The following is a 54932-nucleotide window of genomic DNA, read 5'->3' as shown; positions in this document are numbered from 1 at the left end:
ACGAGGCCCTCGGCCGGCGCAGCGCCCACCAGCCCAGCCAGCAGAGGATATAGGCGAGGGCCTGGGCCCCGAACACCAGGATGGCGCCCTGGAAGAGCGGCCCCTGCCCGTCGATCGCTGCGGCCGCCAAGAGCGCGACCCCGCCGCCGAACGATGCGCCCCAGTACCAGGAGGTCAGGTGAGCATCCCGCGCCATGTCGTCCAGCTTTCGCCACCAGGGCACGGTCGCCAGGACGACCGCCCCGATCAGCACGGCGCAGGCCAGGATGACGAGGCTCAACGGCAGATGGCCGGGACCTTTCTGGATCAGCAGGCTGGCCAGGACGCCGGCGCCCAGCGCCGCGAGGACCGCCAGGCCCAGCGCCACCCAGATGGCCTTCTGTCGCTTCTCGATGGACATGTCGCTCGCTCCCTTGCCTGTAAAAAGTATTTTACAGACATGAGCTGCCTGTCAAATACTTTTTACAGGCGCTAGGCGATGCCGAGCGGCAGGATCGGCGATCAGTAGGCCTTGCCGTCGTGCTTGCGCACCGGCAGCGCCGACCAGTCGAAGTCGACGAACAGGCGGGCGTTGATGCTGATCCGGGGGTCGTCGAAGTCCGGCTGGCCGCTGTCGAAGCTGGGGAACTCCGAATAGGTCGGGCAGCCGCAGATGGCGCAGTGGTGATGCTGGCCGATGTAGTGGCCCCATTGGTAGGTCGCGACCCGGTCGCGGGCCGTGGTCAGCTTGAACTGGGCCGGCTTGTAGTAGGCGTGCAGCGCCCCGCGCCGAGAACAGAACGAGCAGTTGCAGTCGGCCAGTTCGGTCGGCGCCTGGGTCACCTCGAACTGGGTGGCGCCGCAGTGGCAGCGAGCCTTGAGGGGCAGGTCGGTCATGGCGCTCTCCTTCGTGGATCAACGTCCGGGACCTTAGGCGGCTCCTGCTGACAGCCTGCTGTCAACATGCGACGTCCGGTCGCGGCGGGAGGTCTGCCCCAGGCCTGCTATCGTCACGGTTTACGAATTCTCCACGCGCCCGCGACAACTCCTTGGAGCGTTCGCGACACGTCGGCGAAAAATCGGGCGGGTGCATGGTCGGCAGGACACGGATTTGGTCGGCGGCGGCGCTTGCCGCCTTGCTGGTCGCCGCGCCCCTGGCCGCCGGCGCCGCCGATCCCGTCGCCAAGCCTCCCAGCCCCATCGACAAGCAGCTGGCCGCCGCCAAGGACGCCATGATGGGCGATCCAGCCGCCGCCCTGACCTTGTCGAGCCAGGCCCTGGCCATGGCCAAGGCCGACGCGGGTCCGCATCGCGACCAGGAGATCGCCGCCGCCCAGTGGCTGCAGGGCGAGGCGCTGCTGCGGCTCAATCGTTCCGACGAGGCCGCGCCGGTGATCGCCGCCGGTCTGGCGGTCGCCGCCCGGAAGGTCCCGAACACCAAGCTGCACGGCGACCTGGTGATGACCCAGGCCGCGCTGGAGGCCGATCGTGGCCAGGTCCAGTCGGCGCTGCGCGACTTCCAGGCCGCCTACCGCATCTTCGGCAAGGCCGGCCATCCGCGCGGCCAGGCCGTGGCCCTGCAGAACATCGGCTCGATCTACCAGGACGCCCACGACTACAAGAAGGTGCTGCACTACTACGCCCAGTCGGCCGAGGCCTATCCCGCCGACCAGCTGCTGCAGCTGAGCGCGGCCAACAACATCGGCAACGCCCTGATGTCGGACGAGCAGTACGGCCGGGCGGTCCCCGAGTTCGAGAAGGCCCGCAAGATCGCCCGCCAGATGGGCAGCCCGCAGCTGGAGGCCCGGATCGTGGCCAACCAGGCCATAGCCGAGGCGCACAACGGTCATCCCGACACCGCCAAGAGCCTGATCGACGCCGCCAACGCCCTGCTGCGCCCGCTGACCGACGCCCAGGGCGCCCAGCGTTCGGTGATGAAGGCCACGGTGCAGGTGGAGCTGGCGCGGGGGCGCCCCAAGGCCGCCGCCCAGGTGCTGGCCCCGCTGTTCGACGGCGTGGACCTCAAGACCACAGGCCCCGACTACGCCGACCTGCATTCCGCCGCCTACAAGACGTACAAGCAGTTGGGCCAGACCCAGCTGGCCCTGGACCACCTGGAGGCGTTCAAGCGGCTGGACGACCAGGGCCAGGCCCTGGCCGCCTCGACCAACGCCGCCCTGATGGCCGCCCAGTTCGACTACGCCAACCAGGCCTCGCGCATCGCCCAGCTCAAGGCCGGCCAGTTGGAGCGCGACATCAAGCTGGCGCGGGCCCGCAACCTGGTCGTCACCCTGCTGCTGGTCGGCGCCTTGCTGGTCGCCGCCGGCCTGCTGGCGGCGGTCCTGGGCGTGCGTCGCGGCCGCAACCTGGCCCGCGCCGCCAACGAGCGGCTGCGCCAGGCCAACCAGGCGCTGGCCAAGGCCGTGCGGGCCCGGACCGAGTTCCTGGCCAACACCAGCCACGAGATGCGCACCCCGCTGAACGGCATCCTGGGCATGACCGAGGTGGTGCTGGCCCAGCCCGACCTGGACCCCAAGCTGCGCGACCGGGTCGCCGTGGTGAACGCCGGGGCCGAGACCATGCGGGCCCTGGTCGACGACATCCTGGACATGGCGCGGATCGAGACCGACGGCGTCACCCTGAACCGCACCGCCTTCGACCTGCCCAGGCTGGGCCGCGAGGCTGTGCATCTGTGGTCGGACAAGGCCGCCGCCAAGGGCCTGGCCCTGACCTGCGACCACGCCCAGGCGCCCGGCCGGATCGTCGAGGACGCGGGCCGCCTGCGCCAGATCCTGTTCGCCCTGCTGTCCAACGCCGTGAAGTTCACCGACCAGGGGACGGTGCGGCTGTCGGCGTCGGTCGAGCCCGGCCCCGCCGGCCAAGGACAGATTGGCGAGCGGCTGATCCTCCAGGTCGCCGACACCGGGGCCGGCATCCCGCCCGAGAAGCTGGCCGAGGTGTTCGAGCCGTTCGGCCAGGTCGATTCCAGCCGCACCCGGGCCCATGGCGGGGCCGGGCTGGGCCTGGCGATCTGCCGCCGGCTGGTGGACGCCATGGGCGGCGAGATCCGCCTGGACAGCACGGTGGGCGTCGGCACGACCGCCACCGTCGACCTGCCGCTGGAACGGGCGGTCGCGACGGCCTCGGCCCAGGGCGCGCCCGGGCTGCGGGATTGCGGCCTGCTGTTCTGCGATCCCAATCCCCTGACGCGGTCGGTGATCGCCGGCGTGCTGCGTCCCAAGGTCCGCGAGCTTCGCGCCGTCGCCGGCCGTCAGGAGGCCCTGGACGCGGCCCGGAACGAGCGCTTCGACCTGGCGCTGGTCGAGGCGGCCGAGCTGGGCGAGGATCTCGACGCGCGCCGGGCGGCGATGAGCGCGCTGCGCGACGCCCTGGCCCCGGCCCCGATCGCGGTGCTGCTGGCGCAGGGCGACGACGACCAGGAGACCGCCCTACGTCAGGCCGGCGCCGCCCTGATCGTGCGCAAGCCGGTGACCGCCGCCGGGCTCGTCGAGGCCCTGGCCGCCCTGCTCGAAACGCAGGCGCCGGACGATCGCGACGCCAGGACGATTGCCACGGCCTGAACGCCGTCTAAACTATTGTTTGACCTAGGTTAGACGCCTAACGCCAGGAAAGCCGGGGATCCTTCCGCGATGCGGGTGCTGTTCGTCGAGGACAATCAGATGAACCGCCGCGTCATCGCCGAGATGCTGCGGGCCGGCGGCGTCGAGATGGACGAGGCCGAGGACGGCCCGTCCGGCCTGGCGATGATCGACGCCAACGCCTACGACCTGATCCTGATGGACCTGCGCATGCCCGGCATGGACGGCCTGACCGCCATCCGCGAAATCCGCACCCGCACCGACGCCAAGGCCAGACTGCCGGTGATCGTGGTCACCGCCGACAGCGGCCTGACCCTGGAGGCCGACTGCCAGGCCGCCGGCGCCGACGACGTCATCCGCAAGCCCGTCGACCTGTCGACCCTGTTCACCACCATCGGCGACCTGATTGCCCGACGGGGCCAAGGCGGACTGGTCCTGAGCTAGGCGCGGGCCTCGACCCTCTCCTTCGCCGAACGAGGCGATGCGGTTTTCCGCACAAATGCTGCCAGAAGCATGCGGAAAGACGCTCCGCGAACTACGGCCCGACCGGCCGAGTTGTCTGAAAACCCCATACTTTTCAATGCGAAACATCAAACTCGCCGGCGGCTTGCGCCGACTTGGCCCGCCGTGCTGCCTTAAGGGCGTCGAGACAGCCAAGCTTCAGGCGCCTTCAATCAGCCTCAGCCATCGACCTGGAGAAGCAATCTTCCCAGGAAGATGCCGCGTCGTTTAAAAGCATACTCATGCTCACTTCGATGCACATCTCGAAATATGACACTACTGTGTAATGTATATCGTCGTTATATGCTCTCTTATATTCGCATACTGCGCAGTATAAATGCCGACATAAACCTTTAAGTAACAAAATACATTCAAATCGTCGGCGGCAAGATCGGATTTGTTCGATCGCATTGCTTCGAGGGCCGGCCGTGATCCGCATGAAAATCACCGGGAAGATCGTTCTGACGTTCGTGGCGCTGATCAGCGCCTTCTTCGTCGCCAGCGGGGTGGTCTTCGCCTGCCTGAATGTCATCCGCGACAACGCGGTGGCGGTGGAGCGCAGCTTCAAGCTGGCCAAGTTCGCCGCCCACACCGAGACCCTGATCAACGAGCAGCAGGCGGCGGTGCGCGGCTTCATCATCACCGGCGACGAGGCCTTCGCCCGCACCTATCGGGAAAAGGGCGAGGCGTTCGATCGCGACATCGAGGCCTTCATCAAGGGCAGCACCCGCGCCGACCAGATCGCCCGCGCCGAGCGCCTGTCGGCCATGGCCAAGGAATGGCGCCGCACGCGCGGCGACGTCGAGATCGCCCTGGCCCGCGACCCGGCCACCCACGCCCAGGCCGCGGCCATGATCACCACCGGCAAGCTCCAGCCGATCCGCGACCTGCAGGCTGAGATCAACGCCGCCGCCGACCAGCGCTCGGCCGTCCGCCTGGCCGAACGCGACAGGGCCCTGCGCGACGCCCGGCTGGCCCTGGAGATCGGCGGCGCCATGGCGATCCTGATCGCCGTCGCCATGGCCTGGCTGCTGTCGCGCACCATCGCTCAGCCGATCGTCGGCATGACCGGCGTGATGGGCCGCCTGGCCGCCGGCGACAACAGCGTCGCCGTGCCGGGCATGGGCCGTCACGACGAGGTCGGCCAGATGGCCCAGGCCGTGCTGGCCTTCAAGGAAGCGGCGCTCGAGAAGCTGCGGATCGAGGGCGAGGCCGTCGAGGCGCGCCGCCTGGCCGAAACCGAGCGCCAGCGCAACGAAGCCGCCCGCGCCGAGGCCGCCCGCGAGCAGGCCTTCGTGGTCGAGCAGATCGCCGACGGCCTCTCGCGCCTGTCGCGCGGCGACCTGACCCACCGCCTGGATAAGCCGTTCGCCGTCGACTATCGCAAGCTGCAGGACGACTTCAACGCCGCCGTCGCCACGCTGCAGCGGACCATGGCGGTGATCTCGGGCAACACCCAGGGCATCAAGTCGGGCAGCGGCGAGATCAGCCAGGCGTCCGACGACCTGTCGCGCCGCACCGAGCAGCAGGCCGCCAGCCTGGAAGAGACCGCCGCGGCGCTGGAGGAGATCACCGCCACGGTCAAGCGCACCGCCGAGGGCGCCAACCACGCCCGCCAGATCGTCGCCGCCGCCAAGGTCGACGCCGAACAGGGCGGGACGATCGCCGGCGAGGCGGTCAAGGCGATGAGCGCCATCGACGCCTCGGCCCGCGAGATCGCCCAGATCATCGGAGTGATCGACGAGATCGCCTTCCAGACCAACCTGCTGGCCCTGAACGCCGGCGTCGAAGCCGCCCGCGCCGGTGACGCCGGCCGCGGCTTCGCGGTCGTCGCCCAGGAAGTCCGGGCTCTCGCCCAGCGCTCGGCCGAGGCCGCCAAGGAGATCAAGCTGCTGATCGCCGGCTCGGCCACCCAGGTCGGCGCCGGGGTGGACCTGGTCGGCCAGACGGGCGCGGCCCTGGAGCGCATCGTCCGCCAGGTGCTGGAGATCAACACCGTGGTCGGCGAGATCGCCGCCTCGGCCCAGGAACAGGCCAGCGGCCTGGCCCAGGTCAATGTCGCCGTCAGCCAGATGGACCAGGTCACTCAGCAAAACGCGGCGATGGTCGAGGAGAGCACGGCGGCCAGCCACGCCCTGGCCCGCGAGGCCGAGGACCTGACCCGGCTGGTCGACCAGTTCGAGGTCGGCGAGGCGCGGGCCGCCCCGCCCGCCGCCGCGCCTCCCGTCCCCAAGGCCCGGCCCCGCGTCGCCGTGGTCGGCGGCACGGCCGCCCGCAAGGTCCAGCCGGACGGCTGGACCGAATTCTAGAGCTCCGCCTTTCCACCTCCCCTTCGAGAGTCAGCACCATGCAACTTGATCGCAGAGCCCTGCTGGGCGGCGCCGCCCTGGCCTTCTCCGCGGCCAGCGCGGCGCAAGCCCAGACCACGCCCGCCCCGGCCTCGACCGCGCCCGCCGCGCCGGAGGTCATCGACCTGTGGGCCGGCGCCCCGCCGGCGGCCGGCAAGGGCAAGGGCGGCGACGAGGTCGTCCTGCAGGACGGCTCGCACGACGGCTCGGTGACCAATGTCATGCGCCCCCGGATGCGGGTGTTCCGCGCGCCCAAGCCGAACGGCACCGCCGTGATCGTGGTGGCGGGCGGCGGCTATCGCCGGATCAACATCCGCAACACCAGCGAGGCGATGGCGCGCTGGCTGAACATCATGGGGGTCACCGCCTTCGTGCTCTACTACCGCATGCCGGTCGACGGCTGGGCGCCCGAGGCGCCGCTGCAGGACATGCAGCGCGCCGTGCGCCTGGTCCGGGCCCGCGCGGCCGAGTTCGCGGTCGATCCGGCCAAGATCGGCGCCGTGGGCGCCTCGGCCGGCGGCCACCTGGTCGGCATGGAGGCCAGCCGCGCCGACGAGGCCTTCTACGCGCCCGTCGACGAGGCCGACAAGGTCTCGGCCCGCCCCGACTTCTGCGGCCTGATCTATCCGGTGATCACGCTGAAGCCGCCGTTCGACAACACCCAGACCCGCCGCATGATGGCGGGCGAGAACCCGACCGCGGCGCAGAGCGCGGCGATGTCGGTCGAGACCCACGTCGACGGCAAGACCCCGCCGACCTTCCTGGCCCAATGCACCGACGACGCCATCTCGGCGATCGACAACAGCCTGATCATGTACCAGGCGCTGCGGGCCGCGAAGGCGCCGGTCGAACTGCACGTCTTCGAGCAGGGCGGCCACAGCTTCAACATGGGCGTGCCCGGCGGACCGACCTCGGCCTGGCCGGGCCTGTTCGCCGCCTGGGCCAAGTCGCACGGCTTCTTCGGCGGCAAGGCCGTCGCGGCCCGGGCGCCGCAGGGCGACTGACCACCGCTCCACCCGTCAACCCACCACCCATCCATCCAAGTCAACGCGCCGCAAGCGGGCCCAAGGGGGCGCTGCTCGGCGCGGAGGGGAAACTCATGCGTAAACTCACCTTCAAGCACGGCCTGGCCGTGACGATCAGCGCCCTGGCGCTGTCGGTCGCCACCGGCGGCGTGGCCCTGGCCGCGCCGAAGAAGGCCGCCGCCGGCTCGAACGCCAACGCGGCCCTGATCCAGCTGGTCAAGGACCAGCAGGCCAAGATCGACGCCCTGGAGCAGCGCCTGTCGGCCGTCGAGGCCAAGGCCGCCGCCCCGGCCGTTCCGGCCGAGACCCAGGAAGCCGTCCAGGCCGTCGAGACCCACACCGCCGAGATCCAGGCCGTCCAGGCCCAGATCCTGCAGCTGCAGGACGGCCAGCAGGGCGCGGTGAAGGTGAAGTGGACCGACGGCGGTCCGGAATTCACCAGCGGCGACGGCTTCTTCACCTTCCACCCGCGCGGCCGGGTGCAGATCGACGCCTCGACCACCCGCGGCTCGAACTTCGACGCCCGCAACATCTCGGGCACCGAGGCCGCCTCGCTGCGCCTGGGCGCCGAGGGCTCGATGGGCAAGCTGGGCTACAAGGTCGAGGCCGACTTCGCCGACGAGGTGGTGTCGATCAAGGAAGCCTACCTGTCCTACGACTCCACGCTGTTCGGCCACAAGACCGAGTACTACCTGGGCAACAAGCTGAACGACCGCACGATCGACGGCTCGACCTCGGGCGTCTCGCTGCCGTTCATGGAGCGCAGCGTGGTGGCCAACGTCGTCGCCCCGCAGAAGGGCTTCTTCGGCCTGGGCGTGATGACCAAGGTCTATGGCGACAGCTGGCACGCCAGCGTCTCGCTGACCGGCGGCCCGATCAGCCAGGCCGGAACCGACCGCAGCCCGCTGACCCTGGCCGGCCGCGCCCACTGGAACCCGGTCAAGACCAAGGACGGCTTCGTCCACCTGGGCGTCTGGGGCTTCAGCGAAGACCTGGCGCCGACCACCGCCACGATCAACAAGACCAGCTACATCGGCCCGGGCTTCAACGACAACCTGAAGGTCTCGGCCAGCTCGCTGGCCAATCCCGAGCATGACAACGGCTACGGCTACGAGCTGGGCGGCGCCAAGGGCTCGTTCTGGGCCTTCGCCGAGTACGGCGTGCGCGACATCAGCCTGCAGGTCGGTCCGAACGTGAAGCAGAAGGCCGCCTCGGTCTATGCCGGCTACCTGCTGACCGGCGAGCGCCCCGGCTTCTCGACCCGCTCGGGCATCTGGAGCGGCGTGCACGTGACGCGTCCGTTCACGGCCGGCGGCCCCGGCGCGTTCGAAGTCACCAGCCGCTACGACAAGATCGACTTCACCGACGTCGCCAACGGCGGCGAGGGCGACGCGGTCACCGTAGGCCTGAACTGGTACCTGAACGACTGGGCCCGCCTGATGACCAACTACGTCCACTGGACGACCGAGAACAAGGTCGGCAGCTTCAAGGGCAAGGACACCGGCGACAGCCTCAGCATCCGCGGCGAGCTGGCGTTCTAGGACCCGACCCGGCGCCCGACGGCCGGCCCCGCGCCGGTCGTCGGGACCCCGAACGAAAAACGCCCCCGGACCGAAGTCCGGGGGCGCTTTTCAGTCCGACCTGGAAAGCTTAGGCGGCGTTCTTGACCAGCGACTTGGTCAGGATGCCGATGGCGGCTTCGCGGTCGATGCGCTCGATGGCGGCGACTTCGCGGGCCATGCGGTCCAGGGCCGATTCATAGAGCTGACGCTCCGAATAGGACTGTTCCGGCTGGTTCTCGGCGCGGTGCAGGTCGCGGACCACTTCGGCGATCGAGATCAGGTCGCCCGAGTTGATCTTGGCTTCGTATTCCTGGGCGCGACGCGACCACATGGTGCGCTTCACGCGAGCGCGGCCCTTCAGGGTGGTCAGGGCCTGGCTCACGACATTGCCTTCGGCCAGCGGGCGCAGACCGGCCGTCTTGGCCTTCTTGGTCGGCACGCGCAGGGTCATCTTTTCGTGGTCGAAGGTGATGATGTAGACCTCGAGCGACATCCCGGCCACTTCCTGGGTCTCGACGCCCTGGATGCTGCCCACGCCATGCGCGGGATAAACGACGTGATCGCCGACCGAGAATTCCAGACCGCTCTTGCTCATTCGTTCGTCCTCAATAAGTTCGGGCCAAGCCCAAAACACCGCGTCTCGAAGGCATCCAAAGGGCGTCCCAAAACGGCGATAGGGACCCGTCCGCGAAATGCTTGCGGGGCCAGTGCCGGTCAGGGATTGGGATAGTGCTTAAGTCACCCTTCGCCTTCGATCGGGCGCGCCGGTTTCCCGGCAGATATCGTCCACATGACGGGCAGGCGCGAGTGTTCGCGACCGTTACGTCGAAATCGACAATATCATAAAATTCAGCTTGATGAAAGGCTTGCGACCTGTTTAGCCGCCCGATCCGACCGGATCAGGAGCCTTTGCCGGGCTTTTCGCTGAAATATTTCTCGAATTTTCCGGTTTCCCGTTCGAACGCCTCGCGGTCCGCGGGGGGCACGCCCTTGACCGTGATGTTCGGCCAGATCTTGGCGTATTCGGAGTTGATCCGCAGCCACTTGCCGTCCGGCTCGTCCTCGGTGTCGGGCTTGATGGCGTCGATCGGGCACTCGGGTTCGCAGACGCCGCAGTCGATGCATTCGTCCGGATTGATGGCCAGGAAGTTCTCGCCCTCATAGAAGCAGTCGACCGGGCACACCTCGACGCAGTCCATGAACTTACATTTGATGCAGGCGTCGGTAACGATGTAGGTCATCGAAGGCTCGGTGCGTTCCGGGACTAGCGCGAGAGAGGCCGCGTTTTCGAAGCCATGGGCCCGCTTGTCAATGCGGCTTGGCTGCGCGGGGGCCCAGGATTTCTCACACCGCCCCGGATAGGGACGTCCGGCGCCGCGTTAAATAGGCGCGGTTCTTCATATACCGCCGTTACGTTACCCTTTCTTATCGAAGCTCGGTCACAACCAAGCCGAGGAAAACAAACAAGAAGTCGACAACCCGACCATGACGAGTACGGCCGTGCGCACCCATGTCTCGACCACTCCCCCAGAGATCAAGGCCCCGGGCGCCCAGATGGACGCCTTCGAGACCTTCGTGCGCCATGCGCCGTTCGCCGCCGCCCTGGTCGACAACGCCTTCCGCCTGACTGCCGTCAGTCCCGACTGGGCCAACCACGGCCTGAGCCCCGATCTGGAGATCGGCGACGACTTCCGCCGCGCCCTGCTCAGCCCCGAGGACGTCGATAGCCTGGAGCGCTGCGTGGCGTTCGGCGAGCCGTTCTCGCGCTACCGCTCCATCTCGCTCGGGGGCGCGGAACCCCGCATCTGGCGCACCGAGTTCGCCGCGACCCTCACGGAGAGCGGCCGCACCCTGGCGGTGATCGTCACCGCCCGCGACGTCAGCGGCTACGCCGAGACCGCCCTCAAGGCCGAACGCGACCAGCAGCGCCTGAAGATGGCGCTAGAGCTCGACGACCTGATGGTCCGCGAATACGACCTGCGGACCGGCGAGATCTACTGCTCGGGCACCTCGCCGGAGCTGGAGAAGTGGTGCCTGTTCAAGAACGATCCGCTGGAGATCGTCCATCCCGACGACCGCGAGCGCATGGCCGAGCTGGTCCGCGCCCGCAAGGACGGCGAGGCCCAGGTCTTCGAGTTCCGCCTCAACCGCGATGACGGTGTCGAGACCTGGGTGCGCTCGGTCGGGAAGAAGTTCCTCGGGGCCGACGGCAAGCCCGAGCGCCTGGTCAATCTGTTCAAGGACATCACCGACCGCCGCCGCCAGACCGAGGCCGTCGAGAACCTGGCCTTCAAGGACAGCCTGACCGGCCTGCCGAACAGAGCGTATTTCAATCGCAAGTTCCAGGAGGCCGTCGACGCCTCGGAGATCATGGGCGAGCTGTTCGGCCTGATCATGATCGACGTCGACCACTTCAAGGACATCAACGACACCCTGGGCCACGACGCCGGCGACGCCCTGCTGAAACGTCTGGCCGAGATGCTGCACGCGGCCTTCCGCTCGGGCGACACGGTGGCGCGGCTAGGCGGCGACGAGTTCGCGGTGATCCTGCGCGGCCTGCATTCCGAGGCCGACATGATGCGGCCGGTCAACGCCCTGCAGGACCTGCTGCGCCGGCCCATCGAGCACGGCGGCCGCAGCTTCTCGGTCAGCGCCAGCATCGGGGCGGCCCTGCACGGCGACCTCGACGCCGACCCCAGCCACATGATCAAGAACGCCGACATCGCGCTCTACCGGGCCAAGGACGAGGGCCGCAACCGCAGCGTCGTCTTCACGCCCTCGATGCGCTCGTCGCTGGAGCAACGGGTCGAGCTGCTGCGCGACGTGCGCGCGGCGATCACCGCCAAGGAGTTCGTGCTCTACTACCAGCCGGTGGTCGACATCGCCTCGCACAGCGTCGCCGGCTTCGAGGCGCTGATGCGCTGGGACCATCCCGAGCAGGGCATCCTGACGCCCGACCGCTTCATGGCCGCCTTCGAGGACCAGGACCTGTCGCTGAAGCTGGGCGACCTGGCGTTCGAGGCCGCGCTGGCCCAGATGCGCGACTGGCTGGACCAGGGCGTCGAGTTCGGCCGGGTCGCCGTCAACATCTCGGCCGCCCAGTTCCGCAGCGGGCGCCTGGCCGAAGAGGTCCAGGACCGGCTCAAGCGCTGGAACGTGCCGTGCGACCGCCTGACGATCGAGGTCACCGAGAACGTCTATATGGGCTGGGGCTCGGAGATGGTCAGCGACAGCGTCCGCCAGCTGCACGAGGCCGGGGTTATGATCGCCCTCGACGATTTCGGCACGGGCTACGCGTCCCTGGCCAACCTGCGCCAGTTCCCAATCGACCGGCTGAAGATCGACAAGTCGTTCGTCCAGAACGCCGAGGACGCCGCCATCGTCAAGGCGGTGATCACCCTGGGCTCGTCCATGGGCATGAAGGTGGTCGCCGAGGGCGTCGAGGACCAGGAACAGCTGGACGCCCTGGCCGACTACGGTTGCGACCAGATCCAGGGGTACCACTTCTCACGGCCTATGCCGGCGCGGATGGTGCCGGGGTATCTGAAGGGGTTTGGGGTCTAGCGGCCCATCTTCAGCGGAGTGATCTTGCCGCCCTCGACCAGCCACATCTTCTTGTCGCGGGTCCCGACAGCGATCGGCGTCCTGTAGAGCAGGCTCAGGAAGACATGGGTCTCCACCGGCTCCGGCGAGACGATGTGGGTGACGAACATCATCTCCGTGCTGTCATCCTTTTCCGGTGGCCGCCTGTCCATCAACAGGCAGCTGGCCGACAGGGCTTCGGTTCGCTCCAGGGTGCGGCCGTCCTGGCTGACCGTGAAGCGGTAGTGTCCGCCCACCGGCACGGCGTCGGCCGCCGGGCTGGGAGCCAGCAGCCAGACCAGCCAGCCGTCGCCGTCGGGGTCCTTGACGACGGCGGTGTTGTAGCCCTCGCGGCACCTCGGCGGCGCGGCCGCGATGGCCGTCTGCCGCGCGGCGAAGGCGGCGCGCTCCTCGTCGCTCAGCGTCCGGTCGGCGGGTTCGACCACCGGCCCCGCCCCTTTGCCGTCGACGATGATGTCGTAGCCCGCCTCCAGGCCGCCGCCGTCGGTCTTGCGCAGGAACCGCACGCGCTCGGCCCCGCCGTCGCCGACCACGATCCAGCCCCGCACGCCGGAATCGGCCAGGTTGGGGAACTTGGCCCGCAGGGCGTCGGTGGCCAGCCAGGCGGCGCGGTCCTGGCGATAGATCGCCGCGCCCAGCCTCTCGACGGTCGGGATGTCGAACGCCCGGATCGGCGGAAACTTGTCGGCGGCGAAGGCGGGAGCCGCAAGACCCAGAACCAGGCTGGCGGCCAGGACGAAACGACGGATCATGCAAAGCTCCCCACTCAGATCGCCAAGCTAGAGCGTTCGCGAAGAAGGTCCATCCGGAACGCTCGCTGGGGTGGCGTCCGAGCGCCTCCCCCACGGGGGGAGGACCGTCACCCCTCCACCGCCTCGTAGAGTTCCCGCGCTTCCGTCGCCGGGCCGCGCCGCTCGCCGAAGCCCAGCACTCGCACCGAGACGATGCGGCCGCCGATCGCGAACACCAGGCCGTCGCCGATGCGCAGGCCGCGCGAGGGCTTGTCGACGCGGCTCTCCGCCCCCGCCCGGGTCAGGCGGATGCGGCCTTCCTCGACGAAGCGGCCGGCCAGGGAGCGGGTCTTGAAGAACCGCGCGCGCCACAGCCAGACGTCGGCGCGGCAGTGCCCAGGATCGGAAAAGCCGTCCTCCTCGCTCATGCGCTGGCCTTCACGGCGGCGGGCTTCCTCCGGCGCGGCTTCTTCCGCCTAGGCGGCGGCTCGGTCAGCTTGGCGAGCGCCGCGAACGGCGAGTCCGGACGGGCCGCGACCCTGGGCTCGGGCCGCTGGGCGCCGCGCCGCTTCCACAGGATCGGGTCGCCTTCCTTGGGGCGGATGGCGGGGGTGTAGTCCAGGGCGCGCAGCACGGCGGCGGCCTCGGCCGGGGTCCAGCCCAGGCTGTCGCGGGCGGCGTCGGTCAGCACCACCCCGCCGGACTTCTGGCCCTCGCGCAGCAGGGCGTCCAGCTTCTCCAGCATCTCGACCGGCGCCACGTACTTGCCGACCAGCCGCAGGCCGTTGGCCGCCAGGGCGCGGGCGTCGGGCGTCGGGCTGGGCGCGGCGGCCAGGCGCTCGCTCTGGCCGCGCCAGCCGCCCGGCGTCAGGGCCCGGGCGGCGGCCAGGGCCTCCTCACGCAGCACCGAAGGCAGGAACAGGCTGAACGCGCCGATCCGCACGCCCAGGGCCTTCAGATTGCGCCGCTCGGCCTGGCTCATGGCCTTCAGGTCGGTGTCGACCGCGCGCTTGTCCAGCACCCCGCCGGCCTCCAGCAGCCGGTGGGCCAGGCCGCGCGGCAGGCCCTTCAGCTCGCCGCCGCTCAAGGCGCGCTCCAGCTTGCGCAGGCCGTGCAGCTTGCGGTCGACCTCGCCGGCCAGGAAGGCGTCCAGCCGCCGCTCCGCACGCTCTCGCGCCGCCGCGTCGCCCAGGTCGCCCAGCAGCCGGGCGCGCGGCGCCAGCAGGTTGCCGCCCGAACGCACGGCCCCGGCCGCCTCGCCGTTCCACAGCACCGCGCCGTCGGGCGTCAGGGCGAAGGCGTCGTCGGGCTCGGCCGCCAGCTTGCCCAGCCGTCTGGCGATCTCGGGGGTGACCGCCCGCTGGGCGGTGTTGCGCAGCGCCTTCTCCTCCAGCGCGCTGCCGCCCTTTTCCTGGACGAAGGTGACTCCGGTCAGCCGGCCGACGATGTGGCCCTCGACCGTCACCGCCCCGTCGGCGCCGACGCCCGCCAGCATGGTCTCGCGGTCGCCCAGCTGGCGCATCAGCACGCTGGTGCGCCGGTCGATGAACCGGGCCATCAGCTTCTCGTGCAGCGTGTCGGACAGCCGGTCCTCCAGCTGCCGCGTCGTTCCCTGCCAGTGGACCGGGTTGTGCAGCCAGTCGCCGCGGTTGGCGATGTAGCTCAGCGTGCGCACGCCCGACAGCCGCGCGGCCAGGCTGTCGATCTCGCCGTCGGTGCGGTCCAGGGCCTTGAACTGACCGGCGATCCAGTCTTCCGGCAGGCGCTTGCGGCCCGTGGTCAGGTCGTCGAACAGGGTGCGGACCATGCGCTGGTGGTCGTCGTCCGTGGTCTTGCGGAAGTCGGGCGTCTGGCACACGTCCCACAGCCGGATCAGGGCCGAGCGGTCGGCCTTGCAGCGGGCGGCCACGTCCTCCTGCTGAGCGAGCTTGCGCAGGGTGCGCTCGTCCAGCGCCTCTTCCGACAGCGACAGCCCCCCGCGCTTGGGCGGCTCGGCCAGCGAGCGCAGCAGGCCGGGCAGGGAGCCGAAGTCGAGGCGGGCGTTGCGCCACTCCGCGCCCATCACCGGCTCGAACTGGTGGTTCACCACGGACTCGACCAGGTCCTCGTCCATCTCCTCGCAGTCGCCGGTCACCCCGAAGGTGCCGTCGCGGGTGTAGCGCCCGGCGCGGCCGGCGATCTGGCCCACCTCCTGCGGGTGCAGCCAGCGGGTGCGCTTGCCGTCGAACTTGCGCAGGCCGGCGAAGGCCACGTGGTCGACGTCCATGTTCAGGCCCATGCCGATGGCGTCGGTGGCCACCAGGAAGTCGACCTCGCCGGACTGGTAGAGGGCGACCTGGGCGTTGCGGGTGCGGGGGGAGAGGCTGCCCATGACCACGGCCGCCCCGCCGCGCTGGCGGCGGATCAGCTCGGCGATGGCGTAGACGGCGTCGGTGGAGAAGGCGACCACCGCCGAGCGGCGCGGCAGGCGGGTCAGCTTCTTGGAGCCCGAATAGGTGAGGTTGGAGAACCGCTCGCGGGTGACGATCTCGGCGTCCGGCAGCAGGCGGCGCACCAGCGGGGCCATGGTCCCGGCCCCCAGCAGCATCGTCTCGAACCGCCCCCGGGCGTGCAGCAGCCGGTGGGTGAAGATGTGGCCGCGCTCGGGATCGGCGCACAGCTGGATCTCGTCGATGGCCACGAATTCGACCTCGCGGGTCAGCGGCATGGCCTCGACGGTGCAGACGAAATAGGCCGCGCGCGGCGGGACGATCTTCTCCTCGCCGGTGATCAGGGCCACCGAGGCCTTGCCGCGCAGCTTGACGATGCGGTCGTAGATCTCGCGGGCCAGCAGGCGCAGCGGCAGGCCGATCATCCCCGAGGCGTGGCCCAACATCCGCTCGACGGCCAGGTGGGTCTTGCCGGTGTTGGTGGGGCCGAGCACCGCCGTCAGCTTGGAAGGGGCCAGGCCTGTCGAACGGTCACTCATGCTCCAAAGGTGGGATGGGAATCGCGGCGGGGCAAGCGGGGGCGTGCAGCGGCTGGACGTCGCGGCGGCGATCGGCCATCGATGGGGCATGTCCGCCATCGTCGCCGCCGCCTCGTCCACCGAACTGGCCGCCCTGTGGCGGCTGGACCTGCTGACGGCGCGGGACGTGGTCCAGGTCTGCCTGGCCTGGCTGGAGGAGGGCCTCGACGAGCAGGCGCCGGACGTCGCCGTCCTGGCCGGCGAGGTCGATCCCCGGATCGAGGACCTGCGCCCGCGCTTCGAACGTGTCCTTACCGCCCTGACCGGCGCGCCGCTGTCGCGCGACGAGGCCTTGCCGATCGCGCTGCGCCTGCACCTGGCCGTCGCCATGGTCCAGCCCGACGAGCGGCTGGTCGAGGCCATGGACCTGGTGATGGCCCGCTTCGTGAACGTCAGCGAGCGCCGCCTGGTGGTCCACCCCCAACGCCTGACCGACAGCCCCGACGGCGCCTATGCCGAGCAGGAACTGGGCCTGGAATATGTCTACGGCGCCTATCACCAGCTCGACGATCTGCTGAAGGGCGACCTCTGGGTCGACGATCCGGTCGCCATGGAAGTCGAATGCCTCGGCGGCCTGCGCGAGGAAGTCGCCGTGCTGCACGCCCATCTGGCGACGCTCTAGGGCGCGTGCTCCTCTGCCGCGCGGGAGGAACCCAGGGGGCGGCCGGCGGTTCAGGCAAGGCAGCCAAGGATCATGCCGTGCCCCACCCCGCCTCGACCGCCGACGACGCTCCCGCCCCTTTCGTCGGCCTGGCCTCCGGCCTCGCCGCCGGGCTGGTGGCGTCCTGGGCCATGACCAAATTCCAGACCTGGGTCGGCGAGGCGATCAAGCCCGGCCTGGGCGGAACCGGCACGCCCTCGACCGAGACGGCGGCGAACCGCGCGTCGAAACTGCTGACCGGCAAGGCCATCCCGAAGGAGCGCCGCCCGGCGGCGGGCGAGGCCGTGCACTACATCGTCGGCTCGCTGGTCGGCGGGCTCTACGGCCTGGCGGCCGAGCGCCAGCCCAAGGTCACGGCCGGCCACGGCGCGGTGTTCGGGGTGACGGCGGCCAGCGTGCTGGACGAGGCGATCGTGCCGCTGACGGGCCTGGGCCCCGGACCGACCAAGGCGCCGCCGACCTCGCATCCCTATTCCTACGCCTCGCACCTGGTGTTCGGCGTGGTCACCGAGGGCGCGCGCAAGCTGTTCCGGCGGTTCTTCCTGCTGGTCCGCGACGGCGTCGCCACCCTGCCGTTCCGCAAGAGCCCGGCCCGCCACGTGGCGCTGGATCGCGAGCCCGACGACTGGCGCACGATCGGCCTGGCCTTCCTGCTAGGCGCCACGGCCGGCCCCCGGACCAGCGCGCCGATCACCGCCGTGACCTGGGCCGCGCGGCTGGGCTGGATCGACCTGAAGGGCACGAAGCTGGCCTTCCTGGCCTCGCCCTGGGCGGTGGCGGTGACCACGCCGATGGCGATGAGCGAGCTGGTGATCGACAAGCTGCCCGCCACGCCCTCGCGCACCCAGCCGGGCGCCATCGCCGCCCGGGCCGCCAGCGGCGCCCTGGCCGGGGCTGCCCTGGGCGCGGGGCGTCCGGTGGCCGGCCTGGCCGCCGTCGCCGGAGCGGTCGGGGCTGCCGCCGGGACGCTGCTTGGCCACGCCCTGCGCCTGAAGCTGGCCAAGGCGGCCGGCAAGGACTGGCCCGTGGCGGTCACCGAGGACGCCCTGGCCGGCGGCGGAGCCCTGCTCGTCGCCCTGGCCTCGCTGAGCCCGGCCCGGACGCGCGGCGACCAGGCGTGGGCGCGCCGGGCGGGCGAGGCCCCGCGTCCGGTCCCGGCCGGCGCGCACGCGCCGCTCTAGGGCTTCTCGCCCGCCCGCCGCGCCGGGCGAACAAGGCGGCCGGCGAACCGTCCCGCATCCGGAGCGACGGCAACGTCGCGGTCGTCGAGAGCGTTCAGATAGGGTCTTCGGATGGAGGCTTGAGCGCCGTGCAGAATTCCCGATGGAAGGCCGCCAGTCCCGAGGTTCACGAGGCCTTGCGCGACACGAAGATCGCCGCGGTGATGCACGCCGTCGAGAAGGTGGACGCGGCCCTGGTCGCCGACGAGTACGCGGTGTTCGCCGCCGCCCTGGCGCCGGAGCTGGTGGTCAACAATCCGGTCAACATCTGCGCTCCGCGCGCCGTGGTCCGCCAGCTGAACGCCGACGGCAAGATCAGCTACAGCCAGTACGAACGGCTGATCGAGCACGCGTCCCTGCGCGGCGACATGGTGCTGCTGATGGGCGAGGAGACCGTCGTGCCCAAGGGCAAGAACCCGCTGGCCGGCCAGACCGTGCGCCGCCGCTTCACCGAGCTGTGGCGGCCCGAGGGCGAGGCCTGGCTGCTGACGGCGCGGCAGGCGACGATCGTGCGCTAGGGGGCCGTGCTCGCGCCATGATCATACCCCATTCGCCGGCTTAGCTTCTCCCGAAACGGGGGCGAGCATGAGACATCCTATCGGGGCTGCGGTGTTGGCGGCCTGCGCGCTGGCCGGCGCGGCGAAGGCCCAGGCTCCCGAGGTCATCCCGTCGGCGACCTACACCGCGCCCGCCCGGCTGATCGACGTCGGGGGCGGCCGCAGGCTGAACCTGTTCTGCGAGGGCAAGGGACCGGTCGTGCTGATGGAGACCGGCTTCAGCGACACCACCATGACCTGGCGCAAGGTGCAGCGGGAGATCGCGACCTTCGCCACCGCCTGTTCCTACGACCGCGCCGGCCTGGGTTTCAGCGACGCGGCCGACCATCCGTCGGACCTCGTGGGCAACGCCGCCGATCTGGAGCGGCTGATCAAGGCCGCCGGACTCGGCAAGCCCGTGCTGGTCGGCCATTCGCTGGGCGGGCCCTATGTCGGCTACTACGCCCGCACGCGCCCCGGACAGGTCGCCGGCCTGGTGCTGGTCGATCCCTCGACCTTCAACCGACGCGACCTCTTCCTGAAGCTGCTGGGCCCCGAGACCATGGCCAAGCGCGACGCCGCGCGGCTGGAGCAGGTGGCGCGCTATCGCCATTGCCTGGACCTGGCCAAGGCCGGGCAGCTGGTTCCCGGCCGGGCTTCGGACGCGGCGTGCCTGGACGACCCGCCTCTGGAGGACCCGGTCCTGCACGCCGAGACCGACCGCCAGTTGGCCCGGGCCCAGACCCAGGCGGCGACCTCGTCGGAAGACCTCAGCTTCGGCGGCGAGACGCCGACCGCGCCCCGGCCCGACGAGGTGCAGTGGAACGCCGCCCCGCCGCTGGCCGCCGACCTGCCGGTGATCCTGCTCAAGCGCCCGATCGCCAAGCCGCCGGCGATGGACCAGGCGGTGTTCGACGGCCTGATCGGCGACGCCGCCGCCCAGCAGGCCGCGCAGGCGCCCGCGCCCGGCGGACGGGTCGTCACCGTGCCCAACACCGGCCACCAGATCCAACTGGACCAGCCCCAGGCGGTGATCGACGCGGTGCGGGAGATGGTGGAGCGGACGCGGCGGTAGCCTACTTCTCGAACACCACCTTGCCGTCGACCACGGTCAGCACCGTGTCGACCTTCAGGATCTCGGGCGGGGCGATCGTCATCAGGTCCTTGGAGAACACCGTGACGTCGGCCTTCTTGCCGGCCTCCAGCGTGCCGCGGTCCTTCTCGGCGAAGGCGGCGTAGGCGGGAGCCCAGGTCAGCATGCGCAGGGCCTGGTCGCGGCTGACGGCCTCGTCCAGATGCCAGTCGGCGTTGGCGAAGCCGGTCAGGCTGTGGCGGTAGACGGCGGCGTAGAACTCGATGCGCGGATCGCCGACCTCCACCGGGGCGTCCGAGCCGGCGGCGATCACCGCGCCGCTGTCCAGGAAGTCCTTCCAGCGATAGCCCTCGTGCAGCCGGTCCTTGCCCAGGCGCGCGGGGGCGAAATAGAGGTCGCCGATGGCGTGGCTGGGCTGCATCGAGGCGATGACGCCCAGCTTGGCGAAGCGCGGCACGTCGGTGTCGGCGACGATCTGCGAGTGCTCGATCCGCCAGCGGGCCGTGGTGTCGCCGCCGAGGCTCTGCTCGAACCAGTCCAGGGTCATGCGGTTGCCGCGGTCGCCGATGGCGTGCATGGCGACCTGGGCGCCCACGGCCTTGGCCTGCTTCATCAGGGCCAGGCCCTTGTCGCGCGGGGTCAGTTGCAGCCCCAGGCCCTCGGCGTCGCTGTAGGGCTCGAGCAGCGCCGCGCCGCGCGAGCCCAGGGCGCCGTCCATGTAGAGCTTGATCCCGCGCACCCGGATCAGGCCGGTCGGATCGGCGAACGGCCCCTTGGCCAGCACGTCCGCCGCGCCGCTGGGGTCCATGTAGTTGTCGACGCGCAGGCTGAACTTCCGGTCGGCGGCCAGGCCGGTCAGGATCGCCAGGTCCGGCGCCTCGACGCTCATGTTACCCAGGCCGGTCCAGCCGCGCGAGGCGTAGAGGGCGCCGGCCTTTTCCAGGGCCTGGCGCTTGAGCGCCTGCGACGGCGGCGGGATCACGGCGGCGATCAGGTTCTGGGCGTGGTCGATCAGCATGCCGTCGGGCGCGCCGTCCGCCCCTTTCAGGATCTGACCGCCGGCCGGGGCGGCGGTGTCCCTGGTCACCCCAGCCTTGGCCAGGGCGGCGGTGGAGGCGACCGAGGCGTGGCCGTCGGCCCGCTCCAGCACGATCACCCGGCCGGGCGCGGCGCGGTCCAGGTCGGCGCGGTTGGGGAAGCGCTTCTCGGGCCAGTGGGTCTCGATCCAGCCCCGGCCGAAGATCGGACCGTCGGGATGGGCGGCGGCGTAGGCCTTCACGGCGACGACCAGGGCCTCGACCGAGTCGACCTGGTCCAGGTTCAGGGTCAGTTCGCGCAGGCCGATGCCCGTCAGGTGGGCGTGGGCGTCGACGAAGCCGGGGAAGGCCGCCGCGCCCCTCAGGTCGATGTCGCGGGCGTCCTTGGCGGCCTTGGCCCTGGCGGCGGCCAGGTCGCCGACGAAAGCGATGCGGTCGTCGCGGATCAGCACGGCCTGGGCGGTCGGCGCGGCCGCGACGCCGGTGTGGATCGGACCACCGTGGATCAGGATGTCGCCGGCGAACGCCTTTTGCGCAAAGAAGATTGGCGCCGAGCCGGCGCAGGCCAGCAGGGCGGCGAGGGTGAGGATGCGGCGCACGACGATCTCCCGACAGCAAGAAACGGAAATCGTAGGGCGCCGCTCGATCCGCGCAACAGCGATGCTATGTTTGGGTCATGGAACAAGGCTTCACGCTCTTCGAAACGCCGATCGGACTGTGCGGCCTGGCCTGGGGCGAGCAGGGGCTGGTCGGGGCCCAACTGCCCGAGGCCGCGCCCGGCGCCGCCTGGGCCCGCCTGCGCCGCCGCTATCCGGACGCGGTCGAGACCTCCCCGCCCCCGCCGCCCGTGCAGCGCGTCATCGAGCGGATCAACGACCTGCTGGCCGGCGGGCGCGACGACCTGACCGACGTCGAGCTGGATTTCAGCGTCGTCTCGCCGTTCAACCGCCGGGTCTACGAGATCGCCCGCGCCATCCCGCCCGGCCAGACCCTGACCTACGGCCAGGTCGCCAAGGCCATTTCCAAGACCGGGGACGATCCCGGCGCGGCCCGCGCCGTCGGCAAGGCCCTGGGCGAGAACCCCTGGCCGATCATCATCCCCTGCCACCGCGTGCTGGGCGCCGACGGCAAGAGCGGCGGCTTCTCGGCCCCCGGCGGGGTCGAGACCAAGGCGCGGATGCTGACCATCGAACGAGCCAAGACCAACGACGCGCCGACGCTGTTCGACATGGAATTCTCGGTGGCCCCGCAGCGGGGCCGTTAAAGCCCCCGGCCCACCCGCAGCACCAGCTCGCGGATCCACACGGATCCCGGATCCATCTGGGCCACCACGGGGTGGAACAGGTACTGCTGGTCCTCGCCCGGATCGATCGGCGGCTCGACCCGCGCCAAGTCCAGGGGACCGGCCAGGGCGGCCAGCAGCCGGCCGGGCACGAAGGCCACCAGGTCGGAGCGGGCGGTCATCCGCAGGGCCTGCAGGTAGCTGGGCACGGCCAGGGCGATGCGGCGCTCTATGCCGTTCTGGCGCAGGAAGGGCTCGATGGCGTCGTCGCGCTCGCCCGCCCCGACCACGGCCACGTGGCGGGCGGCGTTGAAGCCCTCCAGGGTCGACAGCCGCCCGATGTCGGGATGGCCGCGCCGCACGGCCAGGACGTCGCGGTCGGTGTAGAGGCTCTGGCGGTGGAAGCCGGGATAGGCCTCGCCGGTCCAGGCCACCACCAGGTCGACCGTGCGGGCGAAGTCGGGGGTCAGCACCGCCGGGCCATGCCAGGGCACGACGTCCAGCCGCACGCCCGGCGCCGCGGCGGCGACCTGGGCCAGCACGGCGGGCATCAAGAGGTCGACGCACAGGTCGGGCATCATCAGCCGGAAACCGCGCGCGCTGGTGGCCGGGTCGAAGCCCTGGGCCTGGAACAGCCCCCGCACCTGGTCCAGCGTCTGGGCCAGGGGCGCGCGCAGGGCCTGGGCGCGGGGCGTCAGCTCCATGCGCGGGCCCACCCGCACCAGCAGCGGATCGCCGGTGGCCTCGCGCAGGCGGCGCAGGGCGTGGCTGACCGCCGGCTGCGACAGGTTCAGCCGCTGGGCCGCGCGGCTGACGCCGCCCTCGGCCAGCAGGGCGTCGAGGGCGACCAGGAGATTCAGGTCAAGGCCGGTCAGGTTCATGCGACGAATATAGATCATCATAAGCATCGATTGGATGAATGATGCTTATCGCCGGATCATGGGGCTCCACTCGAACCCGGAGAGCCGCCATGAGCGCGACCGACAATAAACACCTGATGCAACGGATCTTCGACGGTCTGGCGCGCGGCGACGCCCGCCTGTTCCTCGACAGCCTGGACGAGACCACCGTCTGGCGGATGATCGGGACCAACGCCTGGAGCGGTGTCTACACCGGCAAGACCGCCATCCGCCGCGACCTGCTGACCCCGCTGTTCGCCCAGTTCGCCGACCAGTACGTCAACGTCGCGGACGCGATCATCGCCGAGGGCGACACGGTGGTGGTCGAATGCCGGGGCAAGGTCACCACCAAGGCCGGCAAGCGCTACGACAACACCTATTGCTGGGTGTGCCGCATGGCCGGCGACAAGATCGCCTCGCTGACGGAATACATGGACACCCAGCTGGTCGCGGCGGCCCTGGAGGCGCCGGTCCGGTGAGGTTCCGGATGAGGTTGGAAGGTCGGGAAGCTTGAGCGGTTAACGCTGGCTAACCTCCGCCCGAACACGAGCGAAACGAATCATGACCGAATCAGCGACTTCGCCCGATTCAGTGTTTGTTCCCTACTAGCGATAGTAGCTTAATTCGGATTAACCACAAACAGCATGGTGACGCTGTTTCCCGAGATCGTCAGCTCAGTCGTTCGACATCAGGCAGCATCCAGGTCCTGTCGAACAGCGGCGGGGTCGGGCCGTGGAAGCGGACCGGCGCCTCGAACCGGCGGCCGGCCGTCCATGTCGCGGGCGTCGCTCAGCCAGCTGTTCCCGGGACCAGGTCGCGGCTGGGTTCGTCATGGCGGGGCTCCTGTCGCCTGGCGATAGGTCTCCACGGCCTCGGCCATCGACTGGCGCGAGACCTCCAGCGCGAGCTTGGCAATCGGCGTTATGAGAAGCGGCAGGCGCGCCCTAGCTGGCCGGGCAGGTGGCGCTGACCCGCTTGGCGTTCAGGGTGGCGGCCATGGGCAGGCCGTTGACCGTCTTGCCGTTGACCGCGATCGTGAAGCTCTCGGGCGTGTACGAGCCCTTGGCGTTGATCGGGGCCACACGGCCCTTCTTGTCGGTCCAGGTGCCCTTCAGCGCGATCTTGCCGTCGGCCACCACGCGGGTGTCGTAGTCGCAGGTGTAGCGCTTGAGGCAGATGCCGCGATTGAAGTTCTCGACATCCTTCTGGGTCAGGCAGTGCAGGTCGCTGTCGATGGGAATCGGTCCGAAGCGCGTGTTGTATTCCCACTGGCCGGTCAGGATCGTGGTCACGGGAGCCTTGGCGTCGGCGTCCTGAGGTCCAGCCAGGGCGACGGCGGCGCTGGCGGCCAGCAGGCCGCAGGCGGTGACGACCGAAGCCGCGACAGGAGCAAGCAGGCGCATGGGATTCCTTCTCATCAGGCCGTCTCTATATAGGGGACGATATAGAGACCGCAGATGAACCGCGTCTGATGGCCATGTTTGGGCGGCCGCCATTTCGCCCGGCGAGCGCCGCGCGGCTTGACTCGGCAAGCCCCCTTCGCCTATATCGCCCGCTCTCGCGCGGCGGTCCGTCCATCGCGTGGCCGAAATTTCATGTCGCGGAGCCCTTGGCTTCGCCCAAGCCAAGGTATCCACCATGTCGCGCCGTTGCGAACTCACCGGGATCGGTCCGATGGTCGGCCACAATGTGAGCCACTCGAACATCAAGACCAAGCGCCGCTTCCTGCCGGCCCTGTCGCCCGCCACCTTGCAGTCGGACTCGCTGGGTCAGACCTTCAAGCTGCGCATCAGCAACGCCGCCCTGCGCACCCTGGACTTCCGCGGTGGCCTGGACGTGTTCCTGCTGAACGCCAAGGACGAGCAGCTGTCGCCGCGCGCCCTGAAGATCAAGACGCAGGTCAAGGCCAAGGCCAAGGCCGCCGCGGTCGCCGCCGCCTAAGACTTTCTCGGTTTCGACCGACGTAAGGCCCGCGAGGTTCGCCTCGCGGGCCTTTTCGCGTTTAAGCCACGGCTCGACGGCCGTTTGTCGCCCATCCGACGCAAGCGTCGAAGGCGCTAAGACCTCGTGCTGACGGTTGGAACCAACCCCTTCACCGGGTGCTTCCTATCCCACTTTTGGGAGCACAACACGATGATCAGAACCCTAGCAGCCGTCGCTCTCGCAGCGGCGACGATGACCGCTTGCGGCCCGAAGACCGAGGCCGACGCCGGCAAGGACCGCACCGAAGGTCCGGCCGTCTCCACCTCGGAAGCGCCGCGCAACGAAGCGGTCGACACCACCCCGACCACCGGCGAGAGCGGCCCCACCCCCGGCGCCAGCTCCTACACCGAAGCCCAGGCCAAGAGCGCCATCGAGTCGGCCGGCTACACCGGCGTCGGCGCCCTGACCCAGAACACCAACGGCCTGTGGCAGGGACCGGCGACCAAGGACGCCAAGTCGGTCACCGTCTCGGTCGACTACAAGGGCGCCGTCACCGCGCTCTAGGTCGCGCCGCCCCCCATCGACACACCCATCAAAAGATATTCGAGGAACACGACCATGAGCCGCACCATCACCCGTCTGTACGACACCCACACCCAAGCCCTCGGCGCCGTCGAGGACCTGGAACGCGGCGGAATCGATCGCGACCGCATCAGCCTGGTCTCCAACAACAGCGACAACTGGCATGATGGCAAACGCGACGCCGGCCCGCTGGGCGACGCCAATCGCGATGGCGAAAACGAAGCGGCCGAGGGCGCTGGCGAAGGCGCGGCCACGGGCGGCCTGATCGGCGGCGGCGCCGGTCTGCTGGCCGGCCTGGGCATGCTGGCGATCCCCGGCCTCGGCCCTGTCGTGGCGGCCGGCTGGCTGGCCTCCACCGCCGTCGGCGCGGCGATCGGCGCCGTGGCGGGCGCGGCCACCGGCGGCCTGCTGGGCGCGCTGAAGGAAGCCGGCCACACCGACGAGGAGGCCAATGTCTATTCCGAGGGCGTCCGTCGCGGCGGCGCCCTGGTCAGCGTCAAGGCCGATGACGACGACGCGGCCCGGATCGAGCAGATCCTCAACGGCCGACGCGGGATCGACGCCCGGACGCGGGGCGAGGCCTATCGCGCGGACGGCTGGTCGCGGTTCGACCAGGAGGCCGCCCCCTATACCGCCGAGCAGGTGCGCCGCGAACGCGGCCTCTACGCCGCCGAGGACCGCTCGTTCTCGGACGCCGGCCTCGATCCGGTGATCGACGACGAAGAGCGTCGCCGCGCCCAGTCGGCTCCGGGCCTGGGCGATACGCCGCGCCAGTACTAAACGACGCTGAACGGCGCGCGCCTCCGGACCGTTTCCGGAGGCGCGCCTGCCTCTCCGATCCCCAGCCCCCGGCAAAACCCTGCCGCCTGACCGGGTAAACCCCGATTGCGGCGCCCAGGTCCCTTGAAGATGCTTTCGGCGGCGACGCTCCGTTCCCTGGGGCTCTCCCAGGAGCATTTCATGACCCTCAAGACCCTCGCCGTCGCGCTGCTGCTGGGCGCAAGCGTCACCCTGGCCCAGGCTCCGGCCCACGCCCAGACCGACCCGGCCGCCGCCGCGGCGGACAAGCCGCTGACCGTCGCCGACCTCGCGAACCTGCGCGCCGAGCTGCAGTCGTCAAAGAAGCAGCTGACCGCCTCGTTGCTGGTGTTGACCGACGCGGAGGCTACCCGGTTCTGGCCGATCTACGACCGGTACGCCGCGGAAACGGCCGCGATCAGGGACGGCCAGGCGACCCTGGTGGCCGAATACGTCAACACCTTCGGCAAGTACGACGACAAGACGGCGGCGGACTTCATCGCCCGCTGGGTCGACATCGACGCCAAGACCGCCGCCCTGCGCGCCAGGTACGTGCCGATCGTCGGCAAGGCGCTGCCGGGGGTGAAGGCGGCGAGCTTTTTCCAGATCGACCGCCGCATCAGCATGGCCGTCGAGCTGAAGGTGGCTTCGGCCATGCCGCTGGTGCAGTCGCAGGCCGAGAAATAGCCTCCCGGGTGCGGACGCACACGAAAAAGCCCTCCCCGTCGCCGGGGAGGGCTTTTCCTGCTCACGTCAACGGCGGAGAGGGCCGGTACGCCGCCCCCTCGAACTGTAAGCGGTACTGGCCTTAGCGCGAGAAGACGGCCGGGTTGGCGCTGTTGTAGGCGACCAGGTCCGGGTTGTTCAGCTTGCTGACCGCGTCGTTGACCGAGGCGCGCACGCACGAGGGGTAGAGATACGTGGCCAGGGTTTCGCCACGGACGTTCTGCCAGCAGACGGTCGAGGCGGCCTTGACGATCTCGGCGCGCAGCTCGGCCGGGGCCTTGCCGGCGGTCTTGATGCGGATTTCGGCGGCGCCGGCGGGAGCGGCGGCGAACAGGGCGGCGGCCGAGGCGGCCAGAACGATGGTGCGGATCATGGGACGGATTCCAGGACAGCGTTGATTTTCAACCCGTCCGAAATGCGTTTCCCCGTGGGCGGCTGGTCCAGGATCTCGCCCGCTCCGCCACCTTGCTCAAGCTATAACTTGCCGTGCGTCACTTATCAACGGTTATGTTGCAGTGCGGTCGCAAAACCGATTGACACGAATTGTCGTGGGAAAAGCGGGTGTGGACCCGGCCCCGCGCCGTCGAAGCCGCGCGGGACCGGGCCCTGAACGCGACTTAGAAGCTGGCCTTGATCAGGCCGTTGGCGCGGAACGCCTGACGGTCATAGGCCTTCAGGGTCGGGCTGCCGACCTTGAGGACGGCGTCGCGGGTCACTTCGCGGACGCAGTAGGCATAGAGGTCGCTGTCGTGACCGCGCACGTCTTCGCGGCAGATCGAGGTGGCGGCCGAGACGATGTCGGCGTGGATGGCGGCGTCGGTGCGGCCGCGGACCTTGACGTGTTGCTCGCCGGCGAAGGCCGACGAAGCGGTGGTCAGGGCGAGGGCCGAAGCGGCCAGGACAAACAGAGTCTTCATGATGTTTACTTCCGAAAGGGGGTTGGGGTTCAACCACCTCCCGACGCGTTCCTCTGATGACCGTTGGGATCTCGCCCTGCTCAGTCATCGAAGGTAGCGGTAACATGACAACGTTGTCGTTTGAAGTAAAATATTGAGTTTCAAAAGAAACTACCTCCGGGCGCCCATAAAACGGGCGCGGCGGGCGGCGATCGCCAGGGTGCTGAGTCCTTCGTGCGCGGCGACCGCATTGTTCGAAAATCCGCACAGCCCGTGCCGATTACGCCCAGTTATCGGAAGGTCCGCCGATCCCTAACTTGGGTCATCTTCAGAGGAGACGAAACATGCAGGCGATCGAACAGGCGGGAACCTTCACCCTCGGCGACCGGACGGTGAAGCGGCTGGGCTACGGCGCCATGCAGCTGGCCGGCCCCGGCGTCTTCGGCCCGCCGCGCGACCGGGACGCGGCCCTGGCCGTCCTGCGCGAGGCGGTGGCGTCCGGCGTCGATCACATCGACACCAGCGACTTCTACGGCCCGCACATCACCAACCAGATCATCCGCGAGGCGCTGGCGCCCTACCCCGACGACCTGACGATCGTCACCAAGATCGGCGCGACGCGCGGCGACGACGCATCGTGGAAACCCGCCTTCGGGGCCGACCAGCTGGAACGCGCCGTTCACGACAACCTGGCCAATCTGGGCCTGGAGACGCTGGACGTCGTCAACCTGCGGATCATGTTCGACGTGCATGGACCCGCCGAGGGCCCCATCGCCAAGTGGCTCGAAGTGCTGGCGGGCCTTCAGCGGCAGGGCCTGGTGCGCCACATCGGCCTCAGCAACGCGACCATGACCCAGGTGCGGGAAGGGCGCGGGATTGCCGAGATCGTCTGCGTGCAGAACGAGTACAACCTGGCCCGCCGCGACGACGACGCGTTGATCGACGCCCTGGCCGAAGACGGGATCGCCTATGTGCCGTTCTTCCCGTTGGGCGGGTTCAGCCCGCTGCAGTCGGACGCCCTGTCACGCGTGGCGCAAGGCCTGAACGCCACGCCGATGCAGGTGGCGCTGGCTTGGCTTCTGCGCCGCTCGCCCAACATCCTGCTGATCCCCGGCACCTCCTCGGTCGCCCACCTGCGCGAGAACCTCGCGGCGGCGGAACTGGTCCTGCCGGATGAGGCGATGGCGGCGCTGGACGGGATCGGGAGGGCGTAGGCTTTCGGCCAGGCGGCCGGACAGGACAGCGCCCTAGAAGCGCGCCTTGGCCGCCTGGACGAAGGCCTCCAGGTCGGGCGCGACTTCGAGCGCCTGGGCCGGGCCGAGGGCTCCGGCGCAGACCGCCGTGACGATGGCGCGCGTCTGATCCTCCTCCGCCGGGATGAACAGGGCCTTGTCGTAATCCGCATGATAGGCGCGCGTCGGGTCGGGCCACTGGAAATAGTCGGCGGCGACCGCGCGGATGCGAACGCCCCGGCAGTCGACCTGCAAACGGAACACGCTGACATTGGCCTTGCCGACATAGCGGCCGGAGCCGTCGGCGACATCGTCCTGGGTGGGCGAATAGGTGGCGATGCGGGCGCGGCGGATCGCGCTCTCCTTGCCCGGCTCCCCAGGGGCGACGCCCTGGACGACCCCAATCACGTGCTGGGGGTCGGTCGAGACGATCCGGACAGGCGCGCGAGGCGGCGCGCCGGCGCAGGCGGGCTGGCCCACGACCACCGCCAGGACAACGCCGGCGAGGATGGTCGGGGAAGGCCTCAGCGTCGCCGCGCTGGCTTGGCGGGCTTCGGCGGCGCGGGCGGCGGTGGCGGCGGCGCGGTCCAGTCGAAGGCCATCAGCAGGGTCCGTTCCTGCGGCGCGTCGTTGTCGTCCGACAGGATGTAGATCCGCGTCGCCCCCGAGGAGCTCTTGCTCAGCGCCACGCCCTCGAAATTGTCGCGGCTGACCGCGCCGTCCAGGGTCAGGGTGGCGGCCAGGAACTGCTTGGCAGCCGGGGCGCGGGGGTCGATGACGAAGCGCACCTGGCCGCGCCAGCCGCGGATCGGGTCGTAGGCGCGGAACAGGCTGGCGATCGACTGGCCCTCGAAGGCCGCAAAGCTGGTCAGGCCCCAGGTGAAGTCGGGCGGCGACTGCGGGGCCAGGCCCACGCAGGGCGCCGACAGCTTGCACAGCCACACCTCGCCCTCCTCGCCGCCCACGAGATAGGCGTCGGGGCCGGCGATCGGATAGGCGGTCAGGGCCTCCATGCCCTCGTTGTCGGGGAAGGTCGTGGCCGGCTTGTTGACCGCGCGCGGCAGGCCGTAGGTCCCATCCGGCTGGCGCGGATAGAGCCAGATGCGGTGCTCGCGCTCGAAGCTGACCAGGCGGTCGCCGTTGGCCAGGATCGCCAGCCCCTCGGCGTCGGACTGGGCCTTGCCCTGCAGCGGCTTGCCGTCCAGGCCCTTCAGCGGGGCTAGCTTGCCGTCCGTCAGCCCGACCAGGCGGCCGGTCTCGTCCAGCTTCAGCCGGGCCTCGAACAGGTCGCCGTCGTCGCTGATCGCCACCAGGGCGCCGTCGGGGCCGAACTTCAGGTCCGACAGGCCATGCAGGCGCTGGGTGTCCGGGCTGCTGATGGCGACGCCGCCGGCATAGACGAAGCGGCCGATGGAAACGGGCGGCGGGTTGGCCGAGCTGAGCGGCACGGGCGTGGTCGTCAGGCTGATCTCGGGCCCGACCTTGACCGGGGCGACGGGCAGGACGGCCGGCTGCGGCGGGGCCTTGGCGCACTGGCCCAGCGCCACCGACACCAGGCCCATCGCGAGGAAGCCGCGCAGTCCGATCACGCGGGAACCTTGCGGGCCGGTTTCGGCGCGGACGGCTGGACGGTCGGCGGGGCGGCCAGAAGCCCCCTCGCCCGCTTCACCGCCTTGGGCTCCTCGTCGAACAGCCCGGCCAGCTGGTCGACCAGCGCGCCGCCCAGTTGCTCGACGTCGACGATGGTCACCGCCCGGCGGTAGTAGCGCGTCACGTCGTGGCCGATGCCGACGGCGATCAGCTCGACGGGGCTCCGCGTCTCGATCTCGGCGATCACCTGCCGCAAGTGGCGCTCCAGATAGTGGCCCGAATTGACGCTGAGGGTGGAGTCGTCCACCGGCGCGCCGTCGGAGATCACCATCAGAATGCGGCGGGCTTCGGGCCGACCGATCAGGCGCTGGTGGGCCCACATCAGGGCCTCGCCGTCGATGTTTTCCTTCAGCAGCCCCTCGCGCATCATCAGGCCCAGGTTCTTGCGGGCCCTTCTCCACGGCGCATCCGCGCTTTTGTAGATGATGTGGCGCAGGTCGTTCAGGCGGCCGGGCGCGGGCGGCTTGCCGGCCTTGATCCACTCGTCGCGCGCCGTGCCGCCCTTCCAGGCGCGGGTGGTGAAGCCCAGCACCTCGACCTTGACCGCGCAGCGCTCCAGCGTGCGGGCCAGGATGTCGGCGCAGACCGCCGCCACCATGATCGGCCGGCCGCGCATCGAGCCGGAATTGTCGATCAGCAGGGTCACGACCGTGTCGCGGAACTCGACGTCCTCCTCCTGCTTGAACGACAGGGGGGCGGTGGGGTCGATGATCACCCGGGTCAGGCGGGCGACGTCCAGCATCCCCTCCTCCAGGTCGAAGGTCCAGGCGCGGTTCTGCTGGGCCAGCAGGCGGCGCTGCAGCTTGTTGGCCAGGCGCGAGACCACGCTGGAGAAGGCCGCCAGCTGCTGGTCCAGATAGGCCCGCAGGCGGGTCAGCTCGTCGGCGTCGCACAGGTCCTCGGCGGGCACCACCTCGTCGAAGGCCGTGGTGAACACCTTGTAGCTCGGCTCGTTGGCGCCGCCCGCGCCGGGGTCGGGACGGGCCGGCTTGGCGCCGTCGCCCATCTCCGGGGCTTCCTCGGTGTCCTCGGCCTCGCCGTCCTGCTCGGACTGGACCATCTCCTCGTCGCCGGCCTCGGACTCGCGGTCCGAGCTCTCGGCCTGTTCGGGCTGGGCGCCGTCGGACTGCTCGCCCTCGCCTTCGCCGGAATCGTCTTCCGAGGCCTCGGTGTTCTGGTCCTCGTCGCCCTCGTCCTCGTCGGACTGCTCGGTGGCGTCGGACATGTCCTCGCCCAGGTCGAGGTCGCGCAGGATCTCGCGGGTGACCTTGGCGAAGGCGGCCTGGTCGTCGATGGCGTCGGCCAGGCGGTCCAGGTCCTTGCCGGCCCGGTTCTCGATGTCGGCGCGCAGGATGTCGACCAGGGCCTTGGCGCCGTCCGGCGGCGCGTCGCCGGTCAGGCGCTCGCGGACCATCAGCGACAGGATCTCGGCCATGGGCGCGGACTGGCGGTCGGTGGCGACGGCGCGGGTCAGGCCCTGCTTTTCGAGACGGGCCTCCAGGGCGGCGGTCAGGTTGGCGCGCACGCCGCCCAGGTTGTTGGCGCCGATCGCCTCGATCCGGGCCTGCTCGATGGCCTCGAAGGCCGCCTGGCCGTCGGGCGAGCTGGGGCGGGCGCGGGCGTGCTTGGCGGCGTCGTGGTGGGCCAGGCGCAGGGCCATCTGGTCGGCCAGGCCGCGGATGCGGGCGGCCTCCTTGGCGTTCAGGTCGCGCGGCGGATGCGGCAGCACCGCCCGGTTGCCGATCAGGCTGGGACCCTCGCCCGAGAACACCACCTCCAGGTCGGGGGTCTCGGCGAGCGACCGCGCCGCGTGGGCCAGGGCGCGCTTGAACGGTTCGGTCGGGCTTTCGGGCTTGGAGGCCATGTCAGTGGGTTACCCAGCCAGGGCGGCGAACACAAGGCGCGGATGGGGGCGCCAAAGGGAACAGTGCGCCTCAAGGCCGCGTTTGCGTGATCCAAGCTCGCGACGGGCGGGCCGGTGCTTTTGAGGAAACGACCATGTTGAAGTGGGCCATCATCCTGGCGATCGTCGCCCTGATCGCCGGCGCTCTGGGCTTCACCGGCATCGCCGGCGCGGCGGCCGGGATCGCCAAGATCCTGTTCTTCCTGTTCCTGCTGGGCTTCATCATCTTCGCCGTCCTGGGCGTGACGGTGTTCAAGAGCGTGACCAGGGACTGACGAGGCGCAGGCCCAAGGGGCAAGTGACCGTGCACCGATCACTTGCCCCCTACGGGTCGCTTCGCGACCGTCTTCCCCCACAGGGGGAAGAGGAGGCCGTAGGCGAAACGCGCGTCCTCCGCCCCCTCGCCGCGACAGACGGCGAAGCCGTCAGGTGGGGGCAAGTGCGTGAGCCGCCGACCTACTTCCCCGCCGTATAGGCCTTCGACTGCTCCCCGACCACGGCCACCAGATCCCCCATCGTCAGGTTCACGTCCACCAGGTGCAGCCCCCAGTCCTTCAGCGGCTGGCCCAGCACCAGCAGGTCGCCGGGGATGTTGTCGGCGCGGGCGTCGGCCTTGTCCGGGTGGACGGTCACGGCCAGGTAGTCGAAGCCGTCCTTGCTGACGCATTCGGCCGAGACCAGGCCCGGCAGCTCCACATAAGGCGTCGAGACCGTCACGTCCTTGGCCCAGACCGTGGCCGGGCGCATGGCCGTGCCCATGATCGTGCGGTCGCTGAAGTAGCTGCGGACCGGCGCCGAGCCGCCGGCCAGGGCCGCCGGGTTGACGCAGGCGGCCTTCATGCCGGACTCGGGGACCTTGCCGAAGAACTTGCTGGTCGCCGGGGGCGGGACGTCGGCGCGGAACGAGACGTACGAGATCACGCAGCCGGTCTGGCCCGGCTTGCGGCACAGGGGCAGCGAGCCGTAGCTGTCCTTGGCCGGATCGACGGGCGTGTTCATGCCCAGGATCAGGGCCGAGACGAGTCGCTTCTGCACCGGCTTGCCGTCGATCTCCTCCTTGATCAGCCGCAGCAGGACGCGCGAGCCCTGCGAGTGGCCGACCAGCACCACGCCGCGGCCATGGTTGTCGCGGGCCAGGTAGTCCTTCCAGGCGGCCAGCACGTCGGCATAGGCCAGCTCGCCGTCGCCGGTCGAAGCCTGGCCCATCATCATCTTGCGCAGGGCCGCGATGGTCACCTGGCGGTAGCTGGGGGCGTACAGCTTGCAGACCGAACCGAAGCGGGCGAACTGCTGGTCGGCCACCGCCTTTTCCGGCAGGTCCGGCGTCATGTCGCTGTTGCCGCCCGGGTCGGACGACACCGTGGGATAGACGTAGAAGCAGTCGATCGGCGCGTTGGGGTCGGCCTTGAAGGCCTCGACGCTGGTCGCCCCATTCGCCTGGACCACGGTGGCGGTCTGGTCGGCGGCGCAGGCGTCCTGGCGGCCCGGCCGGCACAGCCAGTTCTCTTCCTTGGCGTAGTTGTTTGGCACCGGCGGCGGGGTGGCGGAATTGCGGGCGCAGGCCGTCGTGCTCAGGCCCAGCGTCGTGATCAGGCCAAGCGCGGCCCACAGCTTCCGTGACATCGACATCCCCTCCAACGTTTGTTTGGAGCGGAGGATGGCTTGGGCGGGCGTGGAAGGGAAGCCCAACCCCAGCTTTCAATAGAGCTTGTCATCCCGGACAAGCGCGCAGCGCGCCGATCCGGGACCGCCCCGAAGCGCGCGCTCAGGCGTCGGTCCCGGATCGGCGCGCTGCCCGGGATGACAGCCGTTTTTCGAACCCGAGCCTCAGATCCCGGGCACGATCGCCTTCAGCCGCGCCTCGCCGACACGCACAAGTGCATGTCCCCAGGCCTACGCCGGCAGCCAGCGCCTCGGGAACTTGTCGCCCAGGGCCCGCGCCTCGCCGGACTTCAGGCCCAGTTCGCGCATCTTGAAGGCCACGACCTCGCGCAACGCCTCGACCGGTTCGCGGCCGCCCGACGGGCTGGAGGCGACGGGGCCGGTCTGCATGGCCAGGTCGACGGCGGCCCATTCGGCCTGGGCGCGGTCGGGCTTGCCGACGGCGAAGTAGTGGCGGACCGGCAGGCGTTCGCCCGCGATCTCGACCATCACGCCGACGACCCAGCCTTGAACGATCAGATCGGCGTCGGGGCGCTGGCGGAACATGCGACCGGTGTAGCGATTTCGCGCGCCGGCTCAAGCTCCGCCACAATCGCCTAAGCGCCGCCGTAAATCTGTCCGTCGGCTCCGCACAACCTTCGGACGAAAGCGGGCGGAGCCGGTCGATGATCGCGCGAGGGCGGTGGAGAACGCGGCCGGCGGCCGGCGGGGTCGGCATGGCGGTCAACGCCGGCCTGCTGGCCTTGCTGACCCTGGTCCCCGAAGCGCCGCCGATGGTCGATCCGCCCGCCGTCCTGGTCACCCTGGACCCGCGCGAAACCAGGGTCGACCGGCGGCGGACCCCGATCGCGCGCCGGGCGGGCGCGCCGACCTCGACGGCCTCGCCGCGCCTCCCGCCGCCGCCGGACGTCGAGCCCCTCGCCACGGCTCCAGCCGCGACCGGGTCCGACCTGTCCAGGACGGTGGAGCCCCGCTGGCGGGTGGGCGGCGGCGAGTATCTGGATCCCGCCACGGCCCGTCGCGCGCGTCGCGCCTGGGAGGCGGCCGAGGACCGCCGCTACAAGCGCGCCTGCCTGGGCCAGTCGGACGAGCACATGACCGAGGAGGAGAAGTTCGCCTGCTGGGACGCCTGGGGCGGCGCCGCCCCGCTCAGCGGATCAGGCGGATCGCGACCTGGGCGGCGATACCCAGGAGCAGCCACAGAGCCACATCCACAAGGACCACGTTGATCCCCGCCACATGCGGCTCCGGCGACCGGCGAGAGAGCCCGTCACGCATAGCGTTTCTCCCAGCGGACACGTCGTGCGCATGTCCCGCCGGCAAGGTACGCCTGCAATCTTGATTGGCATATAGGGCTATACTCTCGCAAAAAGAGCAGTATCGACCCTAGTCCCGCTTCGGGCCCGGTCCCTAGCCCAGGACCTGGAACGCCGCCTGGCTGACGAGGCCGAGGACCAGCCACAGGCCGAGCCCAAGCACGATAAAGACCGGACGCGGCGACCGCCGGTCGCGGAACTCGTGGATGTCGTGACGCGCCATGCCCAGCCCTCCAGGAAACGCAGCGTGCGTTCGCGGAGTCTGGAACGGGCTTGGCCGTATTTTCGCTGCATGAGTTAACGTGGCTGTGATCGGTTATCCACAACCTGGGCAGGCAGCGGCGCCATTTGCGTCAAAAACGATCAGAACGGCGGCGGACTTGCCACCAGAGCCCCAAAGAAAAAGGGCGGGACCTTTCGGTCCCGCCCTTCTCTTTCGTTCAGCCTGAGCTGACCTGGACGTCTTAGAAGTCCATGTCGCCCATGCCGCCCATGCCGCCGCCGGGAGGGCCGCCAGCGCCGCCGCCCTTCTTGGGGGCTTCGACGATCGCGGCTTCCGTGGTGATCAGCAGGCCGGCCACCGAGGCGGCGTCCTGCAGAGCGGTGCGGACAACCTTGGCCGGGTCGATGACGCCGTCGACGATCAGGTCGACATACTGCTCGGTCTGGGCGTTGAAGCCGAAGGTCGGGCTGTCGTTCTCCAGGATCTTGCCGACCACGATCGAGCCTTCGACGCCGGCGTTCTCGGCGATCTGGCGGATCGGAGCCTGCAGGGCGCGACGGACGATCGCGATGCCGGCGGTCTGGTCGTCATTGTCGCCGACCAGGGTCGCCAGGGCCTTGGAGGCCTTCAGCAGAGCCACGCCGCCGCCCGGAACGATGCCTTCTTCCACGGCCGCGCGGGTCGCGTTCAGGGCGTCGTCGACGCGGTCCTTCTTTTCCTTCACTTCGACTTCGGTCGAGCCGCCGACGCGGATGACCGCGACGCCGCCGGCCAGCTTGGCCAGACGCTCTTGCAGCTTTTCCTTGTCGTAGTCCGAGGTGGTGTCCTCGATCTGCTTCTTGATCTGCGAGATGCGGGCTTCGATGGCCGACTTCTCACCGACGCCGTCCACGATGGTGGTGTCGTCCTTGGTGATGGTGACCTTCTTGGCCTTGCCCAGCATGTCGAGCGAGACGTTCTCGAGCTTGATGCCCAGGTCTTCGCTGACGACTTGAGCGCCGGTCAGGATGGCCAGGTCTTCCAGCATGGCCTTGCGGCGATCGCCGAAGCCCGGAGCCTTGACGGCGGCGACGCGGAGACCGCCGCGCAGCTTGTTGACCACCAGGGTGGCCAGGGCTTCGCCCTCGACGTCCTCGGCGATGATCACCAGCGGACGGCCCGACTGGACGACGGCTTCCAGCACCGGCAGCAGCGGCTGCAGCGACGACAGCTTCTTTTCGAACAGCAGGATGAGCGGCTCTTCGAGCTGAACTTCCATCTTGTCGGCGTTGGTGATGAAGTACGGCGACAGGTAGCCGCGGTCGAACTGCATGCCTTCGACGACGTCGAGTTCGGTCTCGGCGGTCTTGGCTTCCTCGACGGTGATGACGCCTTCGTTGCCGACCTTGTCCATGGCCTTGGCGATCATCTCGCCGACGTCCTTGTCACCGTTGGCCGAGATGGTGCCGACCTGGGCGATCTCGTTGTTGGTGGTGACCTTCTTCGACGACGCCTTGATGGAGTCGACGACGACGTGGACGGCCTTGTCGATGCCGCGCTTCAGGTCCATCGGGTTCATGCCGGCGGCGACCGACTTGAGGCCTTCTTGCACGATGGCTTGGGCCAGGACGGTGGCGGTGGTGGTGCCGTCGCCGGCCTTGTCGTTGGTCTTCGAGGCGACTTCGCGGATCATCTGCGCGCCGAGGTTTTCGAACTTGTCAGCCAGTTCGATTTCCTTGGCGACCGAGACGCCGTCCTTGGTCGAGCGCGGAGCGCCGAAGGACTTTTCGATCACGACGTTGCGGCCCTTGGGGCCCAGGGTCACCTTCACCGCGTTGGCGAGGATGTTGACGCCGCGCAGCATCTTGTCGCGCGCGTCCGAGGAGAAATAAACGTCTTTAGCGGCCATTTGAGAGCCCTTCTAAAAGAGAAACTTGGGTTCGAAAGCGGTCGAGCAGTCGGGCCTTTAGGCCTCGACGATGCCCAGGACGTCGCTTTCCTTCATGATCAGCAGATCCTGGCCGTCCACCTTCACTTCGGTGCCGGACCACTTGCCGAACAGGATGCGGTCGCCGGCCTTCACGTCCAGGGCGACGATGTCGCCCTTGTCGTTGCGGGCGCCGGGGCCGACGGCGACGACTTCGCCTTCCTGCGGCTTTTCCTTGGCGGTGTCGGGGATGATGATCCCGCCCTTGGTCTTGGTTTCTTCTTCGACACGCTTCACGAGGACGCGGTCGCCGAGGGGGCGAAATTTCATGGGTCGATCTCCGTCGGGACGGTTTTAAAGATATGGTCCGTCGGCAAGCGGGGAGCGTCGCTGTTAGCAGTCGCTCCCATCGAGTGCCAACGCCGGGCTGGAGTTAGGACCGGCGGTGTGGGGAGTCAAGGACGACGGCTCCCGATTTGCTGTGGGCGAAATCGGTCCCGGGCCGCACGATGATCCGGCGACGGACAGAGATGGGGACGAAGGCGGCGACATGAAGACGATCTCGATCCTGGCGACCCTGCTTCTTCTCGGCGCCTGCGCCACGCCCGCGCCCACGCCGCTGCGCACGGTGACCGACGTCGACGCCGACGCCGGGGTGGTCGAGCTTGTGACCGGCCAGGACCTGGAGATCGCCCTGCCGCTGAACGCCGGCACGGGCTATGCGTGGCGGCTGGACCACGAGGCCCCGCCCCTGCTGGCCGGCGGCTCCAGCTTCGAGACCGAGGCCAAGGCGCCGGGCGCCCCGGTCCGCGCGGTCTATCGCTACACGGCCGCCGGGCGCGGCCGCGCCGACCTCTCCTTCACGCTCAAGCGGCCGTGGGAGGCCGACCAGCCCGGCGACCGAAGGGTCGTCTTCCATATAAGGGTGCGCTGATGATCGATCATATCGGACTGCGGGTCACGGACCTGGCCCGGTCGAAGGCCTTCTACGACGCGGCCTTCGCGCCGCTGGGCATCGACGTGGTGATGAGCATCGGCCCCGAGATCACCGGCGGTTCCGAAGTGCTGGGCTACGGCCCCAGCGCCGACGGCCGCGACATCCAGGCGGGCAAGCCCAGCTTCTGGATCAGCCAGGAAGAGGCCCTGACCGGGCCGATGCACATCGCCTTCGTCGCCAAGACCCGCGCGGCGGTCGACGCCTTCCACGCCGCGGCCCTGGCGGCCGGCGGCAAGGACAACGGCCCGCCCGGAGTTCGGCCGCATTATCACCCCAACTACTATGGAGCTTTCGTGTTCGACCCGGACGGCCGCAATGTGGAAGCCGTTTGCCATGCGCCCGCCTAGAGCGTGACAGCCGAAAGTGGATGCCGGTTTCGGCGCCTGTCACGCTCTAAATGTTTGAACTAGAGCCTGTTCATCCGTTTCTGATTCCATCAGAAACGGACAGGCTCTAGAGGGTTGGAGACCAGACCAGCGTGACCATTTCGAGCTATGGCCTTTCCCTCATCCTGGCGATGATCGCCTGCGTGATCGGCGGGGTGTTGGGCGGCCTGACCCTGGTGCGGCCAGGTTCGGTGCTGGGGCTGACCGCCCTGGAAGGCGCCGACGACGAGGCCTCCGCCGCTCCCCTGACCGGGGGAAAGACCGAGGGTCGGGCCCTGGGCGGCCTGCTGATCCTGTCGCACGCCACGGCGGCCCTGTTCCTCGGCTACCAGTCGAACGTGGGCGCGGCCATGGCCTTCGCCCTGGCCATGGCCTGGATGGGCGCCGCCCTGGGCCGCGCCGTCTCGGCCCTGGTCGATCGGGCCGCCATGGACAAGGCCCGGGGCCGCTTCAACCTCAGCAGCCTGGCCTTCGAGGTGATGATCGCCGTCACCCTGTCGCTGCCGTTCTTCAACGCCGGCCGGCTGGTGGTGCTGCGCGGGCATGGGATGCTGGTGTAGAGGCTTTTCATCCTCTCCCAGAGGGAGAGGGTTCCATCTATGGTCCGCCCATGACCCAACGCCCCATCGCTCGCCGCGACATCCTGATCGGCKCCGGCCTGCTGGCCGCCCTCCCCGCCGCCGCGCTCGCCCAGGTCGCGCCCGCCGCGCCGCCGGCCGCTCCGACCGCCCCGGCCAAGCCCCCCGTCTATGTCGCCATCGACACCCCGCAGGGCCGGATCGTCATCGAGCTGGCCGTGGCCCAGGCCCCGCTGACCACCGCCAACTTCCTGCGCTATGTCGACCGCAAGCTCTATGACAAGGCGACGTTCTTCCGGGCCTCGCGCGCGCCGGGAGCCGTGGACTACGGTCTGATCCAGGGCGGACTGCAGGGCATCGGCGCCCTGCCGCCGGTGGCCCACGAGCCCACCAGCCAGACGGGCCTCAAGCACACCGACGGCGCGGTCTCGATCGCCCGCACCGCGCCGGGCACGGCCACCTCGGACTTCTTCATCTGCATCGGCGACGCGCCCTATCTGGACGCCAATCCCGCCGGCACGGGCGACAACCTCGGCTTCGCCGCCTTCGGCCGTGTGGTCCAGGGCATGGACGTGGCCAAGAAGATCCTGGCCCTGCCCACGCCCGGCAAGGCGATCAATCCAGTGATGAAGGGCCAGATCCTGGACCCGCCCGTGCCGATCACCTCGGCCCGTCGCATCCCCGCCCCCGCCGGCCCCGACGTCACGGCCCCTCCCAAGCTCTAGAGCCCAAAAAGAAAGGGCGGCGCCGTCGCCGGCGCCGCCCTAGTGAAGCCTCCGGGGAGGAGGATCTCGAAGGTTAGAAGCTGGCCCGCAGGCCCAGCAGCACCTGGCGGCCGGGGTAGTAGACGCTGTACGGCGCGTTGTCGTAGCCGAACGTGGTCCGCAGGGGCTCGTTGGTGATGTTCAGCGCGTCCAGCGTCAGGCGGAAGGCCTTGTCGGCGAACGGCAGGACGTAGCCGGCCGAGACGTCCAGCTGACCGCGCGCCTCGGCCTTGAGCGGCACGTTGATGTTGTTCTGCGGCGCGTTGGCGGCGATCGACTCGTCGTTCCACACGTAGTTCACGCTGAGCGACGCGCCGTGGCCTTCGTAGAAGCCCTGCAGGTTGAAGCTGTAGGGCGCGACGCCGGGGGCGACGAGGCCCGTCGACGAGCTCTGCTCCAGCTTGGTGGCGTTGGCCGAGAAGCCCATGCCCCGGACCAGGAAGTCCAGCGGCTGGACCCAGGTCACCTCGACGCCCTGGATAAGCAGCTTGTTGAGGTTGATCGGCCGGTTCAGCGTCACCGTGGCCACGTTCGGCCCGCCGCGCAGGTCCAGCGCCTGCTGCTGCGAGGTGTTCAGGTCGCCGTAATTGACGCCCAGCGAGGTGAACGGCACCGTGGTCTGGGTGGTGACCGTGAAGCCGTCGACGTCCTTGCGGAAGAACGACACGCCCACATAGCCGATGCCGCCGGTGTAGTACTCGCCGCCGATGTCGATGTTGTTGGAGGTGTAGGGCTTCAGCTCCGGATTGCCGGCGCTGGCGACCTGGGCGGAGATGTCCGAGAAGGTCGTGCCCGGCAGCAGCAGGCCGGCGTCGGCCCGGGTCATGCTGCGCGAGACCGCCAGGCGCAGCTTGATGTTCTCGGCCGCGTCCATGACGAAGTTGGCCGACGGCAGGATGTCGTCGTACTTGGCCGACAGGGTCTGGTCGGCCAGGCCCGAGGCCACCTGGATCGGGCTGGTGACGGTCTGGTCGGTGTGGAAGTAGCGCAGGCCGACGTTCATGGTCACGTCGCGGTCCAGCAGCGAACCCTTGGCGTTGGCCTCGGCGTAGGTCGCCCAGGTCTTCTCCTGGATGTCGCCGACCGAACCGCCGGTGACGGCGCTGCGGGTTTCCGGCGCGGTGTCGCGGAAGAAGGCGTAGTTGGTCGCCTGCTTCAGGGCGTCCAGGTCGGTCATGATGAAGCTGGTGTAGCCGACGCCGCCCTTGGCCAGGTGGCCGAAGTCGCTGATGTTGACGCGCTTCAGGTACTGGGCGACCTGGCTGTTGAGCACCGAGCCGGTCGTGCCGTCGCAGGTGGCGCCGCAGACGGCGGTCTGGAAGGCGGTCGAGTTGTCGTAGGCGCGGATCTCGCGGCTGGCGTCGTCATAGGCCAGGCCGAACTTGACGTTCACGTCGCTGTCGCCGTAGCGCGCGTCGACGTGGGCGCCCTTGGTGGTGGTCTCGCGGGCCACGTTCTGGACGTTCACCCGGTACCACTTCCAGCCCAGGTTCGGATCGCCCAGGTCGCGGTTGGGGGTGATGATCGGCTGGCCGCTGTCGCTGGCCTGGTACTGCACCTCCAGGCCGGATTCCCGCGGGGTCTGGAAGTCGAACTGCGGTTGCTCGCGGAAGAAGGTCGAGTGGCCGTAATTGACCTGGGCGTCGACCGTCAGCTTGTCGTTCGGCTGCCAGCGCAGGCTGGGGTTGACGTTGTAGAACTTGGTCGTCTGGTCGAAGATGTCGTTCTCGAGGAAGAAGCTCGAATTGGCGAACGTGCCCGAGGTCACGACGTTGTTGCCGTCCACCTTGAGGTCGAACGGCACCATGCCGCCGGTCGAGGTCGGCGACGTGCCCGGACCTGAGTTGCGGACGTACCAGTTCATGTTCAGGCGCTGATAGTCGCGCTTGGACTCGGCGTAGAGGCCGTCCAGGGCGAAGTGCAGCTCGTCGGTCGGGCGGTATTCCAGCGACAGCAGGGCCGAGACGCGCGAGCGGGTGCCTTCGGTGTAGCTGTTGCGGCCCAGGCGCGGGATGAGCGCCTTGCTAAGCTGGTCCTGGGTCAGGCCCGAGGTCGCGGTCAGGTCCAGCGGCGCGCCCGGCGTCAGGCCGTGGCCGGTGTTGCCCGGGACGACCGAGGCGTAGGAGAAGCCGTTGCCGCCGGGATCGACGCAGTTGGTCCCCACGCAGGGGAAGTTGCCGTCGCTGTAGCCGATGGTCTCATAGCCGTCGACGCGGGTCTTGGTCTTGACGCCCGAGACCCCGAACAGCACGCCGAACTTGTCCCAGGTCTTGCTGGCGACGATCGCGCCGCGCGGGCTGAGGTCCTTGTTGCTGTCGGTGTACTGGCCCTGGGCGATCACCGTCAGGTGCTGGCCTTCCTTGTCGAACGGCCGGGCGTTGTGGAGGTTGACCGTGCCGGCGATGCCGCCTTCCAGCGTCGCGGCCATCGGGCTCTTGGCGATGTCGATGCGGGTGAACAGTTCCGACGGGAAGAAGTCGAGGTCGACTTCGCGGTTGGCGCTGCCGCCGTTGGTGCCGCCGTCCGAGGCCACCGCGATCTGCGTGCCGTTCAGCAGGACCTTGGAGAAGCTGGGGCCCAGGCCGCGGATCGAGACCTGCACGCCTTCGCCGTTGATGTCGCGGTTGACGTTGACGCCGGGCACGCGGTTCAGGGTCTCGGCCAGGTTGGTGGCCGGCAGCTTGCCGATGTCCTCGGCGAAGATCGAGTCGCCGAAGGCCACCGAGTCGCGCTTGGCCGCGGTGCTGGCCTGAAGGCTGCGGCGGATGCCGGTGACGATGATCTCGTCGACGGCGGTGTTTTCATCGGCTGGGGCGGTCGCTTCGGCCGGGGCCGGCGCGGGGGCGGCGGCGGTCTGGGCGTGGGCCGAGCCGGCGGCGAGACCGGCCAGGGCGGTGGCGGCGAGAAGCGCCTTGCGGGGGTTGAATCGAGTCACGGTATCCCTCCTGGCCTCGCCTGGGGGGAGCGGCGGGCCATTGTTGTGGTTCGGTGGTTGGGGTGGATCAGCGGTAGCGGTAGAGCTTCACCCGCTGGATCTGGAACTGGTCGGGCGGTAGTCGGACGTGGCGGCCCTGGTGGGTCTGGTCGCCGTTCAGGGCGCGGCCTGGGACCCAGCGGCCCTGGGCGTCGAACACGCCCTCGACGGCGCTGTCGATGCCGGCGATCGGCGCGCCGTCTCCAGCGCCGGCGAAGGTGATCACCAGGCCGCGGCCGGCCATCAGGTACTCTTCCGGGCCGATCTGGATGATCATCCCGCCGTGGCTGGCGGTCTTCTGGTCGGCCCTGGGCGTCCAGGGGTCGACGAAGCCGACGGTGAAGCGATAGTCGCCGATCGTCTGGCCGACCGGCTGGTCCAGCACCGTGCCGTCCTCCAGCACGCGCGGCTTGAAGCCCGACATCCTGTTCAGGCCCTGAGCCGCCAGGATCGCCGGGGTCAGTTGCTTGAGCACGCCATAGGCCTGGGTCACGGCCTCCTGCTCCTTGGCCTCGGCGTTCTCGACCTGGAAGGGTGAGAAGCCGAACGCGTCCAGCTTGCCGATCGCGTAGAAGGCGTTGGCCGGCGTCTCGGGCGCGCCGACATTGTTGGCTTCGGGGATGAACAGCGAATTGTCCGGGCGTTTGTAGCGGCCGGCCAAGTCGTTGAAGTTCGGGAAGTAGATGTCCGGCGAGATCAGGTCGAGGCTGGGCGCGCCGGTCTTCCAGACGTCGATCAGGTGCGGCAGCGGCCCGCCGCTGGGATATTCGCCCGGCGCCTTGCCCGCGCGGTTCAGGGCGACATTGACGTACATCGGCAGCGGATAGGCGGCCTTGCCGGCCCGGGTCACCGCGTCGGCGTAGCGGGCGTAGAACCAGGCGGTGAACACCTCCTGGCCGGCGTCGGCGTCGCCGAACACCTGGGACCAGGCGCCGGACGTCTTGGAGCCGTGAGCCGCCCACAGGGCGCGCAGCTCGGGTTCGATGGCGGTTCCGCCGCCCACTTGATTGCTGGAGGAGAGGCGCTGGAGCAGTTCGGCCGGCACGGGCGCGGCCCAGGCGGCGTTGGCTTCCGGGCCCCACTCGCGGGCCACGGGCAGCATGCCGATCTCGTTTTCGACCTGGACCATCAGCACCGTGCCCTTGGCGTCGACCGCCTTCAGGTGGGCCAGCAGGGCGGCGTAGGCCTTGGCGTCGGCGTCGCGGGTGTTGGTCGAGAAGGCCGACAGGATCTCCTGGCTGACGCCGTTGGCGGCCTTGGCCCGCGGGAAGCGGACGTCGTCGCGCTTCACCCACGAGGGCACATAGGTCGACATGCTGTTCTTCCAGGCCCCGAACCACAGCAGCACCAGGTGCATGTCCTGGGCGCGGGCGTCCTTGATCAGGCCGTCGACGCTGGAGAAGTCAAAAGACCCCTCCTTCGGCTCGATCAGCTCCCACGAGGCGGGCGCGAGCACGGTGTTGAGGTTCATCGCCTTCAGCTTGGGCCAGTACCTGGCCATGTAGGCCTGGCTGGAGGCGCTGGAATTGCCCAGCTCGCCGCCCAGCACCAGCATGGGCTTGCCGTCGACCACCAGGCGCTGGGCCGAACCCTGGGTCCCGAGGCGGGGCATGTCGGCGAAGGCGGTTTGGGTCAGCAGCAGCGACAGGGTCACGGCCAGGCCGCCGGCGACACTGGCCCCGGCGACGCGGTTCGGGCGCGGCCGGCGAACTCGATGCTGGAGGGCTTCCTGGTCCATTCGCGTCCCTGCCTCGGCTCGGCGTGCTGTCGCGCCGTGACCGATGATACCGCTAACACATCTTACAAGTGGTCTGACCTGTCAATCTCGATAATCGCTATTTGTCAGGCCAATATCTTGACCATTGCGACGACCGCCGGGCCGGCGAAAAAGTCAGTTTCGCACGCCCCTCCGACGGAGGCGACGCGTTCGACGGCTCGCCCCAGCGGCGCGCCGCGAACTTCGCAAAGCGTTATAATACGCGGTTACGTCAATATCCTCGTGGCATACGGCATCGTACGGCCTCCGACGCGGCCGCGTCTCCGATCACCCGTCATCGCGAAGGCTTCGCGCCGCGTCGCCTTAGGCCCGGGTGATTTCAGGTCGTTTCAGAAGCGTATTTGTCTGACCACATTTCGGCCTTGTTCGATCGAACGACCGTCAGCGAGCCAGAGAGCGGGAGGAGGTCAGACCTTTGCCGTCACACCGTCACCGTCTTGAGGGGGACAAGACCGGTCTCGGTTTCCAGCCGCAGGCGATAGACGCCGGGCCGCAGGAACAGGACGGCCGACGCGGCTTCCGGCGCCAGCACCAGCTGGTCGGCCGGGATGGCCTGGTCGGCGTCGACCGCATGGATGGCCTGGAGAAGGACCGTCGCCTGGCGGGGCCCCGGCGCGGCGACCTCCACCCGCCGGCGCGCGGGATTGGCCGCCAGCCAGCCGGGGCGGCCGTCGACGTCGGCCAGGGGCGGATGGAACACCGCCAGATCGGCCCCGGCCGGCGCCGCCCCGACCCAGCCGTCCGCCCCTCGCACCACGATCGAGTCGGCGGGCCTGAAACGCTCCAGCACCGCCGTCGTCGTCGCCGGGTCGGTTCCGTGAGGCCCGAACGACCCGGTATAGGCCTGGGAGACGCAGAGCGGGTCGATCCCCGACTTTTCGCGCAGCCGGGCGGCGAACCACAGCAGGCCTCGATGATCGGGGGTCTTTCGCAGGTGGGCGTAGCCGCAATGGACCAGGATCCGCGATCCCGGGTTCGAGGCCAGCACGTCGGCGATGAAGTTGTCGGCCTCGGCCGTCTCGCGGCGCGGCATGGCGTCCAGTCGCGCCTCGCCGCTCACGCGCTGATCCACCCGCTGCTCGTACGACGCCAGTCGGTAGCCCAGGCCGGCCGCCTCGCGGACCGCCTCGGCATAGACCGGATCGTGCAGGTAGAAGCCCAGGCTCGGATTCAGGGCCGCGCCGGCCTTGTAGGTCCGCACGTCCGGCGCGCCGCGCTCCCGGCTGTTGACGAAGTCCTCGGCGGCCAGGACGTCGAAGCCCAGCGGCCGCAGGGCGCGCAGCACCCGCGCCAGGAACGAGCGGTGGCGCGAGGCGACATGGGCCTCGTTGAGCATGACCACGCGGCGGTCGCGCGCCGCCTCGACGATGGCCGCCAGGGCGTCCTGGGCGGTCGCGTCGGCCGGCAGGGGCCCGTCGCCCGCCGGCCCCAGACCGGCGGAGGCCAGGGCCGTGGCCTCGTCGCCGATGAAGGACGCCATCTGCTGCAGGCCCGGATCCTTGGGCGCGGCCTGGATGGCCTGCCAGACCGGCAGGTAGCGGCCGTATAGGAACAGGCGGGTCTGGGGGCTCATCTCCAGGACGCCTCGTGACGCCTGTGGTGTCGCCTGCCCTCCGGCCAGGCCCGGGAGGCCGCTGGCCGCCGCCATCAGGCCCGTCGCCACGCCCCTGCGCGTCATGTCCATCGAACCGTCTCCCCCGACTGGAGCGACAGGTTCACCTTAAGATTGCAAGTCTGCAAGCGCCCCGCGCCCGCCTCCTACCGGACCGGGCAGGCGACCCACTGATAGGCCTGGGCCATCACCCCGCCGTCGCGGCGGACCAGCAGCAGGCCGCTGGCCTCGGGACCGTCGTCGGTGACGTTGGCGCAGCCGTTGGAGCGGATGTTGGCCGAATAGCCGTGCTTGCGATCCGCCTTGTAGGTCCCGTCGGGATTGGCCCAGACGTCGGCGAACGAGTAGCGGATCGGGCCGCCGCTGCTCACCCGCGCGCCGGGACCGTAGGGACGCTCCAGCACCAGGGCCTCCGCCTTGGGGATCTTGCGGGCCCGCATCCAGCCGATCACGTCGCTGAAGCAGGCGTTGCCCAGCAGCTGCTCGCCCCGCTCGGCGCAGCCGGGGCGGTTGCCCTGGACCACCGGCAGGGTCGCGCCATAGGCCTCGTAGACCGCCACCGGCGCGGGCGCGCCGGGCGCCCCGCAGCCGGCCAGGGCCCGCTCGTGGACCTTGTCGCCAGGCTCGACCTCGAAGTCGACCGGGCTGGTCAGGCCGCAGCCGGCCGGGGCGGCCAGGCTGGACTTGTCGAACCAGCGCTTGTCGGCCTTGAAGCCGGCCTTGGCCTTGCGCTTGAGCACATACTGCTCGGTTTCCTTGGCGCTCAGCACCATGCCCGGCGCCGCCGGCCGCTTGGCGCCGATCACGTCCAGTTCCTTGAGGGCGGGCTGGGACGCCAGCACGGCGATCCCGGCCGCGAAGCACACGCCGTCGCGCAGGACCGCGTCGGGCGCGCAGTCCGGACGCGGGGCGGCTAGCTGCCGGGCCGCGCCCAGCACCTCGACCACGCCGGTGGCCGGCCAGCGCTCGCCCGGCTCGCTCGGCCCGATCGGCGACAGGCGCGGACCGCCGTAGCCGATCGGCGGAACCGGCCCGCCGCACGACACGGTCTGCAGCTCCCGCGCCGCCAGTTGGCCGTCGCGCATGTCCAGCCGGTAGTCGACGCCGCGGCCGGTCGAGAAGCAGGCGCGCGGGACCCGCACCGACGAGGTCGGCAGGGTCACCGGCCGGAAGCTCGCCCCGCCGCCGGCCAGGGACACCTCGTACAGGCGATAGGCCTGGCCGATCGGGCCGGAGATCACCGCCCCCGCCCCGCCCCCGGCGCCCGGCGCGGTCAGCACCAGCCCGCTCGTCGCGCCCCGCGCCTTCATCCCGGCCGCCACGCGGTCCAGGCAGGCGCCGTCCGGCAGCAGCAGGGGCTTGGCGCACTTCGGATTGGGCGTCGCCACCGGCAGGACCCCGCCCAGCACCTCGCGCAGCTCGCCATAGACCGGATCGCGGATCAGCCGCATGTCCGAGGACTGGGCCTGGGCCGCGCCCGCCGTCCCCATGGTCGTCATCGCCGCCGCCAGGCCGATCAGCCCCAGGCCGCGAACCAGCCGGCTCGTTCCGCGCTTCATGTAGGTCATAGCCACCCCGTGCCCCACCCCTGGGGTTGTCCCGACAAGATCGCAACCTTGACCATGAAAGGCAATGCCGCCACCTGCCGCCATTCTGCTGACAGCCCCTGTCAGCAGCCCCTCTGGCGTTCCAGCCCTGGCGGACCTACGTTCTCACCATGGCCCGTACTCCCGTGACAGAACTCGGCGGCGTTTCCGACGCCGCCACGCCCTTCATCTATGACGCCGCCTTGGAAGCCGAGGTCGACGCGGCCTCCGGCATGCCCATGCTGTGGCAGCCGCACCGCCCCGCGCGCCCGGACAAGTCCGAAGGCGGCAAGCGGTTCAAGCTGGTCAGCGACTACGAGCCGGCCGGCGACCAGCCGACCGCCATCGCCGAACTGGTGGCCGGCCTGGAGGGCAAGGAGAACGACCAGGTGCTGCTGGGCGTCACCGGCTCGGGCAAGACCTTCACCATGGCCAAGGTCATCGAGGCCACCCAGCGCCCCGCCCTGATCCTGGCCCCGAACAAGACCCTGGCCGCCCAGCTCTACAGCGAGATGAAGAGCTTCTTCCCGGACAACGCGGTCGAGTATTTCGTCAGCTACTACGACTACTACCAGCCCGAGGCCTACGTGCCCCGGACCGACACCTATATCGAGAAGGACTCGTCCATCAACGAGCAGATCGACCGCATGCGCCACTCGGCGACGCGGGCGATACTGGAGCGCGACGACGTGATCGTGGTGGCCAGCGTCAGCTGCATCTACGGCATCGGCTCGGTCGAGACCTACACGGCCATGACCTTCACGCTGGAGGTCGGCCAGACCATCAACGAAAAGCAGATGATGGCCGACCTGGTCGCCCAGCAGTACAAGCGCAACGACGCCGCCTTCGAGCGCGGCACGTTCCGCCGCCGCGGCGACACCATCGAGATCTTCCCCGCCCACTACGAGGACCGCGCCTGGCGCGTCAGCCTGTTCGGCGACGAGGTCGAGGCGATCAGCGAGTTCGACCCGCTGACCGGCAAGAAGACCGGCGACCTGGAGATGATCAAGGTCTACGCCAACAGCCACCACGTCACCCCGCGCCCCACCCTGCGCCAGGCGATCATCAGCATCCGCGCCGAGCTCAAGGAGCGCCTGGCCTGGATGGAGGCCAACGGCAAGCTGCTGGAGGCCCAGCGCCTTGAGCAGCGGACCAATTTCGACCTCGAGATGATCGAGACCACCGGCTCCTGCGCCGGCATCGAGAACTACAGCCGCTACCTGTCGGGCCGCCGGCCGGGCGAGCCGCCGCCGACCTTCTTCGAATACATCCCCGACAACGCCCTGCTGTTCACCGACGAGAGCCACCAGACGGTTCCGCAGATCGGCGCCATGTACAAGGGCGACCGCAACCGCAAATGGACCCTGGCCGAGTACGGCTTCCGCCTGCCGTCGGCCCTCGACAACCGCCCGCTCAAGTTCGAGGAGTGGGACGCCATGCGGCCGCAGTCGGTGCACGTCAGCGCCACTCCGGCCAAGTGGGAGCTGGAGCGGGCCGGCGGCGTCTTCGCCGAGCAGGTGATCCGTCCCACCGGCCTGATCGACCCGCCGGTCGAGGTCCGCCCGGTCTCCAAGGACGGCGCCAGCCAGGTCGACGACGTAGTCGACGAGATCCGCCAGACCAAGGCCGCCGGCTACCGCACCCTGGTCACCGTCCTGACCAAGAAGATGGCCGAGGACCTGACCGAGTACCTCAACGAGCAGGGCATCGCCGTGCGCTACATGCACAGCGACGTCGACACCATGGAGCGGATCGAGATCATCCGCGACCTGCGCCTGGGCATGTTCGACGTGCTGGTCGGCATCAACCTGCTGCGCGAGGGCCTGGACATCCCCGAATGCGGCCTGGTCGCCATCCTCGACGCCGACAAGGAAGGCTTCCTGCGCTCGGAGACCTCCCTGATCCAGACCATCGGCCGCGCCGCGCGCAACGTCGACGGCAAGGTCATCCTCTATGCCGACCGGGTGACCGGCAGCATGGAGCGGGCCATGGAGGAGACGTCCCGCCGCCGCGAGAAGCAGCACGCCTACAATCTCGAGCACGGCATCACGCCCGAGAGCGTCAAGCGCGACATCAAGGACATCCTCAACAGCCCCTACGAGCGCGGCGACCGCGTGCTGGTGCCGATCGGCGGGATCGGCGAGGGCAAGGACGCCAAGCCGTTCAGCGGCGACAACTTCAAGGCCGCGCTCAAGGACATGGAGACCCGCATGCGCGAGGCCGCCGCCAACCTGGAGTTCGAGACCGCCGCCCGCCTGCGCGACGAGATCAAGCGCATGAAGCTGATGGACCTGGAGTTCGCCAACGAAGCCCTGACGGCCCCGGGCGAGGCGGTGGACAAGGCGATGCCCAAGCGGGTCCGCGCGGAGCTAAGGGCGGAGCAGGCGGAGGCGTTTCGGAAGGCGCGGTTGTAGGGGGGCTTCCCCAATCCAACTCAACTTGCGGCGAACATAGGACTAGATCAACGAGTTAGGCAAACGGCGACAACGGTGCAAACATACCTCCAAATGGAGGATAACCATTGTCTAGACTTATGTACGCCTGTCGATTCGATCTCCCGCTGGACAAGGGGCTCGAATGGCCACGTTCGGCCTATCAGGATTGGCTGGCTAGGCGATATGGCCTTCCGTACGACCAACTAGAAGAAAACCTCCCTAAACGTCACTCCATCTCGGTCTCAAAGTATGAGGTGAATAGCGATATAGTTGAAATAATCACGTGGGCATTCCCACATGATGATGACGATGAACTCTTGTGGCGAAACAGTATCAGGCTCTGCAAGACAGATAGCCTCGTCTCTTTAGAGCACACGATATGGATAGATTCTTTAGATTTTCGCGTCGCCCCGGTACGACTCGCCATTGGATCACCAAAGGTTATTCGCAGACTGTGCGCGGAATCCAGCGTTCGAGTTGGTGATATTGATGTTAAAGCAACACCATATCGCATCAATTCGGGCGATATCGATGCACTAATCGATCTTCTCGAGAGCCCTCGCCGCCGCATCCCGATTGTATTCTTATCACCTAGCTCTACCGGAATACCCAATAGATTAGACGCTAACCTTCTAGCACAAAACCTTGCTGGTATAGCGATTATCGTTCAGCCGACTACAGCTGACGTAACTTGGGAATTAAGCGAACGAGCCGGTCGGCTTCGATCATGCTTCGCCGGCGCCGCTAGGATCTATTGGCCTGGATTTAGCATTCACTCAGATCCAAGAGCACATCCGCTTTTCTTAGGCGGAGCCATTGATAGAGAAGGTGAAAAATCAATCGCTCAACAGATTGAACGATCAATATTCACGGTTGCATGTTTTAGATTTGCCCCCGATCACCGCATTGATACCGTCATGCGAGAGGCGGAGAGGAAAATTCGACAAGAAATTATCGTTGAGAAAAAGGAAAATGAAGGACTCGATTGGGAATCATACGCCTTCGAAATCGACGGGAAACTTACGGAATCCAATAAGTTAGTTTCTGAATTGCAATCTGAGATCAGCAATTTACGCGACAACCAGGCAGTTCTTCTGGCCTACCAACCGGAAGCTTCAGCAGAAATCCCCGTATCGGAAAGAGAAATTAACAGCATGGAAGATGCTGTTGCATTTGCTTCCGAGGACTTAAATCACCTCACCATACTGGATAGCGCCCGAAAATCCGCAGAAAGGAGCCCGTTCGGAAGACCTGGAGATATATACGATGCATTAGGAGACATCGACTCCGTAGCTCAACAGTTTTTCAAAAATGGAGGAGACATTAAAGGACTTTTGACAGAAAGGGGGTGGGGGAAACGTTGCAGCATGCATATATCCGCGACCACGAAAAGTAGATTTGGGAATTCTTACACCTTCAATTACGGCGGTAGTGATAAATTATTTGAACCCCACATAACGCTTGGCGCAGGCAACGCTGCATCATGCGCGTCCATCCACTTCTTTATTGACAATAATATCAAGAAATTTGTTATTGGTCATGTTGGAGAGCATCTACCAAACACCAAAACGAATTGACAGCACGCATCAATTCTTACTACTCCGCAACTTTCTTCGCCGCCGCGAAGCCCATGTCGATCGTCACCGCCAGCGTGTTCTTCAGGTAGGCCCGCGTGACGCCGCCATAGGTGAAGCCCATGCGCCAGACGCGATATTCGTCACCGACGGCGGCGTCGGCCGGGAACAGGACGTTGCGCGAGGCGGCGAGGGTCTGGGCGGCCTGCGGACTGGCGGTCTTCAGCGGGACGCGGACCTCGTACTCGGTGCAGGCGCGGTCGGGTCCGTCGCCCTTGCACTGCATGCCCTCCCAGGTGACAGGCAAACCCTTCGGGACCTCGGCGGTGATCAGCCAGCCGTTCTCGGCGGTCTGTTCTTCGGCCTTGATCCGGGCGCCGGCCTCGACCAGGAGCGTCTTGGCGTCGGCCTGACGCAGGGCGGTCCACACTACAGGGGCCGGGTCGTTGACCATCGTCGTGGACTCCGGCCTCGGCGCGCAGCCCGTCAACGCAAGGGTCAGCAGCACCCCGCTTCCGATCCGAACCATCCAGCCCCCTCAAAGGGGCGGGCGTCTCGCGCCCTGCCCCGCCTTACATCTCTCGGAGGCAAGCGTGCCGGTCTGGACAGGTCAGTCAAGGACTGGCCTGCGGCCAGCCGCGACGCGGCGGCGCGGAGCGCCGTCCTTGAGTGACCTGTCCAGACCGGCGACCGTCTCGCCGTGAGATGAAAGGCTGGCTCCCCTTCGCGAGGAAGGGAGAGCGTCCACCTTCTGAGAGACCCCTCATCCGACCTCCTTCGGAGGCCACCTTCTCCCGCAAGGGGAGAAGGATTCGCGTCTTCCTTCCCCTCTCCCCTTGCGGGAGAGGGTGGCGGTCCGGAGGACCGTCGGGTGAGGGGTCGATGGCGAGGTCGGCCGCGTACGGCGGAGCGGCTGGGTGGGGCGGTTGAGGTTTGAGAGACCCCTCATCCGTCAGCTTCGCTGACACCTTCTCCCGCAAGGGGAGAAGGGTTTAGCGACCGCAGGCGGTCAGGATGTCGGCCAGGACGGCGTCGGGGGCGTCCTGGATCCGCTTGTTGGTGAACCGCAGCACGCGGAAGTCCTGGCCGCGCAGCCAGGCGTCGCGGATCTCGTCGTGAAGGCTGTCTTCGTGATGAGGTCCGTCCGCCTCGACGATCAGGCGATGACGCGGGCACAGGAAGTCGGCGACGTAGCGGCCGAGCGGGACCTGGCGGCGGAACTTCAGGCCTTCCAGGCGGCGGTCGCGGAGTAGGGCCCAGAGCAGGCGTTCCGTGACGGGCGGCTCTTGGCGGAGCCGACGCGCAAAGGCGAGTTGTTGGGCGCGATCGACCATGACGAGAACATTACGGGAACGTTTTGGATTGGCAAGAGGGGGCGGCCGGCTTTTGAGAGACCCCTCATCCGGCGGCTTCGCCGCCACCTTCTCCCGCAAGGGGAGAAGGATTAGATCGATGCCATGATCACCCTCGCCCAGACCGACGCCGAGATCCTGGCCACCTTCGAGGTGATGGCCCAGCTCCGCCCCCAGCTCACCCGCGAGACCTACCTCGCCCGCGTCCGCCAGCTGATGGCCAGCGACGGGTTCCGGCTGGCCTATGTGAGCGAGGACGGCGTGGCGCGGGCCGTGGCGGGGTATCGGGTGGCGGACATGCTGTATTGCGGCCGGTTCCTCAGCGTCGACGACCTGGTGGCCGACGACCGGGTCCGGTCACGGGGCCACGGCAAGGCGCTGCTGGACTGGCTGAAGGAAGAGGCCCGGCGCGAGGGCTGCGGCCACCTGGAGCTGATCTCCAACGTGGTCCGCGAGGCCGCCCACCGGTTCTATTTCCGCGAGGGCCTGGCCGTGGACGCGTTCCATTTCTGGGTGAAGCTGTAGGGGCCCGCGACCGGGGACATGCTCTCACGGCGATGCGCGGGCGGGCTTTCGCGGAGCGTTCGCCGTGAGTGCGTGTCCCCAACTGATCCGCTGAGTTTGCGGTCCGGCCCCATGACATCATGGATGTCGTTGGGGACACGCACTCACCCCACGCTTAGAGGGCGATTTTCATAGGCCTTGCCGTGAGTGCGTGTCCCTGGCGGGGCGTTTGCGCTCTGCGCTCAACGAACAAACCCGGGCGATTTCAACGCCCTGAACTTTCTCGACCCGATTTGGTCCTCACCCTCCAAACCGCCCGTATCCTGATCTCACCTCGCCGCACCGGAAAGGGCGCAAGGCCAGCGACCAATGCGGCGGCGGGGGGCGATCGAGCGGGGACAGGCGCGAGGGGGTTACTCGCGCGGTCCGGGGACTTCCATCGTTGGGGAGCCCGCCCGCCGTCGGCGTCGAACGGGGACAAAGCGCGTGTATT

Annotated in this window: 53 protein-coding genes and 1 pseudogene (2 of these 54 only partly in view); 26 read left to right on the top strand and 28 right to left on the bottom strand. The window is 68.9% G+C overall.

The window, feature by feature from the left end:
- A protein-coding gene (locus AC1DMQ_RS00270) for a helix-turn-helix transcriptional regulator (RefSeq protein ID WP_477031542.1) crosses the window boundary here: on the bottom strand, positions 1–2 show a 2-nt sliver of it. It extends 211 nt beyond the left edge of the window; a 2-nt sliver of its 213-nt coding sequence is all that appears in the window; only part of the start codon is in view: it crosses the left edge, with 2 bases visible at positions 1–2; its stop codon lies off the left edge, out of view.
- On the bottom strand, positions 1–400 hold the 5' portion of the coding sequence (locus tag AC1DMQ_RS00265) for a hypothetical protein (RefSeq protein ID WP_477031541.1). Its footprint begins 2 nt before the window's first position; 400 of the gene's 402 nt are visible here — the first part of the coding sequence; the start codon lies at positions 398–400; its stop codon straddles the left edge of the window (only 1 of its three bases is visible, at position 1). The genes AC1DMQ_RS00270 and AC1DMQ_RS00265 overlap by 4 nt, the downstream gene beginning before the upstream one ends.
- A 101-nt stretch (positions 401–501) precedes the next feature.
- The gene (locus tag AC1DMQ_RS00260; RefSeq protein WP_477031540.1) at positions 502–876 is read right to left on the bottom strand and encodes a GFA family protein; all 375 of its coding nucleotides are present in this window, start codon (positions 874–876) and stop codon (positions 502–504) included.
- 194 nt (positions 877–1070) lie between these two features.
- On the opposite strand from AC1DMQ_RS00260, the gene AC1DMQ_RS00255 reads away from it, so the two are divergent.
- From AC1DMQ_RS00255 to AC1DMQ_RS00235, 5 genes are all read left to right on the top strand, one after another.
- Positions 1071–3560 carry an ATP-binding protein gene (locus tag AC1DMQ_RS00255; RefSeq protein ID WP_477031539.1) on the top strand — a complete coding sequence of 830 codons (2490 nt, stop codon included), beginning with the start codon at positions 1071–1073 and terminating at the stop codon, positions 3558–3560.
- Positions 3561–3629: 69 nt separating this feature from the next.
- Entirely contained in the window at positions 3630–4022 is a 393-nt protein-coding gene (locus tag AC1DMQ_RS00250) for a response regulator (protein WP_477031538.1), read from the top strand.
- A gap of 494 nt (positions 4023–4516) precedes the next feature.
- Positions 4517–6388, top strand: a complete 1872-nt coding sequence (locus AC1DMQ_RS00245) for a methyl-accepting chemotaxis protein (protein WP_477031931.1) — start codon at positions 4517–4519, stop codon at positions 6386–6388.
- 38 nt (positions 6389–6426) lie between these two features.
- Complete coding sequence (locus AC1DMQ_RS00240) at positions 6427–7431, top strand: alpha/beta hydrolase (protein ID WP_477031537.1); 1005 nt, start codon at positions 6427–6429, stop codon at positions 7429–7431.
- A 95-nt stretch (positions 7432–7526) separates the two neighbouring features.
- A complete protein-coding gene (locus tag AC1DMQ_RS00235; protein ID WP_477031536.1) occupies positions 7527–8993 on the top strand; it encodes an OprO/OprP family phosphate-selective porin in 1467 nt (488 codons plus the stop codon).
- 109 nt (positions 8994–9102) lie between these two features.
- On the opposite strand, the gene AC1DMQ_RS00230 is transcribed toward AC1DMQ_RS00235, so the two are convergent.
- Together AC1DMQ_RS00230 and fdxA are read right to left on the bottom strand one after the other, a co-directional pair.
- Positions 9103–9609, bottom strand: coding sequence for a CarD family transcriptional regulator (locus tag AC1DMQ_RS00230; protein ID WP_019848404.1), 507 nt, complete (start codon positions 9607–9609; stop codon positions 9103–9105).
- A gap of 304 nt (positions 9610–9913) precedes the next feature.
- Complete coding sequence (gene fdxA, locus AC1DMQ_RS00225; protein WP_012288128.1) at positions 9914–10255, bottom strand: ferredoxin FdxA; 342 nt, start codon at positions 10253–10255, stop codon at positions 9914–9916.
- Between the two features lie 244 nt (positions 10256–10499).
- Here fdxA and AC1DMQ_RS00220 point away from each other — a divergent pair, with 244 nt between their 5' ends.
- Positions 10500–12578, top strand: a complete 2079-nt coding sequence (locus AC1DMQ_RS00220) for a putative bifunctional diguanylate cyclase/phosphodiesterase (protein ID WP_477031535.1) — start codon at positions 10500–10502, stop codon at positions 12576–12578.
- Here the strand turns inward: AC1DMQ_RS00220 and AC1DMQ_RS00215 are convergent.
- From AC1DMQ_RS00215 to AC1DMQ_RS00205, 3 genes are all read right to left on the bottom strand, one after another.
- Positions 12575–13369 carry a hypothetical protein gene (locus AC1DMQ_RS00215; RefSeq protein ID WP_477031534.1) on the bottom strand — a complete coding sequence of 265 codons (795 nt, stop codon included), beginning with the start codon at positions 13367–13369 and terminating at the stop codon, positions 12575–12577. The genes AC1DMQ_RS00220 and AC1DMQ_RS00215 overlap by 4 nt on opposite strands.
- Before the next feature lie 107 nt (positions 13370–13476).
- On the bottom strand, positions 13477–13776 hold the full coding sequence (locus tag AC1DMQ_RS00210) for an RNA-binding S4 domain-containing protein (RefSeq protein ID WP_477031533.1): 300 nt from the start codon (positions 13774–13776) through the stop codon (positions 13477–13479).
- Positions 13773–16316: a helicase-related protein gene (locus tag AC1DMQ_RS00205; RefSeq protein ID WP_477031532.1), complete on the bottom strand. Its 2544-nt coding sequence runs from the start codon at positions 16314–16316 to the stop codon at positions 13773–13775. The genes AC1DMQ_RS00210 and AC1DMQ_RS00205 overlap by 4 nt, the downstream gene beginning before the upstream one ends.
- 43 nt (positions 16317–16359) lie before the next feature.
- Here AC1DMQ_RS00205 and AC1DMQ_RS00200 point away from each other — a divergent pair, with 43 nt between their 5' ends.
- From AC1DMQ_RS00200 to AC1DMQ_RS00185, 4 genes are all read left to right on the top strand, one after another.
- Entirely contained in the window at positions 16360–16977 is a 618-nt protein-coding gene (locus tag AC1DMQ_RS00200) for a hypothetical protein (protein ID WP_477031531.1), read from the top strand.
- Positions 16978–17054: 77 nt separating this feature from the next.
- Entirely contained in the window at positions 17055–18197 is a 1143-nt protein-coding gene (locus tag AC1DMQ_RS00195) for a DUF1440 domain-containing protein (RefSeq protein ID WP_477031530.1), read from the top strand.
- A 128-nt stretch (positions 18198–18325) separates the two neighbouring features.
- Positions 18326–18754 carry a nuclear transport factor 2 family protein gene (locus AC1DMQ_RS00190; protein WP_477031529.1) on the top strand — a complete coding sequence of 143 codons (429 nt, stop codon included), beginning with the start codon at positions 18326–18328 and terminating at the stop codon, positions 18752–18754.
- Positions 18755–18821: 67 nt separating this feature from the next.
- Complete coding sequence (locus tag AC1DMQ_RS00185; protein WP_477031528.1) at positions 18822–19847, top strand: alpha/beta fold hydrolase; 1026 nt, start codon at positions 18822–18824, stop codon at positions 19845–19847.
- Position 19848: 1 nt separating this feature from the next.
- Here AC1DMQ_RS00185 and AC1DMQ_RS00180 read toward each other — a convergent pair whose 3' ends face one another.
- The gene (locus AC1DMQ_RS00180) at positions 19849–21501 is read right to left on the bottom strand and encodes an amidohydrolase (protein ID WP_477031527.1); all 1653 of its coding nucleotides are present in this window, start codon (positions 21499–21501) and stop codon (positions 19849–19851) included.
- A 77-nt stretch (positions 21502–21578) separates the two neighbouring features.
- On the opposite strand from AC1DMQ_RS00180, the gene AC1DMQ_RS00175 reads away from it, so the two are divergent.
- Positions 21579–22166, top strand: a complete 588-nt coding sequence (locus tag AC1DMQ_RS00175; protein ID WP_477031526.1) for a methylated-DNA--[protein]-cysteine S-methyltransferase — start codon at positions 21579–21581, stop codon at positions 22164–22166.
- On the opposite strand, the gene AC1DMQ_RS00170 is transcribed toward AC1DMQ_RS00175, so the two are convergent.
- A complete protein-coding gene (locus tag AC1DMQ_RS00170; protein WP_477031525.1) occupies positions 22163–23083 on the bottom strand; it encodes a LysR family transcriptional regulator in 921 nt (306 codons plus the stop codon). The genes AC1DMQ_RS00175 and AC1DMQ_RS00170 overlap by 4 nt on opposite strands.
- Before the next feature lie 71 nt (positions 23084–23154).
- On the opposite strand from AC1DMQ_RS00170, the gene AC1DMQ_RS00165 reads away from it, so the two are divergent.
- The gene (locus tag AC1DMQ_RS00165; protein ID WP_477031524.1) at positions 23155–23562 is read left to right on the top strand and encodes a nuclear transport factor 2 family protein; all 408 of its coding nucleotides are present in this window, start codon (positions 23155–23157) and stop codon (positions 23560–23562) included.
- Positions 23563–24027: 465 nt separating this feature from the next.
- On the opposite strand, the gene AC1DMQ_RS00160 is transcribed toward AC1DMQ_RS00165, so the two are convergent.
- The gene (locus AC1DMQ_RS00160; RefSeq protein ID WP_477031523.1) at positions 24028–24486 is read right to left on the bottom strand and encodes a DUF3617 domain-containing protein; all 459 of its coding nucleotides are present in this window, start codon (positions 24484–24486) and stop codon (positions 24028–24030) included.
- A gap of 235 nt (positions 24487–24721) precedes the next feature.
- Here AC1DMQ_RS00160 and rpmB point away from each other — a divergent pair, with 235 nt between their 5' ends.
- The 4 genes from rpmB (at position 24722) to AC1DMQ_RS00140 (ending at position 27073) form a co-directional block, all read left to right on the top strand.
- Positions 24722–25024 carry a 50S ribosomal protein L28 gene (gene rpmB, locus AC1DMQ_RS00155; RefSeq protein WP_477031522.1) on the top strand — a complete coding sequence of 101 codons (303 nt, stop codon included), beginning with the start codon at positions 24722–24724 and terminating at the stop codon, positions 25022–25024.
- A 192-nt stretch (positions 25025–25216) separates the two neighbouring features.
- Positions 25217–25570: a hypothetical protein gene (locus tag AC1DMQ_RS00150; RefSeq protein ID WP_477031521.1), complete on the top strand. Its 354-nt coding sequence runs from the start codon at positions 25217–25219 to the stop codon at positions 25568–25570.
- A 54-nt stretch (positions 25571–25624) separates the two neighbouring features.
- Entirely contained in the window at positions 25625–26368 is a 744-nt protein-coding gene (locus AC1DMQ_RS00145; protein WP_477031520.1) for a hypothetical protein, read from the top strand.
- Between the two features lie 180 nt (positions 26369–26548).
- Positions 26549–27073, top strand: coding sequence for a hypothetical protein (locus AC1DMQ_RS00140; protein WP_477031519.1), 525 nt, complete (start codon positions 26549–26551; stop codon positions 27071–27073).
- Positions 27074–27194: 121 nt separating this feature from the next.
- Here AC1DMQ_RS00140 and AC1DMQ_RS00135 read toward each other — a convergent pair whose 3' ends face one another.
- Together AC1DMQ_RS00135 and AC1DMQ_RS00130 are read right to left on the bottom strand one after the other, a co-directional pair.
- On the bottom strand, positions 27195–27485 hold the full coding sequence (locus tag AC1DMQ_RS00135; protein ID WP_477031518.1) for a hypothetical protein: 291 nt from the start codon (positions 27483–27485) through the stop codon (positions 27195–27197).
- A gap of 244 nt (positions 27486–27729) precedes the next feature.
- Complete coding sequence (locus AC1DMQ_RS00130) at positions 27730–28029, bottom strand: hypothetical protein (RefSeq protein ID WP_477031517.1); 300 nt, start codon at positions 28027–28029, stop codon at positions 27730–27732.
- Positions 28030–28352: 323 nt separating this feature from the next.
- Here AC1DMQ_RS00130 and AC1DMQ_RS00125 point away from each other — a divergent pair, with 323 nt between their 5' ends.
- Positions 28353–29222: an aldo/keto reductase family oxidoreductase gene (locus AC1DMQ_RS00125; protein ID WP_477031516.1), complete on the top strand. Its 870-nt coding sequence runs from the start codon at positions 28353–28355 to the stop codon at positions 29220–29222.
- Positions 29223–29255: 33 nt separating this feature from the next.
- On the opposite strand, the gene AC1DMQ_RS00120 is transcribed toward AC1DMQ_RS00125, so the two are convergent.
- From AC1DMQ_RS00120 to cobT, 3 genes are read right to left on the bottom strand one after another with little or no spacing between them, the layout of a single operon-like run.
- Positions 29256–29720 carry a hypothetical protein gene (locus AC1DMQ_RS00120; protein ID WP_477031515.1) on the bottom strand — a complete coding sequence of 155 codons (465 nt, stop codon included), beginning with the start codon at positions 29718–29720 and terminating at the stop codon, positions 29256–29258.
- Positions 29721–29764: 44 nt separating this feature from the next.
- Positions 29765–30829 carry an esterase-like activity of phytase family protein gene (locus AC1DMQ_RS00115; RefSeq protein WP_477031514.1) on the bottom strand — a complete coding sequence of 355 codons (1065 nt, stop codon included), beginning with the start codon at positions 30827–30829 and terminating at the stop codon, positions 29765–29767.
- Positions 30826–32754 carry a cobaltochelatase subunit CobT gene (cobT, locus tag AC1DMQ_RS00110; protein WP_477031513.1) on the bottom strand — a complete coding sequence of 643 codons (1929 nt, stop codon included), beginning with the start codon at positions 32752–32754 and terminating at the stop codon, positions 30826–30828. Before cobT ends, AC1DMQ_RS00115 begins: the two co-directional genes overlap by 4 nt.
- A gap of 134 nt (positions 32755–32888) precedes the next feature.
- Between cobT and AC1DMQ_RS00105 the strand changes: the two genes are divergently transcribed.
- A complete protein-coding gene (locus AC1DMQ_RS00105; protein ID WP_477031512.1) occupies positions 32889–33068 on the top strand; it encodes a DUF1328 family protein in 180 nt (59 codons plus the stop codon).
- A gap of 181 nt (positions 33069–33249) precedes the next feature.
- Here AC1DMQ_RS00105 and AC1DMQ_RS00100 read toward each other — a convergent pair whose 3' ends face one another.
- A complete protein-coding gene (locus tag AC1DMQ_RS00100; RefSeq protein ID WP_477031511.1) occupies positions 33250–34416 on the bottom strand; it encodes a DUF3089 domain-containing protein in 1167 nt (388 codons plus the stop codon).
- Positions 34417–34686: 270 nt separating this feature from the next.
- Positions 34687–35001 (bottom strand): hypothetical protein, encoded by a 315-nt coding sequence (locus AC1DMQ_RS00095; RefSeq protein WP_477031510.1) that lies wholly within the window; start codon positions 34999–35001, stop codon positions 34687–34689.
- 119 nt (positions 35002–35120) lie between these two features.
- On the opposite strand from AC1DMQ_RS00095, the gene AC1DMQ_RS00090 reads away from it, so the two are divergent.
- Entirely contained in the window at positions 35121–35684 is a 564-nt protein-coding gene (locus tag AC1DMQ_RS00090; protein WP_477031509.1) for a hypothetical protein, read from the top strand.
- 181 nt (positions 35685–35865) lie between these two features.
- Here the strand turns inward: AC1DMQ_RS00090 and AC1DMQ_RS00085 are convergent, their stop codons facing one another.
- The 3 genes from AC1DMQ_RS00085 to groES all read right to left on the bottom strand — a co-directional run bounded on the left by AC1DMQ_RS00085 (position 35866) and on the right by groES (position 38230).
- Entirely contained in the window at positions 35866–35994 is a 129-nt protein-coding gene (locus AC1DMQ_RS00085) for a hypothetical protein (RefSeq protein ID WP_477031508.1), read from the bottom strand.
- A 241-nt stretch (positions 35995–36235) separates the two neighbouring features.
- Complete coding sequence (gene groL / locus AC1DMQ_RS00080) at positions 36236–37882, bottom strand: chaperonin GroEL (protein ID WP_477031507.1); 1647 nt, start codon at positions 37880–37882, stop codon at positions 36236–36238.
- A 57-nt stretch (positions 37883–37939) separates the two neighbouring features.
- Positions 37940–38230, bottom strand: a complete 291-nt coding sequence (groES, locus tag AC1DMQ_RS00075; RefSeq protein ID WP_028037871.1) for a co-chaperone GroES — start codon at positions 38228–38230, stop codon at positions 37940–37942.
- Between the two features lie 220 nt (positions 38231–38450).
- Between groES and AC1DMQ_RS00070 the strand changes: the two genes are divergently transcribed.
- The 4 genes from AC1DMQ_RS00070 to AC1DMQ_RS00055 all read left to right on the top strand — a co-directional run bounded on the left by AC1DMQ_RS00070 (position 38451) and on the right by AC1DMQ_RS00055 (position 40586).
- Positions 38451–38834 (top strand): protease inhibitor I42 family protein, encoded by a 384-nt coding sequence (locus tag AC1DMQ_RS00070; RefSeq protein WP_477031506.1) that lies wholly within the window; start codon positions 38451–38453, stop codon positions 38832–38834.
- A complete protein-coding gene (locus AC1DMQ_RS00065; protein ID WP_477031505.1) occupies positions 38834–39244 on the top strand; it encodes a VOC family protein in 411 nt (136 codons plus the stop codon). Before AC1DMQ_RS00070 ends, AC1DMQ_RS00065 begins: the two co-directional genes overlap by 1 nt.
- Positions 39245–39381: 137 nt before the next feature.
- On the top strand, positions 39382–39843 hold the full coding sequence (locus tag AC1DMQ_RS00060; protein ID WP_477031930.1) for a DUF4345 family protein: 462 nt from the start codon (positions 39382–39384) through the stop codon (positions 39841–39843).
- A 50-nt stretch (positions 39844–39893) separates the two neighbouring features.
- The gene (locus AC1DMQ_RS00055) at positions 39894–40586 is read left to right on the top strand and encodes a peptidylprolyl isomerase (protein ID WP_477031504.1); all 693 of its coding nucleotides are present in this window, start codon (positions 39894–39896) and stop codon (positions 40584–40586) included.
- A 73-nt stretch (positions 40587–40659) separates the two neighbouring features.
- Here AC1DMQ_RS00055 and AC1DMQ_RS00050 read toward each other — a convergent pair whose 3' ends face one another.
- From AC1DMQ_RS00050 to AC1DMQ_RS00035, 4 genes are all read right to left on the bottom strand, one after another.
- On the bottom strand, positions 40660–43560 hold the full coding sequence (locus tag AC1DMQ_RS00050) for a TonB-dependent receptor (protein ID WP_477031503.1): 2901 nt from the start codon (positions 43558–43560) through the stop codon (positions 40660–40662).
- A 67-nt stretch (positions 43561–43627) separates the two neighbouring features.
- A complete protein-coding gene (locus tag AC1DMQ_RS00045) occupies positions 43628–45337 on the bottom strand; it encodes a GH35 family beta-galactosidase (protein WP_477031502.1) in 1710 nt (569 codons plus the stop codon).
- A 460-nt stretch (positions 45338–45797) separates the two neighbouring features.
- Positions 45798–47060, bottom strand: a complete 1263-nt coding sequence (locus AC1DMQ_RS00040) for a hypothetical protein (protein ID WP_477031501.1) — start codon at positions 47058–47060, stop codon at positions 45798–45800.
- A 74-nt stretch (positions 47061–47134) separates the two neighbouring features.
- Positions 47135–48556: a hypothetical protein gene (locus AC1DMQ_RS00035; RefSeq protein ID WP_477031500.1), complete on the bottom strand. Its 1422-nt coding sequence runs from the start codon at positions 48554–48556 to the stop codon at positions 47135–47137.
- 149 nt (positions 48557–48705) lie between these two features.
- On the opposite strand from AC1DMQ_RS00035, the gene uvrB reads away from it, so the two are divergent.
- Both uvrB and AC1DMQ_RS00025 read left to right on the top strand, forming a co-directional pair.
- Positions 48706–50988: an excinuclease ABC subunit UvrB gene (gene uvrB / locus AC1DMQ_RS00030; RefSeq protein ID WP_477031499.1), complete on the top strand. Its 2283-nt coding sequence runs from the start codon at positions 48706–48708 to the stop codon at positions 50986–50988.
- 107 nt (positions 50989–51095) lie between these two features.
- Positions 51096–52586 carry a hypothetical protein gene (locus tag AC1DMQ_RS00025; RefSeq protein WP_477031498.1) on the top strand — a complete coding sequence of 497 codons (1491 nt, stop codon included), beginning with the start codon at positions 51096–51098 and terminating at the stop codon, positions 52584–52586.
- Positions 52587–52605: 19 nt separating this feature from the next.
- Here the strand turns inward: AC1DMQ_RS00025 and AC1DMQ_RS00020 are convergent, their stop codons facing one another.
- Together AC1DMQ_RS00020 and AC1DMQ_RS00015 are read right to left on the bottom strand one after the other, a co-directional pair.
- A complete protein-coding gene (locus AC1DMQ_RS00020) occupies positions 52606–53112 on the bottom strand; it encodes a putative periplasmic lipoprotein (RefSeq protein ID WP_477031497.1) in 507 nt (168 codons plus the stop codon).
- Positions 53113–53575: 463 nt separating this feature from the next.
- Positions 53576–53917: an endonuclease domain-containing protein gene (locus AC1DMQ_RS00015; RefSeq protein ID WP_477031496.1), complete on the bottom strand. Its 342-nt coding sequence runs from the start codon at positions 53915–53917 to the stop codon at positions 53576–53578.
- A 123-nt stretch (positions 53918–54040) separates the two neighbouring features.
- Between AC1DMQ_RS00015 and AC1DMQ_RS00010 the strand changes: the two genes are divergently transcribed.
- On the top strand, positions 54041–54460 hold the full coding sequence (locus AC1DMQ_RS00010) for a GNAT family N-acetyltransferase (RefSeq protein WP_477031495.1): 420 nt from the start codon (positions 54041–54043) through the stop codon (positions 54458–54460).
- 244 nt (positions 54461–54704) lie between these two features.
- Here AC1DMQ_RS00010 and AC1DMQ_RS00005 read toward each other — a convergent pair.
- Positions 54705–54932: pseudogene (locus AC1DMQ_RS00005) on the bottom strand (hypothetical protein); the annotation flags it as partial.

This window comes from Caulobacter sp. 05L422 (assembly GCF_056397765.1).
This window is presented reverse-complemented; position numbering and strand designations above follow the sequence as displayed.

Excerpts from the sequence above, each read along its gene's own strand:
- AC1DMQ_RS00235 (WP_477031536.1), top strand. The coding sequence starts at position 7,527 with ATGCGTAAACTCACCTTCAAGCACGGCCTGGCCGTGACGATCAGCGCC.
- groES (WP_028037871.1), bottom strand. The coding sequence starts at position 38,230 with ATGAAATTTCGCCCCCTCGGCGACCGCGTCCTCGTGAAGCGTGTCGAA.
- AC1DMQ_RS00210 (WP_477031533.1), bottom strand. The coding sequence starts at position 13,776 with ATGAGCGAGGAGGACGGCTTTTCCGATCCTGGGCACTGCCGCGCCGAC.
- AC1DMQ_RS00165 (WP_477031524.1), top strand. The coding sequence starts at position 23,155 with ATGAGCGCGACCGACAATAAACACCTGATGCAACGGATCTTCGACGGT.
- fdxA (WP_012288128.1), bottom strand. The coding sequence starts at position 10,255 with ATGACCTACATCGTTACCGACGCCTGCATCAAATGTAAGTTCATGGAC.
- AC1DMQ_RS00010 (WP_477031495.1), top strand. The coding sequence starts at position 54,041 with ATGATCACCCTCGCCCAGACCGACGCCGAGATCCTGGCCACCTTCGAG.
- AC1DMQ_RS00105 (WP_477031512.1), top strand. The coding sequence starts at position 32,889 with ATGTTGAAGTGGGCCATCATCCTGGCGATCGTCGCCCTGATCGCCGGC.
- cobT (WP_477031513.1), bottom strand. The coding sequence starts at position 32,754 with ATGGCCTCCAAGCCCGAAAGCCCGACCGAACCGTTCAAGCGCGCCCTG.
- AC1DMQ_RS00205 (WP_477031532.1), bottom strand. The coding sequence starts at position 16,316 with ATGAGTGACCGTTCGACAGGCCTGGCCCCTTCCAAGCTGACGGCGGTG.
- AC1DMQ_RS00020 (WP_477031497.1), bottom strand. The coding sequence starts at position 53,112 with ATGGTTCGGATCGGAAGCGGGGTGCTGCTGACCCTTGCGTTGACGGGC.
- AC1DMQ_RS00070 (WP_477031506.1), top strand. The coding sequence starts at position 38,451 with ATGAAGACGATCTCGATCCTGGCGACCCTGCTTCTTCTCGGCGCCTGC.
- AC1DMQ_RS00045 (WP_477031502.1), bottom strand. The coding sequence starts at position 45,337 with ATGGACCAGGAAGCCCTCCAGCATCGAGTTCGCCGGCCGCGCCCGAAC.
- AC1DMQ_RS00145 (WP_477031520.1), top strand. The coding sequence starts at position 25,625 with ATGAGCCGCACCATCACCCGTCTGTACGACACCCACACCCAAGCCCTC.
- AC1DMQ_RS00250 (WP_477031538.1), top strand. The coding sequence starts at position 3,630 with ATGCGGGTGCTGTTCGTCGAGGACAATCAGATGAACCGCCGCGTCATC.
- AC1DMQ_RS00015 (WP_477031496.1), bottom strand. The coding sequence starts at position 53,917 with ATGGTCGATCGCGCCCAACAACTCGCCTTTGCGCGTCGGCTCCGCCAA.
- AC1DMQ_RS00185 (WP_477031528.1), top strand. The coding sequence starts at position 18,822 with ATGAGACATCCTATCGGGGCTGCGGTGTTGGCGGCCTGCGCGCTGGCC.
- AC1DMQ_RS00090 (WP_477031509.1), top strand. The coding sequence starts at position 35,121 with ATGATCGCGCGAGGGCGGTGGAGAACGCGGCCGGCGGCCGGCGGGGTC.
- uvrB (WP_477031499.1), top strand. The coding sequence starts at position 48,706 with ATGGCCCGTACTCCCGTGACAGAACTCGGCGGCGTTTCCGACGCCGCC.
- groL (WP_477031507.1), bottom strand. The coding sequence starts at position 37,882 with ATGGCCGCTAAAGACGTTTATTTCTCCTCGGACGCGCGCGACAAGATG.
- AC1DMQ_RS00100 (WP_477031511.1), bottom strand. The coding sequence starts at position 34,416 with ATGTCACGGAAGCTGTGGGCCGCGCTTGGCCTGATCACGACGCTGGGC.
- AC1DMQ_RS00220 (WP_477031535.1), top strand. The coding sequence starts at position 10,500 with ATGACGAGTACGGCCGTGCGCACCCATGTCTCGACCACTCCCCCAGAG.
- AC1DMQ_RS00035 (WP_477031500.1), bottom strand. The coding sequence starts at position 48,556 with ATGACCTACATGAAGCGCGGAACGAGCCGGCTGGTTCGCGGCCTGGGG.
- AC1DMQ_RS00175 (WP_477031526.1), top strand. The coding sequence starts at position 21,579 with ATGGAACAAGGCTTCACGCTCTTCGAAACGCCGATCGGACTGTGCGGC.
- AC1DMQ_RS00150 (WP_477031521.1), top strand. The coding sequence starts at position 25,217 with ATGATCAGAACCCTAGCAGCCGTCGCTCTCGCAGCGGCGACGATGACC.
- AC1DMQ_RS00125 (WP_477031516.1), top strand. The coding sequence starts at position 28,353 with ATGCAGGCGATCGAACAGGCGGGAACCTTCACCCTCGGCGACCGGACG.
- AC1DMQ_RS00085 (WP_477031508.1), bottom strand. The coding sequence starts at position 35,994 with ATGGCGCGTCACGACATCCACGAGTTCCGCGACCGGCGGTCGCCGCGT.
- AC1DMQ_RS00170 (WP_477031525.1), bottom strand. The coding sequence starts at position 23,083 with ATGATCTATATTCGTCGCATGAACCTGACCGGCCTTGACCTGAATCTC.
- rpmB (WP_477031522.1), top strand. The coding sequence starts at position 24,722 with ATGTCGCGCCGTTGCGAACTCACCGGGATCGGTCCGATGGTCGGCCAC.
- AC1DMQ_RS00230 (WP_019848404.1), bottom strand. The coding sequence starts at position 9,609 with ATGAGCAAGAGCGGTCTGGAATTCTCGGTCGGCGATCACGTCGTTTAT.
- AC1DMQ_RS00130 (WP_477031517.1), bottom strand. The coding sequence starts at position 28,029 with ATGAAGACTCTGTTTGTCCTGGCCGCTTCGGCCCTCGCCCTGACCACC.
- AC1DMQ_RS00255 (WP_477031539.1), top strand. The coding sequence starts at position 1,071 with ATGGTCGGCAGGACACGGATTTGGTCGGCGGCGGCGCTTGCCGCCTTG.
- AC1DMQ_RS00260 (WP_477031540.1), bottom strand. The coding sequence starts at position 876 with ATGACCGACCTGCCCCTCAAGGCTCGCTGCCACTGCGGCGCCACCCAG.
- AC1DMQ_RS00245 (WP_477031931.1), top strand. The coding sequence starts at position 4,517 with ATGAAAATCACCGGGAAGATCGTTCTGACGTTCGTGGCGCTGATCAGC.
- AC1DMQ_RS00240 (WP_477031537.1), top strand. The coding sequence starts at position 6,427 with ATGCAACTTGATCGCAGAGCCCTGCTGGGCGGCGCCGCCCTGGCCTTC.
- AC1DMQ_RS00160 (WP_477031523.1), bottom strand. The coding sequence starts at position 24,486 with ATGCGCCTGCTTGCTCCTGTCGCGGCTTCGGTCGTCACCGCCTGCGGC.
- AC1DMQ_RS00140 (WP_477031519.1), top strand. The coding sequence starts at position 26,549 with ATGACCCTCAAGACCCTCGCCGTCGCGCTGCTGCTGGGCGCAAGCGTC.
- AC1DMQ_RS00215 (WP_477031534.1), bottom strand. The coding sequence starts at position 13,369 with ATGATCCGTCGTTTCGTCCTGGCCGCCAGCCTGGTTCTGGGTCTTGCG.
- AC1DMQ_RS00135 (WP_477031518.1), bottom strand. The coding sequence starts at position 27,485 with ATGATCCGCACCATCGTTCTGGCCGCCTCGGCCGCCGCCCTGTTCGCC.
- AC1DMQ_RS00040 (WP_477031501.1), bottom strand. The coding sequence starts at position 47,060 with ATGGACATGACGCGCAGGGGCGTGGCGACGGGCCTGATGGCGGCGGCC.
- AC1DMQ_RS00065 (WP_477031505.1), top strand. The coding sequence starts at position 38,834 with ATGATCGATCATATCGGACTGCGGGTCACGGACCTGGCCCGGTCGAAG.
- AC1DMQ_RS00095 (WP_477031510.1), bottom strand. The coding sequence starts at position 35,001 with ATGTTCCGCCAGCGCCCCGACGCCGATCTGATCGTTCAAGGCTGGGTC.